Annotated in this window: 59 protein-coding genes, 2 tRNA genes and 2 pseudogenes (2 of these 63 running past the window's edge); 21 read left to right on the forward strand and 42 right to left on the reverse strand. The window is 63.0% G+C overall.

The features are described from left to right. On the reverse strand, nucleotides 1-215 hold the 5' portion of the coding sequence (gene hda / locus IAE40_RS08215) for a DnaA regulatory inactivator Hda (RefSeq protein ID WP_054890953.1). The gene continues 490 nt to the left of window position 1, outside the view; only the first 215 of its 705 coding nucleotides appear in the window; it begins with the start codon at nucleotides 213-215; its stop codon lies off the left edge, out of view. Nucleotides 216-537: 322 nt separating this feature from the next. Between hda and choX the strand changes: the two genes are divergently transcribed. The 3 genes from choX (at nucleotide 538) to IAE40_RS08230 (ending at nucleotide 3844) form a co-directional block, all read left to right on the forward strand. Next, nucleotides 538-1473 carry a choline ABC transporter substrate-binding protein gene (gene choX, locus IAE40_RS08220; RefSeq protein ID WP_151925058.1) on the forward strand — a complete coding sequence of 312 codons (936 nt, stop codon included), beginning with the start codon at nucleotides 538-540 and terminating at the stop codon, nucleotides 1471-1473. Then, on the forward strand, nucleotides 1473-2393 hold the full coding sequence (locus IAE40_RS08225) for an alpha/beta hydrolase (protein WP_234465095.1): 921 nt from the start codon (nucleotides 1473-1475) through the stop codon (nucleotides 2391-2393). The genes choX and IAE40_RS08225 overlap by 1 nt, the downstream gene beginning before the upstream one ends. A gap of 158 nt (nucleotides 2394-2551) precedes the next feature. Beyond that, nucleotides 2552-3844, forward strand: coding sequence for an MFS transporter (locus IAE40_RS08230; protein ID WP_153772794.1), 1293 nt, complete (start codon nucleotides 2552-2554; stop codon nucleotides 3842-3844). 97 nt (nucleotides 3845-3941) lie between these two features. Here the strand turns inward: IAE40_RS08230 and IAE40_RS08235 are convergent, their stop codons facing one another. The 6 genes from IAE40_RS08235 to dapA form a co-directional block, all read right to left on the reverse strand. Continuing rightward, entirely contained in the window at nucleotides 3942-4211 is a 270-nt protein-coding gene (locus IAE40_RS08235; protein WP_153772793.1) for a DUF3077 domain-containing protein, read from the reverse strand. Nucleotides 4212-4958: 747 nt separating this feature from the next. Next, nucleotides 4959-5048 (reverse strand) — tRNA-Ser (locus IAE40_RS08240). A gap of 91 nt (nucleotides 5049-5139) precedes the next feature. Then, nucleotides 5140-5850 (reverse strand): phosphoribosylaminoimidazolesuccinocarboxamide synthase, encoded by a 711-nt coding sequence (gene purC / locus IAE40_RS08245; RefSeq protein WP_063545856.1) that lies wholly within the window; start codon nucleotides 5848-5850, stop codon nucleotides 5140-5142. Nucleotides 5851-5879: 29 nt separating this feature from the next. Beyond that, on the reverse strand, nucleotides 5880-6638 hold the full coding sequence (locus IAE40_RS08250; protein WP_153773364.1) for an MBL fold metallo-hydrolase: 759 nt from the start codon (nucleotides 6636-6638) through the stop codon (nucleotides 5880-5882). Beyond that, nucleotides 6639-7754: an outer membrane protein assembly factor BamC gene (gene bamC, locus IAE40_RS08255; RefSeq protein WP_200602990.1), complete on the reverse strand. Its 1116-nt coding sequence runs from the start codon at nucleotides 7752-7754 to the stop codon at nucleotides 6639-6641. Nucleotides 7755-7771: 17 nt separating this feature from the next. Beyond that, on the reverse strand, nucleotides 7772-8659 hold the full coding sequence (gene dapA, locus IAE40_RS08260) for a 4-hydroxy-tetrahydrodipicolinate synthase (RefSeq protein ID WP_054890966.1): 888 nt from the start codon (nucleotides 8657-8659) through the stop codon (nucleotides 7772-7774). Between the two features lie 260 nt (nucleotides 8660-8919). Here dapA and IAE40_RS08265 point away from each other — a divergent pair, with 260 nt between their 5' ends. Both IAE40_RS08265 and IAE40_RS08270 read left to right on the forward strand, forming a co-directional pair. Further along, on the forward strand, nucleotides 8920-9477 hold the full coding sequence (locus IAE40_RS08265) for a glycine cleavage system protein R (RefSeq protein WP_054890967.1): 558 nt from the start codon (nucleotides 8920-8922) through the stop codon (nucleotides 9475-9477). Between the two features lie 9 nt (nucleotides 9478-9486). Beyond that, the gene (locus tag IAE40_RS08270) at nucleotides 9487-9960 is read left to right on the forward strand and encodes a peroxiredoxin (RefSeq protein WP_200602991.1); all 474 of its coding nucleotides are present in this window, start codon (nucleotides 9487-9489) and stop codon (nucleotides 9958-9960) included. Nucleotides 9961-10029: 69 nt separating this feature from the next. Here IAE40_RS08270 and IAE40_RS08275 read toward each other — a convergent pair whose 3' ends face one another. Then, a complete protein-coding gene (locus IAE40_RS08275) occupies nucleotides 10030-11100 on the reverse strand; it encodes an AI-2E family transporter (RefSeq protein ID WP_054890969.1) in 1071 nt (356 codons plus the stop codon). A gap of 23 nt (nucleotides 11101-11123) precedes the next feature. Beyond that, nucleotides 11124-11363 carry a sulfurtransferase TusA family protein gene (locus IAE40_RS08280; protein ID WP_054890970.1) on the reverse strand — a complete coding sequence of 80 codons (240 nt, stop codon included), beginning with the start codon at nucleotides 11361-11363 and terminating at the stop codon, nucleotides 11124-11126. Between the two features lie 120 nt (nucleotides 11364-11483). Here IAE40_RS08280 and IAE40_RS08285 point away from each other — a divergent pair, with 120 nt between their 5' ends. Beyond that, a complete protein-coding gene (locus IAE40_RS08285) occupies nucleotides 11484-12917 on the forward strand; it encodes a M48 family metalloprotease (protein ID WP_200602992.1) in 1434 nt (477 codons plus the stop codon). Nucleotides 12918-13011: 94 nt separating this feature from the next. Here the strand turns inward: IAE40_RS08285 and nadA are convergent, their stop codons facing one another. Both nadA and IAE40_RS08295 read right to left on the reverse strand, forming a co-directional pair. Beyond that, nucleotides 13012-14070 carry a quinolinate synthase NadA gene (nadA, locus tag IAE40_RS08290; RefSeq protein WP_200602993.1) on the reverse strand — a complete coding sequence of 353 codons (1059 nt, stop codon included), beginning with the start codon at nucleotides 14068-14070 and terminating at the stop codon, nucleotides 13012-13014. Between the two features lie 261 nt (nucleotides 14071-14331). Next, nucleotides 14332-15840: a YdgA family protein gene (locus IAE40_RS08295; protein ID WP_200602994.1), complete on the reverse strand. Its 1509-nt coding sequence runs from the start codon at nucleotides 15838-15840 to the stop codon at nucleotides 14332-14334. 595 nt (nucleotides 15841-16435) lie between these two features. Between IAE40_RS08295 and IAE40_RS08300 the strand changes: the two genes are divergently transcribed. From IAE40_RS08300 to IAE40_RS26050, 3 genes and pseudogenes are all read left to right on the forward strand, one after another. Continuing rightward, entirely contained in the window at nucleotides 16436-17788 is a 1353-nt protein-coding gene (locus tag IAE40_RS08300) for an APC family permease (RefSeq protein ID WP_200602995.1), read from the forward strand. A gap of 284 nt (nucleotides 17789-18072) precedes the next feature. After that, nucleotides 18073-19122 (forward strand): annotated as a pseudogene (locus IAE40_RS26045) (PDC sensor domain-containing protein); the annotation flags it as partial. Between the two features lie 345 nt (nucleotides 19123-19467). Further along, a pseudogene (locus tag IAE40_RS26050) lies at nucleotides 19468-19980 on the forward strand (methyl-accepting chemotaxis protein); the annotation flags it as partial. 18 nt (nucleotides 19981-19998) lie between these two features. Here the strand turns inward: IAE40_RS26050 and IAE40_RS08310 are convergent. Then, entirely contained in the window at nucleotides 19999-20823 is an 825-nt protein-coding gene (locus IAE40_RS08310) for an IclR family transcriptional regulator (RefSeq protein WP_063545865.1), read from the reverse strand. Between the two features lie 237 nt (nucleotides 20824-21060). Here IAE40_RS08310 and IAE40_RS08315 point away from each other — a divergent pair, with 237 nt between their 5' ends. The 10 genes from IAE40_RS08315 to IAE40_RS08360 all read left to right on the forward strand — a co-directional run bounded on the left by IAE40_RS08315 (nucleotide 21061) and on the right by IAE40_RS08360 (nucleotide 29698). Continuing rightward, on the forward strand, nucleotides 21061-22086 hold the full coding sequence (locus tag IAE40_RS08315; RefSeq protein ID WP_200602997.1) for an ABC transporter ATP-binding protein: 1026 nt from the start codon (nucleotides 21061-21063) through the stop codon (nucleotides 22084-22086). Then, nucleotides 22083-22973, forward strand: coding sequence for an ABC transporter permease (locus IAE40_RS08320; protein ID WP_200602998.1), 891 nt, complete (start codon nucleotides 22083-22085; stop codon nucleotides 22971-22973). The genes IAE40_RS08315 and IAE40_RS08320 overlap by 4 nt, the downstream gene beginning before the upstream one ends. Before the next feature lie 3 nt (nucleotides 22974-22976). Then, nucleotides 22977-23771, forward strand: coding sequence for an ABC transporter permease (locus IAE40_RS08325; RefSeq protein ID WP_054890980.1), 795 nt, complete (start codon nucleotides 22977-22979; stop codon nucleotides 23769-23771). A gap of 1 nt (nucleotide 23772) precedes the next feature. Beyond that, a complete protein-coding gene (locus tag IAE40_RS08330; protein ID WP_063545869.1) occupies nucleotides 23773-24063 on the forward strand; it encodes a (2Fe-2S)-binding protein in 291 nt (96 codons plus the stop codon). Further along, nucleotides 24060-25415, forward strand: coding sequence for an FAD/NAD(P)-dependent oxidoreductase (locus IAE40_RS08335; protein WP_200602999.1), 1356 nt, complete (start codon nucleotides 24060-24062; stop codon nucleotides 25413-25415). The genes IAE40_RS08330 and IAE40_RS08335 overlap by 4 nt, the downstream gene beginning before the upstream one ends. After that, the gene (locus tag IAE40_RS08340) at nucleotides 25412-26548 is read left to right on the forward strand and encodes an NAD(P)/FAD-dependent oxidoreductase (protein WP_200603000.1); all 1137 of its coding nucleotides are present in this window, start codon (nucleotides 25412-25414) and stop codon (nucleotides 26546-26548) included. Before IAE40_RS08335 ends, IAE40_RS08340 begins: the two co-directional genes overlap by 4 nt. A gap of 16 nt (nucleotides 26549-26564) precedes the next feature. Further along, the gene (locus IAE40_RS08345; protein WP_200603001.1) at nucleotides 26565-27620 is read left to right on the forward strand and encodes an ABC transporter substrate-binding protein; all 1056 of its coding nucleotides are present in this window, start codon (nucleotides 26565-26567) and stop codon (nucleotides 27618-27620) included. A 117-nt stretch (nucleotides 27621-27737) separates the two neighbouring features. After that, nucleotides 27738-28655 (forward strand): LysR family transcriptional regulator, encoded by a 918-nt coding sequence (locus tag IAE40_RS08350; protein WP_200603002.1) that lies wholly within the window; start codon nucleotides 27738-27740, stop codon nucleotides 28653-28655. Nucleotides 28656-28800: 145 nt separating this feature from the next. Beyond that, on the forward strand, nucleotides 28801-29454 hold the full coding sequence (locus tag IAE40_RS08355) for a hydrolase (RefSeq protein WP_153773374.1): 654 nt from the start codon (nucleotides 28801-28803) through the stop codon (nucleotides 29452-29454). 4 nt (nucleotides 29455-29458) lie between these two features. Beyond that, complete coding sequence (locus IAE40_RS08360; RefSeq protein WP_054890987.1) at nucleotides 29459-29698, forward strand: DUF1427 family protein; 240 nt, start codon at nucleotides 29459-29461, stop codon at nucleotides 29696-29698. A gap of 7 nt (nucleotides 29699-29705) precedes the next feature. Here the strand turns inward: IAE40_RS08360 and IAE40_RS08365 are convergent, their stop codons facing one another. The 6 genes from IAE40_RS08365 to queE form a co-directional block, all read right to left on the reverse strand. Continuing rightward, a complete protein-coding gene (locus IAE40_RS08365) occupies nucleotides 29706-30275 on the reverse strand; it encodes a CatB-related O-acetyltransferase (protein WP_197890745.1) in 570 nt (189 codons plus the stop codon). A 76-nt stretch (nucleotides 30276-30351) separates the two neighbouring features. Next, entirely contained in the window at nucleotides 30352-31236 is an 885-nt protein-coding gene (locus IAE40_RS08370; RefSeq protein WP_200603003.1) for a glycosyltransferase family 2 protein, read from the reverse strand. Nucleotides 31237-31346: 110 nt separating this feature from the next. Beyond that, nucleotides 31347-32558 carry an N-acetylmuramoyl-L-alanine amidase gene (locus tag IAE40_RS08375; RefSeq protein ID WP_200603004.1) on the reverse strand — a complete coding sequence of 404 codons (1212 nt, stop codon included), beginning with the start codon at nucleotides 32556-32558 and terminating at the stop codon, nucleotides 31347-31349. 214 nt (nucleotides 32559-32772) lie between these two features. Continuing rightward, a tRNA-Lys gene (locus IAE40_RS08380) sits at nucleotides 32773-32848 on the reverse strand. Nucleotides 32849-32908: 60 nt separating this feature from the next. Beyond that, the gene (gene queC, locus IAE40_RS08385; RefSeq protein ID WP_153773377.1) at nucleotides 32909-33583 is read right to left on the reverse strand and encodes a 7-cyano-7-deazaguanine synthase QueC; all 675 of its coding nucleotides are present in this window, start codon (nucleotides 33581-33583) and stop codon (nucleotides 32909-32911) included. Nucleotides 33584-33599: 16 nt separating this feature from the next. Then, on the reverse strand, nucleotides 33600-34247 hold the full coding sequence (gene queE / locus IAE40_RS08390) for a 7-carboxy-7-deazaguanine synthase QueE (RefSeq protein ID WP_200603005.1): 648 nt from the start codon (nucleotides 34245-34247) through the stop codon (nucleotides 33600-33602). A 316-nt stretch (nucleotides 34248-34563) separates the two neighbouring features. Between queE and IAE40_RS08395 the strand changes: the two genes are divergently transcribed. Continuing rightward, nucleotides 34564-34935: a hypothetical protein gene (locus IAE40_RS08395; protein WP_200603006.1), complete on the forward strand. Its 372-nt coding sequence runs from the start codon at nucleotides 34564-34566 to the stop codon at nucleotides 34933-34935. Between the two features lie 26 nt (nucleotides 34936-34961). On the opposite strand, the gene IAE40_RS08400 is transcribed toward IAE40_RS08395, so the two are convergent. The 22 genes from IAE40_RS08400 to IAE40_RS08505 all read right to left on the reverse strand — a co-directional run bounded on the left by IAE40_RS08400 (nucleotide 34962) and on the right by IAE40_RS08505 (nucleotide 53603). After that, the gene (locus tag IAE40_RS08400; protein ID WP_200603007.1) at nucleotides 34962-35960 is read right to left on the reverse strand and encodes a hypothetical protein; all 999 of its coding nucleotides are present in this window, start codon (nucleotides 35958-35960) and stop codon (nucleotides 34962-34964) included. Nucleotides 35961-36315: 355 nt separating this feature from the next. Continuing rightward, nucleotides 36316-36624: a hypothetical protein gene (locus IAE40_RS08405; RefSeq protein ID WP_200603008.1), complete on the reverse strand. Its 309-nt coding sequence runs from the start codon at nucleotides 36622-36624 to the stop codon at nucleotides 36316-36318. A 150-nt stretch (nucleotides 36625-36774) separates the two neighbouring features. Then, nucleotides 36775-37602: a hypothetical protein gene (locus IAE40_RS08410; RefSeq protein ID WP_200603009.1), complete on the reverse strand. Its 828-nt coding sequence runs from the start codon at nucleotides 37600-37602 to the stop codon at nucleotides 36775-36777. A 32-nt stretch (nucleotides 37603-37634) separates the two neighbouring features. Further along, nucleotides 37635-37967 carry a hypothetical protein gene (locus IAE40_RS08415; protein ID WP_200603010.1) on the reverse strand — a complete coding sequence of 111 codons (333 nt, stop codon included), beginning with the start codon at nucleotides 37965-37967 and terminating at the stop codon, nucleotides 37635-37637. Further along, the gene (locus tag IAE40_RS08420) at nucleotides 37967-38314 is read right to left on the reverse strand and encodes a hypothetical protein (protein ID WP_200603011.1); all 348 of its coding nucleotides are present in this window, start codon (nucleotides 38312-38314) and stop codon (nucleotides 37967-37969) included. Before IAE40_RS08420 ends, IAE40_RS08415 begins: the two co-directional genes overlap by 1 nt. A 732-nt stretch (nucleotides 38315-39046) precedes the next feature. Beyond that, entirely contained in the window at nucleotides 39047-39601 is a 555-nt protein-coding gene (locus IAE40_RS08425; RefSeq protein WP_200603012.1) for a recombinase family protein, read from the reverse strand. Nucleotides 39602-40073: 472 nt separating this feature from the next. Then, nucleotides 40074-41561, reverse strand: coding sequence for a DUF6538 domain-containing protein (locus IAE40_RS08430; RefSeq protein ID WP_200603013.1), 1488 nt, complete (start codon nucleotides 41559-41561; stop codon nucleotides 40074-40076). A 203-nt stretch (nucleotides 41562-41764) separates the two neighbouring features. Next, nucleotides 41765-42571, reverse strand: a complete 807-nt coding sequence (ybgF, locus tag IAE40_RS08435; RefSeq protein ID WP_063545875.1) for a tol-pal system protein YbgF — start codon at nucleotides 42569-42571, stop codon at nucleotides 41765-41767. Nucleotides 42572-42577: 6 nt separating this feature from the next. After that, nucleotides 42578-43075 (reverse strand): peptidoglycan-associated lipoprotein Pal, encoded by a 498-nt coding sequence (pal, locus tag IAE40_RS08440; RefSeq protein WP_023381906.1) that lies wholly within the window; start codon nucleotides 43073-43075, stop codon nucleotides 42578-42580. 53 nt (nucleotides 43076-43128) lie between these two features. Beyond that, nucleotides 43129-44400 (reverse strand): Tol-Pal system beta propeller repeat protein TolB, encoded by a 1272-nt coding sequence (gene tolB, locus IAE40_RS08445; RefSeq protein WP_054890993.1) that lies wholly within the window; start codon nucleotides 44398-44400, stop codon nucleotides 43129-43131. A gap of 26 nt (nucleotides 44401-44426) precedes the next feature. Continuing rightward, nucleotides 44427-45494 (reverse strand): cell envelope integrity protein TolA, encoded by a 1068-nt coding sequence (gene tolA, locus IAE40_RS08450; RefSeq protein ID WP_054890994.1) that lies wholly within the window; start codon nucleotides 45492-45494, stop codon nucleotides 44427-44429. Continuing rightward, nucleotides 45494-45946, reverse strand: coding sequence for a protein TolR (gene tolR / locus IAE40_RS08455; protein ID WP_054890995.1), 453 nt, complete (start codon nucleotides 45944-45946; stop codon nucleotides 45494-45496). Before tolR ends, tolA begins: the two co-directional genes overlap by 1 nt. 14 nt (nucleotides 45947-45960) lie before the next feature. After that, nucleotides 45961-46656, reverse strand: a complete 696-nt coding sequence (gene tolQ / locus IAE40_RS08460) for a protein TolQ (RefSeq protein WP_054890996.1) — start codon at nucleotides 46654-46656, stop codon at nucleotides 45961-45963. A gap of 2 nt (nucleotides 46657-46658) precedes the next feature. Next, the gene (gene ybgC, locus IAE40_RS08465; RefSeq protein ID WP_197890614.1) at nucleotides 46659-47111 is read right to left on the reverse strand and encodes a tol-pal system-associated acyl-CoA thioesterase; all 453 of its coding nucleotides are present in this window, start codon (nucleotides 47109-47111) and stop codon (nucleotides 46659-46661) included. 125 nt (nucleotides 47112-47236) lie between these two features. Continuing rightward, nucleotides 47237-48283, reverse strand: a complete 1047-nt coding sequence (gene ruvB / locus IAE40_RS08470; RefSeq protein WP_054890998.1) for a Holliday junction branch migration DNA helicase RuvB — start codon at nucleotides 48281-48283, stop codon at nucleotides 47237-47239. Then, nucleotides 48280-48897, reverse strand: coding sequence for a Holliday junction branch migration protein RuvA (ruvA, locus tag IAE40_RS08475; protein ID WP_063545876.1), 618 nt, complete (start codon nucleotides 48895-48897; stop codon nucleotides 48280-48282). The genes ruvB and ruvA overlap by 4 nt, the downstream gene beginning before the upstream one ends. 109 nt (nucleotides 48898-49006) lie before the next feature. Beyond that, complete coding sequence (gene ruvC / locus IAE40_RS08480) at nucleotides 49007-49531, reverse strand: crossover junction endodeoxyribonuclease RuvC (protein WP_054891000.1); 525 nt, start codon at nucleotides 49529-49531, stop codon at nucleotides 49007-49009. Nucleotides 49532-49595: 64 nt separating this feature from the next. Next, nucleotides 49596-50342: a YebC/PmpR family DNA-binding transcriptional regulator gene (locus IAE40_RS08485; protein ID WP_054891001.1), complete on the reverse strand. Its 747-nt coding sequence runs from the start codon at nucleotides 50340-50342 to the stop codon at nucleotides 49596-49598. Between the two features lie 109 nt (nucleotides 50343-50451). Further along, nucleotides 50452-52227, reverse strand: a complete 1776-nt coding sequence (aspS, locus tag IAE40_RS08490; protein WP_054891002.1) for an aspartate--tRNA ligase — start codon at nucleotides 52225-52227, stop codon at nucleotides 50452-50454. Between the two features lie 94 nt (nucleotides 52228-52321). After that, a complete protein-coding gene (locus tag IAE40_RS08495; RefSeq protein ID WP_197890612.1) occupies nucleotides 52322-52540 on the reverse strand; it encodes an FmdB family zinc ribbon protein in 219 nt (72 codons plus the stop codon). 92 nt (nucleotides 52541-52632) lie between these two features. After that, nucleotides 52633-52950 (reverse strand): ribbon-helix-helix domain-containing protein, encoded by a 318-nt coding sequence (locus IAE40_RS08500; RefSeq protein ID WP_054891004.1) that lies wholly within the window; start codon nucleotides 52948-52950, stop codon nucleotides 52633-52635. Between the two features lie 179 nt (nucleotides 52951-53129). Further along, nucleotides 53130-53603, reverse strand: coding sequence for a Dps family protein (locus tag IAE40_RS08505; protein ID WP_023381917.1), 474 nt, complete (start codon nucleotides 53601-53603; stop codon nucleotides 53130-53132). A gap of 281 nt (nucleotides 53604-53884) precedes the next feature. Between IAE40_RS08505 and IAE40_RS25880 the strand changes: the two genes are divergently transcribed. Then, nucleotides 53885-54478 carry a cold-shock protein gene (locus IAE40_RS25880; RefSeq protein ID WP_054891005.1) on the forward strand — a complete coding sequence of 198 codons (594 nt, stop codon included), beginning with the start codon at nucleotides 53885-53887 and terminating at the stop codon, nucleotides 54476-54478. Nucleotides 54479-54496: 18 nt separating this feature from the next. Here IAE40_RS25880 and IAE40_RS08515 read toward each other — a convergent pair whose 3' ends face one another. Together IAE40_RS08515 and IAE40_RS08520 are read right to left on the reverse strand one after the other, a co-directional pair. After that, nucleotides 54497-54703, reverse strand: a complete 207-nt coding sequence (locus IAE40_RS08515; RefSeq protein WP_054891006.1) for a SlyX family protein — start codon at nucleotides 54701-54703, stop codon at nucleotides 54497-54499. A 3-nt stretch (nucleotides 54704-54706) separates the two neighbouring features. Next, nucleotides 54707-54955: the 3' portion of an HIT family protein gene (locus tag IAE40_RS08520; RefSeq protein ID WP_063545879.1), read on the reverse strand. The gene runs 171 nt beyond the window's last position; only the last 249 of its 420 coding nucleotides appear in the window; the start codon falls outside the window, past its right edge — the gene reads right to left on this strand; its stop codon occupies nucleotides 54707-54709.

Consider the following 54955-nt stretch of genomic DNA (forward strand, 5'->3'; position numbering starts at 1 on the left):
AGTTGCTGGAAACGGTGGGTGGCAGCCTGCAGCAGGTGGGTGCGCCCTGCGCCCTGCTTGCCCCACAGATAGATGAGGCTCTCGGTCCAGCCCGCGTCGGCTTCGCACAGCCGCTCGACATAGCCCAGTGCCGCGGCATTGGCGCCCGGATAGTAGTTGATGAAGGTGGCGTCATCGCGCAGGCGCACACCCAGGGGCAACTGGATTGGTTTCATGCTGGCTGGCGGTCGCGAGGACCAAAGGGGGCCTTTGGTGAAGAGTGCGCAAAGTCTATACCCGCAGCGCGGGCGGCACAATCGGGGAAGGGAATAGCGCAAGTAAAATCAACAGGTTGCGTGATTTTTGAGCAATCAGAGCATCACCTCGGCCAAGCGCCCCGCCCATTAGCGTGCCAGACTCGAAGTCGCCTGGGTGCAAAAGCAGGTCGCCTGGGTGCGATTTTTCCACTCGCCCGGCTCATAACCTGAACGGCAGCCACCGCCGCGCGGGGCGTCATGACATAACAACGATAATCACCGTCTCGTGAGGGGAAAAGTCATGCAGCGATCGATCAAGGCGGCCACCTGCGCCGCACTCCTGGGCATCAGCGCAGCCAGCTGGGGCGCAGAACCCGCCGCTTGCCAGAACGTGCGCATGGGCTCGGTGAACTGGACCGACGTCGTCGCCAGCAGCGCCGTCGCCGAAGCCCTGCTCGACAGCCTGGGCTACAAGGTCAAGCAGACCAGCGCCTCGCAGCAGATCATCCTGGCCGGCATGGCGGAAAAACGCCTCGATGTGTTTCTCGGTTACTGGCAGCCAACCATGCAATCGGTGGCCAAGCCCTTCCTGGACAAACAGCAGATCGACGTGATCAGCCCCGCCACCCTCGCCGATGCACAGTCCACCTATGCCGTGCCCGCCTACGCCTACGACGCGGGCCTGAAGACCTTCGCCGACATCGCCAGGTTTCGCGACAAGCTCAAGAACCAGCTGTACCTGATCGAACCGGGCAGCGGCATGAACCGCATCACCGCACAGATGATCGCCGAAGACAAATTCGGCCTGAAGGGTTTCAAGGGCATCGAGTCCAGCGAGGCCGGCATGCTGACGGCGGTCAAGCGTGCCGTGCAGAAGAACGAGTGGGTGGTGTTCGCCGGCTGGAAGCCGCATCCGATGAACCTGCAGATCGACATGCGCTACCTCTCCGGCAGCGACGACGCCTTCGGCCCCAACGAAGGCTCGGCCACCGTCTCGATCATGACCTCAGCCGGTTACCAGCAACAATGCGGCAACGTCGCCAAGTTGCTGCACAACCTGCGTTTTACCAGCGAAGGGGTCAGCCAGGTCATGGAGCCGATCCTCGACCGCAAAGCGCCGCTCGATGCCGCTCGAGACTGGCTCAAGGCGCATCCCGAGCAGGTCTCGGCCTGGCTCGAGGGCGTGACCACGTTCGACGGCAAGCCCGCCAATGCGGCATTGGTCGCGCAACAGTAATGCAGCGCTACTCTCTCTCGGCCGGCATGCAGGCCTTCATCGAACGGACACGCGCCTTCGGCGTGGCCGATCCTGCACTGGCAGCCCAGCGCGCGGCCTATTCGCGCATGGCCGCAGCCTTCACCCCGCCATGCCCGGAAGGCGTGCAGGTGCGAGATCTGAATATGCCGGGACTGGTGCCGTTGCGCGTGTTCCAACTGGCACAAGCAGCACCGGAAGGAGGGTGGCCAGCGCTGCTATTTATGCATGGCGGTGGCTGGATGCTCGGTGGGCTCGACTCGCACGCGTTCTTCTGCGCCGCACTGACGGCGCGCTTGGGAGTGGCGGTGGTCGCGGTGGATTACCGACTCGCGCCGGAACACCCCTTCCCCGCCGCCCTGCACGACAGCCTCGCCGTCTGGCGCGCCCTGCGCGATGGCGCGCTGGATGTACCGGTTGACCCCACACGACTGGTAGCCATCGGCGACAGCGCCGGGGGCAATCTCGCCGCCGCCCTGTGCCTGGCACTGCGTGAAGCGGATGAGCCGCAGCCGCGCATGCAGGCGCTGATCTATCCCGCGCTGGGTGACGAGGACAGCGTGTCGCGACGCGAATGTGCCGATGCACCGCTGTTGTCTGTCGACGACATGCGCGCCTGCCTGAACGCCTACCTGCCCTCCACTACTCTCAGCCCGCTGGCGCTGCCATTGCTCGCCCGCGACCTCACGAGGCTGGCGCCCGCTTTCATTGCCGTGGCCGAGTTCGACCCACTGCGCGATGACGGCCTGCGCTATGCACAACGGTTGAGAGACGACGGAGTGGCGGTCGATTACTTCCCAGGCCATGGGTTGGTCCATGGCTGCCTGCGGGCCAGGGGGTTGCCGGAGGTGGAGGCACTGTACGAGGCGCTGTTTGCAGCGCTCAGGAACAGCCTCGATTGACGCCCCTTTTACCGGGACCGCCCGACCTGCAGGCGCAGGCTCGTCCCGTGAGGGAAGCGCCTACCTAATGAAAGTTTCATGTTTTGACCCATGCTCTTTCTGCAAGAATCTTTAGTTACAACCTCTTACAAAGATTCGCTGAATAGCTGGAGCACGTGATGAATCCCCCCCTCCCTGCCAAAGCACCGTCCAAAGCCGGAAGAGTCTTCCGGGTGACCTCCGGCAATTTTCTCGAACAGTTCGACTTCTTCCTGTTCGGTTTCTACGCCACCCAGATCGCTGCCGCGTTCTTCCCTGCAAGCAACGAATTCGCCTCATTGATGATGACCTTCGCCGTATTCGGCGCAGGCTTTCTGATGCGCCCGCTGGGGGCGATCATCCTCGGCGCCTACATCGATGACGTCGGCAGACGCAAAGGCCTGATCGTGACCTTGGCGATCATGGCCAGCGGTACCTTGCTGATCGTGTTCGTGCCCGGCTATGCCAGCATCGGCCTGTGGGCGCCGGCCCTGGTGTTGCTCGGCAGGCTGCTGCAAGGGTTCTCGGCCGGTGCCGAGCTCGGTGGCGTTTCTGTTTACCTGGCGGAGATGGCCACGCCCGGGCGCAAAGGCTTCTACGCCAGTTGGCAATCGGCCAGCCAGCAGGTCTCCATCATGGTTGCCGCAGCCCTGGGCTATGGCCTGAATCAGTGGTTGTCCGCCGAGGAGTTGTCCCAGTGGGGATGGCGGATTCCGTTTGCCGTGGGCTGCCTGATCGTCCCGTGCATCTTCCTGCTGCGCCGCAACTTGCAGGAGACCGAAGAGTTCGCCAAACGCGAGCATCGCCCGACCATGAGCCAGGTGTTCAAGACACTGTGCGCCAACGCATCGGTGGTGATCCTGGGCATGCTGATGGTGGCCATGACCACCACCGCCTTCTACATGATCACCGTGTACGCCCCGACCTTTGGCAAGACCGTACTGCAGCTCGATACCAGTGATGCATTGATGGTGACCTTGCTGGTCGCCGTGTCCAATTTCCTGTGGCTGCCGATCGGCGGCACATTGAGCGATCGCCTGGGACGCAAACCGCTGCTGGCGGCAATGTCCCTGCTGACCGTACTCACGGCATACCCTGCGCTGTCCTACCTGGCCCAGGCCCCCAGCTTCGCTCACATGCTGGAAGTGCTGCTGTGGTTCTCGTGCCTCTATGGCATGTACAACGGCGCACTGATCCCTGCCCTGACCGAAATCATGCCCACCGAAGTGCGCGTTGCCGGATTCTCCCTGGCTTATAGCCTCGCCACCGCGGTGTTCGGCGGCTTCACCCCGGCGGTGTCCACCTGGGCGATCCATGCCACGTCAGACAAGGCCGCCCCGGCTTACTGGCTGATGTTTGCAGCGCTGTGTGCGTTCACTGCAACGCTTGTGCTGTATCGCCGCCGGCCTGCCCGCAGCACGGCCGTTGCCTGAGGGTGTGACGGATCCTTACGAGTGCTGTGCAGAGCGCTGGAAAGTAACTCCGCATAACTGAAAAAGCGCGCCCGAGAATCTCGGGCGCGCTTTCGGCTTAGTCCTGGTTCATTCCTAACTCAGCATCATCCAGCAGTGCTTTGGCCATACCCGCCAGGTAATAACCTGCCCAGGCCAAGTCGGTGTCGCTCTCCATGACACCCAAAAATGTCAGTCGCCTGACACTACCGAGCAATTCCGACGCATGCTCGCGAGCATGCTTGCAGGGAATACCCTGCTCGACGCGAAAGAGTGGCCGCCCCGAACCATCCCCTGCACTGAATGCAGTGAGTCCCGGCGTCGCTGGTGCCTGCACAACATCGCTCATTGATGCTCTCCTCCATTGACACCCCGTTGCCATACCGCAACCTTGGGGAACACCGCCCAACCTGTAGGAGCGGGCTGGTCCCGCGATGGGGTCGCCGCTATCGGCAAAGACCCATAGCGATCTATTGGCATCCTGGTCAAAGCCATTCTGACCAGACCTCTGGCCGCGGCCAGCTCCTGACCCAAAACACAAGGCAATCGTCGGTCTGCAATGCTCAAGGCAACACCCAGATCCTGAGCAATCTGTTTTAAAAGGAATTCGAGCGAACGGGTGGGATATTCGAGCGGGGGTGGATCGGGGACAATCTTCAGCATACTCACCTCAGTGTCATTGAGGCTGCCATCACCCGCTGTCAAACAGGAAGGTGGCAGCTGTGCGCGGGTTGACAGACCGAGGACACTGAAACTCGGCGCACACGAAGGTGCCCCACGCACAGCCACCATAGCGCTTGCACGTGTTTCAGTGATCGAAGCGGCCTGTCAAAGCCGGTCGTTGAATTGGCAACGACCCGGCGAGACTAGAGGCCGTTTTGGAGCACTGCAATGGCGGAATGGCGGTGGGAGTATGTTTGGGAAATGGACTACAGGGAATAAGGAAAAGCTGATTGGTAGGATTCGATGGAAAGGCGGCGGAGTCATTTTAAGCACTGATATCTGCCTCGAACTCTCGCGAGCCTCAGCCTACTACCGTCGAAATTTTGCCCATAAAAAAGCCCCGCTGATTCTCATCAGCGGGGCTTTTCATGTATGGCGGAGAGATAGGGATTTGAACCCTAGGTACTGTTGCCAGTACAACGGATTTCGAATCCGTCCCGTTCGACCACTCCGGCATCTCTCCAGTGGCGCGCATCATACCAGCGTTTTCGTTTCTGGCAAACCTTTTTCGAAAAAAATTCGCGTGGTATCAGGCGCTTGCGTGAGCGTGCGGGTTACAGCGGCACGCCCAGGCGCTTGGCGACTTCTTCGTAGGCTTCGATGACATCGCCCAGACCCTGGCGGAAGCGGTCCTTGTCCATCTTCTTGCGGGTTTCCTTGTCCCACAGGCGGCAGCCGTCAGGGCTGAACTCGTCGCCCAGGACGATCTGGCCGTGGAATACGCCGAACTCCAGCTTGAAGTCGACCAGCAGCAGGCCAGCGTCATCGAACAGCTTGCTCAGCACTTCGTTGACCTTCAGCGACAGCTTCTTCATCTCGACCAGTTGCTCGGCGGTGCCCCAGCCGAACGCGACAACGTGGGATTCGTTGATGAAGGGGTCGCCCTTCTCGTCGTTCTTCAGGAACAGCTCGAAGGTCGAAGGGGTCAGCTGGATGCCTTCCTCGACGCCCAGGCGCTTGACCAGGCTACCGGCCGCGTAGTTACGCACGACGCACTCGACCGGGATCATGTCCAGCTTCTTGACCAGGCACTCGTTGTCGCCCAGCAGCTTGTCGAACTGGGTCGGCACGCCGGCCTCTTCGAGCTTCTGCATGATGAAGGCGTTGAACTTGTTGTTGACCATGCCCTTGCGGTCCAGCTGCTCGATGCGCTTGCCGTCGAACGCCGAGGTGTCGTTACGGAACAGCAGGATCAAGCGGTCGGCGTCGTCGGTCTTGTAAACCGATTTGGCCTTGCCGCGGTAGAGTTCGTCGCGTTTTTCCATGATGGGCTCCGCTTGCTTGAGTGGTTGGGCTAGGCGATTTCGCGCCAGTCGAGCCCATGTTCCTGATTCGCCACCTGGAGCCAGTCCGGATCGCACCCCAAGGTGTCGACGAAGCACTGACGGGCCAGTTGTGGCAGGTTGTTCTTGCTGCTGAGGTGGGCCAGCACCAGGTGTTGCAGGTGCTTCCAGCCCAGCTCGGCCACCAGGTTGGCAGCCTGGTGGTTGTTCAGATGTCCTTGGCTGCCGCCGACCCGCTGCTTGAGAAAGTACGGGTAGTGCCCGCGTGCGAGCAGGTCACGGCAGTGATTGGCCTCGATCAGCAACGCGTCGAGGCCCTGGTAACGCTCCAGCAGGTACGTATCGTAGCTGCCCAGGTCTGTGAGCATGCCGAAACGCCGGCGCCCGTCACTGATCACGTATTGCAGGGGTTCGAGCGCATCGTGCTCGACCCGCGCAGCACTGACCTGCAGGCTGCCGATGTCCAGTACGTCGCCACAACCGAGAAAACCGGCGACCTCCACCGGCTTGCGCATGCCGCGCAAGGTCCCTTGGCTGAGGTAGACCGGTACATTGTAGCGCCGCGACAGCAACCCGACGCCATGCACGTGGTCGGCATGTTCGTGGGTCACCAGCACGGCGCTCAGTTGTGCTGCCGATACCCCGAGCAGCGCCAGGCGCCGCTCGGTCTCGCGCAGGGAGAACCCGCAATCGACCAGGACGAAGGTATCGTCACTGGCGATCAGCGTGCCATTTCCCTGGCTACCGCTTCCCAGTACCGCGAAGCGCACTTAGCCCAGACGGTCCTGGATCGCGCTCAGCACGCGGCGGGCCACATCGGCCGGGGCCACGGTGTTGATGTTCTTCTCGACGGTAACCTGGACCGACTCGCCCACCTTGCTCAAGCGAACCTGGTAGCGCTCGGCACGTGCTTCACGCTCTTCCTTGCTCGGCGCGCTGCCGAACAGGCGGCTGAAGAAGCCCGGCTCGTTCTGCTTGTCCTCGGGTTTCTCGGACAGGTTGATGTAGTACAGGCCCAGGCTGCGGTTGATGTCCTCGACACGCCATTCGCCCTGCTCCAGGGCGCGGCCTACGCCAGACCAGGCGCGGTCCAGGTCCGAGCCCAGGAACAGCACCGGGTTGCCGCTGCCGTCCTCGCTCAGGCTGACCTGGCTCGGGGCATCGAAGTCACGCGCCGCCAGCAGCGACACCGAACCGCCCTTCTCGGCGCTGCGGTTCATGCTGGCCAGCAGCTCGTCGACCAGCAATGCGTCGACGCCGGTGTTGCTCGACGTGCTCGGGAAGCCAGGCTCGGCGGTGCTGCCGGCCGGACGCTCGACACTGACCACGTACACCTCGGAGGTGTTGCGCTGCACGCCGGGCTCCATGCGCACACGGACGCGCACTTCGCTGCTTGGGCTGCTGGAGGTGCTGGCCAGGCGCTGGCCGAGCGAGGCAGACAGCTCATCGAAGCGCTGCCAGGTGGTGTTGAACTCACCCGTCTGCGGACGCTCTTCGGCGATGCGGAAACCATTGTCTTCAAAGTACTGGCGCGCGACCGGCCAGACTTCGGCCGGCGAGCGCTGGGCCAGCACCCAACGGTTGGCACCGCTGCGCTGCAGGGTGAAATCGCTGACGTCGGCGCTGGCCGACAGCGGCTGCGGACGCGGCACTTCGAACTCGCCGGTGGCGTTGTCGTCGGCCACGTTGCGCGGGATCGGCAGCAGCGGATCCAGACGCTTGACGTTGGCGGCGTCCGGCGGCAGTTGCATCGGCGCAGTCGGGTGCGCCTGCAGGTAATCGCTGCCGCGGTCGCGGAAATAGCCATCCTCGCCCCACAGCCAGCCGCACCCGCTGGTGCTGGAGATGATCAGGGCGAGCGCGGAAAGACCAGCCAGTCGCTTCATGCGGTGTACTTCCTCGATTAAACCAGTACGCCGGACTGGCGCAAGGCAGTACGGACTTTTTCGTGACAGCCTTCGCTCAGCCAGGTCAGCGGCAGGCGAATGCCCTTGTGCATCAGGCCCATTTCCACCAGCGCCCACTTCACAGGGATCGGGTTGGCTTCGCAGAACAGGTCTTTGTGCAGCGGCATGAGTTTTTCGTTGATCGCGCGGGCCTTCTCGGCATTGCCCTCAAGGGCGGCCTCGCACAGATCGGCCATTTCGCGCGGGGCGACGTTGGCAGTGACGGAAATGTTGCCCTTGCCGCCCATCAGGATCAGCTCGACGGCCGTCGGGTCGTCGCCGGACATGACGATGAAGTCGCTGTCGACGCCCTCGATGATGGCCTTGGCACGGGCCAGGTCGCCGGTGGCTTCCTTGATGCCGATGATGTTCTTGACCTTCGACAGGCGGATCACGGTCTCGGCCTGCATGTCGCAGGAGGTGCGGCCGGGCACGTTATAGAGGATCTGCGGGATGTCGACGGCTTCGGCGATGTGCTTGAAATGCTGGTACAGGCCTTCTTGCGTCGGCTTGTTGTAGTACGGCACCACCAGCAGGCAGGCGTCGGCGCCGGCGTTCTTGGCGTTCTGCGTCAGGTGCACGGCTTCGGCGGTGGAGTTGGCGCCGGTGCCGGCGATCACGGGGATGCGGCGGGCGCTGCGCTTGACGCGCTCGACCACGTGCTTGATGACCAGGATGTGCTCTTCGACGTCAAGCGTGGCGGATTCGCCAGTGGTGCCGACCGCTACGATCGCGTGGGTGCCCTTTTCCAGGTGGAAGTCGACCAGTTTATCGAGGCTGTCCCAATCCAGACGCCCTTGTGCATCCATGGGTGTGACCAATGCCACCATACTGCCCGCGATCATGAAACTGCTCCTGCCGGAAAAAGAGAGCGGTAATGGTACTGGCGCCATCGACCTTGCACAAGCGAAGCTGGCGGGCGGAGCATTCCCCTCGGCCTCGCTTTTCGCTACCCTTGATTCTTTGATCGGCGCAGTGCGGCCCGCCGGGCCGTCGACAGTGCTCCACGCCAGTACTTCGTCACCCTCCAGAGGGCTGCGAATGCGGGTGACAGGGAGGCTAGCTCTCGTCCTTCGCCGACCGCTCATCGCTTTAGGAATGCTGCATGTCCACCGCCCCCCGCGAACAATTCCTCGTCATCAGTGCCTTGGGCCCCAATCCCATGGAGCTTGCCAACGTCCTCAGCCGCGCGGCCTTCGAAAACCGCTGCGCGGTCGTCACCTCGCGCCTGTCGCGCCACGGCGAAACCAGCGCCCTGGTACTGCAGGTCGGTGGCAGCTGGGATGCCCTGGCCCGTCTTGAGACCACCCTGCCCGGCCTTGGCAAGAAGCACGGCCTGACCCTCGATGTGGTGCGCAGCGCCGAGCAGGAGGTTCGCCCACAGGCCCTGCCCTATGTGGCCTACGTCAGCGCCGCCTATCGCCCGGACATCATCAACGAGCTGTGCCAGTTCTTCCTCGACCACCGCGTCGAGCTCGACGGGATGACCTGCGACACCTACCTCGCCCCGCAGACTGGCAGCAGCATGCTCAACGCCCAGTTCACCGTGATCCTGCCGGCCGGCACCCAGATCAGCTGGCTGCGCGACCAGTTCCTGGATTTCGCCGACGCCCTGAACCTGGACGCCCTGATCGAACCCTGGCGCCCACAGAACCCTGTCTAAGGAGCTCCCATGGCCGTTGCCATCGACCAACCCGTTGCCGACTTCCATGCCCAGGCCACCAGCGGCCAGACCATCAGCCTGTCCGCGCTCAAGGGTCAGCAGGTGGTGCTGTACTTCTACCCGAAGGACAGCACGCCGGGCTGCACCACCCAGGGCCAGGGTTTCCGTGACCAGCACGAAGCCTTCAAGGCTGCCAACACCGTGGTGCTGGGCGTCTCGCGTGACGGCATCAAGTCGCACGAAAACTTCAAGGCCAAGCAGGGCTTCACCTTCGAGCTGATCAGCGACAAGGACGAGGCGCTGTGCCAGCTGTTCGACGTGATCAAGCTGAAAAAGCTGTATGGCAAGGAATACCTGGGCGTGGACCGCAGCACCTTCCTGATCGACAAGGACGGTGTGCTGCGCCAGGAATGGCGCGGGGTGAAGGTGCCCGGGCATGTGGATGCGGTGCTGGCGGCAGCCCAGGCCCTGAACAAGGCCTGATATCACCTTGAATTGCTTCGCGGGCAAGTTCGGCGTTCCGACTTGCCCGCGAATAAGAACGCTATGCCCCTACAGTAGTGGCGCCACCGTAGGCTCCTGCCTCGGCCAGGCATCGAGCACCGCCTTGAACAGCGTCGCCAGGGGAATGGCGAAGAAGATCCCCCAGAACCCCCACAGCCCACCGAACAGCAGCACCGCGCAGATGATTGCCACCGGGTGCAGGCTTACCGCCTCCGAGAACAGCAGCGGCACCAACACGTTGCCATCCAGCGCCTGGATGATCGCGTACACCGCCATCAGATAGATGAACTGATCACCCCAGCCCCACTGGAACAGCGCGATCAGGGTCACAGGCACGGTCACCACCACCGCCCCCACGTAGGGCACCACCACCGACAACCCCACCAGCAGCGCCAGCAGGGCCGCGTAGTTGAGCCCCAGGCTGATGAAAGCGATATAGGTGGCGATCCCGCAAATCAGGATCTCGATGCCCTTGCCGCGGATGTAGTTGGCGATCTGCCGATTCATCTCGTCGCCCACGCGAGTCAGCAACCTGCGCTCACGCGGGAGGTAGCCGCTGACCCAACGGGCGATCATCTCGCGGTCCTTGAGGAAGAAGAACACCAGGATCGGCACCAGCACCAGGTAGATCATCGCGTTGACCAGCAGCGGCAGACTGGAGAGCGAGAACGTCAGCGCCCACTGGCCGAACTTGCCGATTTCACCGCGCACCGACTCGATAGCGCGCAGCACCTGCTCGTCCGAAACCAGGTGCGGATAGCGCTCGGGCAGCAGCAACAACAGCGATTGCCATTTACCAAGCATGCCCGGCAACTCGTTGAACAGTGTGATCAACTGGTGCCACAGCAGCGGCACCAGCACCACCAGGAACACTCCGAGCGCCCCCATGAAGAGGGCGAACACCAGCCACACCGCCATGCGCGTCGGCACCTTGAAGCGCTCCAGAGCGTTGACCAGCCCCTGCATGAGAAACGCCAGGACCATGCCCGCCAGCACCGGCGCGAGCATGCCACCGAGCGTGAGTACCACGGTGAAGCCCAGGAACAGCAGGACCGCCAGCACCACCGCTTCCTCATCGGAAAAGTAGCGCTGCATCCAATCGCGAAGCACTTTGAACATTGACGATCCTTGGGAAAGAAGACTCAGGCCTTGCGCAGCCAATAGGTGTAGATCCCTGACTCGGCCGTTTCGCGAAGCAGCGTATGACCGGCAAGCTGGGCAAAAGTGCGAAAGTCACGCTGCGAGCCGGCATCGGTGGCCACCACTTTGAGGACCGCGCCGCTGGCCAGGCGATTGAGCTCCATTTTCGCCTTGAGCAGCGGCAGTGGGCAGTTCAGCCCGCTGGCATCGAGCTCAGCATCGCAGGTCGGGGTGTCGATCATCAGGGGTCTCCATGGCGGGCGCAACAAGGTGTTGCAGACGATGTCGGTAGGATACCGCCACTGGTCGCCAAGGTGCGAGCGGGCTACAGTAAGGGTTTTTGATCGACGCGAGCTTCGTGCATGAATCTACTGCGCCCCACCCTGCTGACGCTGGCCTGCCTGATGGCCTTTCCTGGCCACGCCGACGACCTGCCGTCGCTGGGGGATGCCAGCTCTGCGATCGTCTCGCCGAAACAGGAGCACGATCTGGGCCGTGCCTGGCTGAGCCTGCTGCGCGGGCAGGTCAACCAGCTCAATGACCCGCAGCTCAAGGACTACGTCGAGACCAGCGTGTACAAACTGGCCGAGACCAGCCAGTTGCAGGACCGACGCCTGGAATTCATCCTGATCGACAGCCGCGAACTCAACGCCTTCGCCGCGCCCGGCGGCATCGTCGGGGTCAACGGCGGCCTGTTCCTCAACGCTCAGACCGAAGGCGAGTACGCCTCGGTGCTGGCCCACGAACTGGCGCACTTGTCGCAGCGCCACTTCGCTCGCGGTGTCGAGGCCCAGCAGCGTATGCAACTGCCGATGATGGCGGCGCTGCTGGCCGGTATCGTACTGGCCGCCGGCGGCGGTGGCGATGCCGGGATCGGCGTGATCGCCGGCACCCAGGCCGCGGCCCTGCAGGAGCAACGACGTTTCTCGCGGCAGAACGAGCAGGAGGCCGACCGCATCGGCATCCTCAACCTGGAAAAGGCCGGCTACGACCCGCGCAACATGCCGAGCATGTTCGAGCGCCTGGCCCGCCAGTATCGCTATGACGCCAAGCCACCGGAATTCCTGCTGACCCACCCGGTCACCGAATCGCGTATCGCCGACACCCGCAACCGCGCAGAACAGGCGCCCAAGGGCGGTGTCGAGGACAGCCTGCGCTACCAACTGATCCGTGCCCGTGTTGCCCTCACCTATGAAGGCACACCTGGCCTTGCCGCCAAGCGTTTCCGTGCCCAGCTCGACGAAAACCCCAACATTGACGCGGCCCGCTACGGCCTGGCCCTGGCGCAGATCAAGGGTGGCCAGTTGAACGAGGCACGGGAAAACCTCAAGCCGCTGTTGGCCAAGGCGCCCAACGACATCACCTACAACCTGGCGCAGATCGACCTGGACATCACCAACAATCGCCTGGCCGATGCCCAGCAGCGAGTCACCCGCATGCAGGGGCTGTATCCGGGCAACTACCCGCTCAAGCAGGTGAGCGCCGACCTGCTGGTCAAGCAGAGCAAGCCGGCCGAGGCGGAAAAGGTGCTGGATGACCTGGTGAAAAACCGGCCAGACGATCCGGATGTCTGGTATGAGGTGGCCGAGGTGCGCGGCCTGTCGGGCAACACGATTGGCCTGCACCGGGCACGAGCTGAGTACTTCACGCTGGTGGGTGATTTCGACCAGGCGATCCAGCAGTTGGACTACGCCAAGCGCCGGGCGGGAAGCAACTTCCCACTGGCGTCGCAGATCGACCAGCGCCAGCGGGAGATCATGGAACAGCAGCGGATGGTCAAGGACATGATGCGCTGATATGGACAGGGGCCGCTACGCGCCCCAATCGCGGGACGAGCCCGCTCCCACAGCGAGCGAGGGCATCACTCACTGAGGGAGCGGCGGTCTGGAGTCAGGCGTTGCCGGAGAGCTTGAGACGCGCCGCCTGGGTAAAGTCCAGCATCCGGTTCAGTGGCTTGATCGCCCGCGGAATCAGCGCCGGCTCGACGAAGATTTCATTGCTGCCCTTGCGCAGGCAATCCAGCGTGCGCTCCAGCGTGTTCATCGCCATCCACGGGCAGTGCGCGCAACTGCGGCAGGCGGCGCCATTGCCGGCGGTCGGCGCTTCGACGAACACCTTGTCCGGACACAGCTGCTGCATCTTGTAGAAGATGCCGCGGTCGGTGGCGACGATGAAGGTCTTGTTGGGCAGCGTCTGCGCAGCCTTGATCAGCTGGCTGGTCGAACCCACGGCATCGGCCAGTTCGATCACCGACTCCGGCGACTCCGGGTGCACCAGGATCGCGGCATCCGGATACAACGCCTTCATGTCGGCCAACTGGCGCGACTTGAACTCTTCGTGAACGATGCAGGCACCATCCCACAGCAACATGTCGGCGCCGGTTTTCTTCTGGATGTAACGGCCCAGGTGCTGGTCCGGGCCCCAGATGATGGTCTCGCCGTTATCCATCAGGGTCTCGACGATCTCCAGCGCGCAGCTGGAAGTCACCACCCAGTCGGCACGCGCCTTTACCGCCGCCGAGGTGTTGGCATAAACCACCACGGTACGCTCCGGGTGCTGGTCGCAGAACGCCGAGAACTCCTCTACCGGGCAGCCCAGGTCAAGGGAGCAGGTAGCTTCCAGGGTCGGCATCAGGATGCGCTTTTCCGGGGTAAGGATCTTCGCGGTCTCGCCCATGAAACGCACACCAGCGACCACCACGGTGTCAGCCGGATGGTTCTTGCCGAAGCGGGCCATTTCGAGGGAGTCGGAAACGCAACCACCGGTCTCCTCGGCCAGGGCCTGGATCACCGGATCGCAGTAGAAGTGGGCAACCAGAACCGCGTTCTGTGCCTTGAGCTCGGCAGCGATGGCCGCACGGTAATCGGCCTCCTGCGCGGGCGTCAGCGGATGGGGCTGCTTGGCGTCAAGGTGGGCTTGAACCAGGAGACGTTCGGAAATCTGGGTCATGATCGCTGGACCTGCGTGCGCGTCAGTCGAGTGTACCACCCGGCCCTGGCAGATCGGCTAATGGTGCCGGATGGCCGGCAGTGGCGGGCCATCGCGGCCCATCTGCGGGCGCGGATTATTATCGGACGGCGAAGGCTACAGGCAATCGGGGGAATGCAAAAGGGTTTTTGAAAGGGATGGGGCGTTCACGGAGGAACCCGTCCCCACAGGTGCATTGACACTGCAGGAACGGGCCTACCCGCGAAGCCCTCTCGGGAATCGTCAGCCCTGCGGCGACAAGGCTGCCAGGTGCATGCTCATCAGCATGGCAAACTCTTCGACAGTCATCTTCTTGCCGTTGAAGTCGACCATCCCATCGGCATAGTTCAGCTTCGACACGATATCGCTGCCCTCTTCCAGCGCCATCCCACTCTGCAGCGCCATCACGCCGAACATGTTGCCTGCCTGACCGGCTTGCTGGGCAATGGCCTGAGGATCATTCTGGCCATCGAGCAACGCTTGCAACGTCACCAGATCCACGACCATTGGCTTGGACACCGACAGCTTGCCCTGCAGGCGCGTGATCAGCTGCTTGGCGAACCGGTCCGGCGGCAGGTCGAAGGAGGTCGGATTGGCGAAGTCCAGCGACAGGTTGAAGTGGCTCTGGCCATTGGCCGTCTTGAACGACAGGTCTTCCACCGCCAGTTGCGGCTTGTCGGCCAGCAATTTCTGCAGGTCGCCCTGGACCTTGGCGGTCTCCTCGGGGCTCATGTTCAGCGACGGCACCGCCTCGCCGCGGGCAGCGGCCTCCTGCAGCTCGGGCGCCTTGGTCTGGTACCACTCCAGCAGTGCCTGAGTGGCCGGCATGTTCACCGACTTCATGCTCAGCACCATCTGCCCGCTGCCCACTGCGCGACCGGCGTAGGTGATGTCGGACACCTTGTACTCCAGGCGCCCACCCAGCTTGTCCTGGCCCTCGGCGCTGTACAGGCTGTTCTGCTCCAGCCCCTTGAGCACCAGCACGTCCTGCTTCGGTCCGAGCGTGGCTTGCAGATCGGCCAGCAGCAGGTTCAGGTGGCCGACATAGATCATGTCGTGGCCGGTACTGGTCAGCTCGCCACCGATCTTGAAGCCGTTGAACTGCAACTTGACCGGTGGATGATCATCACCGACCAGGGTCATGTCCAGGCGCTCGGCATTGCCGTGGATTTCCACCGCCTTGCCTTCACGATCCCCTTTGAGCACCAGTTGCATGCCCGCGAAGTCGAGGACATTGCCATCACCTTCGTCCAGCTTCACCGGCGCCAGCCGGATGTCGCTCTCGACGCCACCGCCATAGCCCAGGCTGACCTGACCAACCACCGGCGACGTGTCGCCTGCAGCGGCGAACCACGATGCGGTGCCGTCATCCTTCTGCAACTGGCTGTTGCTGACCGCCATCACCGGCAGCAGCTTGAGCGCCTTGACCCGCGACCAAGGGAAAGGGCCATGCTCGATATGGTCGATCACACCGACCTCGAAGCTCACCGGCTCACCCTCGCCGAGGCGCAGGTCGTTGGCCTTGAGCCGGTACTGCGCGTCGCTGGTGAACAGGTGCTGGTCAAGCGAGACCAACTCGATGGTCATGGTGCCACCCGTACCGACCAGCGCCTTCTGCAACTCCGCGTTGCCGCGGGCGATGGACTGCTCCAGTTCCGTCGGCAGCTGTTTGCCGGTGTACCAGGCACCGGCAGTGGTGACGACGGCGATGGCGACGGCCAGGCCGGAAAGGATGCCTACTGATTTCTTCATGAATAGAACCGATTGCTGTCCATAGGGCTGATGGTGGCGCGAAGCACGCGACCGGGGGTGCCAAGCGTAGCACTGTCGCTTGCCGGCCGCGGTGTTCGCCCGGGAGATTTTCCTGCACTTGCGACGCGTCCTACAACTGCCGACAGGTGACAGCTGCACAGAGCACATCTGTCCTCACTGATCAAACCGCTACAAGAGGCATGACCCACTACAAAGATCGTAAAATTTTACGAACACAAAAATCTGGTTTTTACTGTAAAAATCATATAACAGGGTTTAAGAGTGGATAAAAAGCCGATAAAAACCTGAAAATATATCAATCTGTCATGTTTAACTTGACACCCAACCGTCCAATCGTCTTTTATTTTCCCCACCTTGCTCCGCGCCCTACACACCAAAAAAAAGACCGCGCCGCCATCATGCCTGTCCGCCCCTGCCCCCAGGCGCCGCCGTTTCGCCGGCCTCGCCCGTACTGACTCCCGCGCCCACGCGCGAACCTTCGCTCCGCTATAAAAGGTGAACAACATGGAGCTCATCCGCCCGACCTTGCCGTGCCCGTCGCCCGCCTCGTCCCGTCATCGCCGGGAGTGCCAGCATGCAGCCTGAGCACCCTGCCAGCCGTCACGAGCAGTTTCGCAAGTCCCTGCGCCTCTGGCAGGTTGTGATCATCGGCCTGGCGTACATCGCGCCAATGACCGTCTTCGATACCTTCGGCATCGTCTCCGGCATCACCGCCGGTCACGTGCCCAGCGCCTACATCCTGGCCCTGCTGGGCATCCTGTTCACCGCCGTGAGCTACGGCACGCTGGTGCGGCGTTTCCCGGAGTCGGGATCGGCCTACACCTACACGCAACGTGCGATCAACCCGCACATAGGTTTCCTGGTCGGCTGGTCGTCGCTGCTCGACTACCTGTTGCTGCCGATGGTCAACGCCCTGTTGGCCAAGCTGTACCTGTCGGCGATGTTCCCCGAGGTGCCGGCATGGGTGTGGGTGGTGGCCTTCGTCACCCTGATCAGCCTGGTCAACATGCGCAGCATCAACCTGGTGGCCAACTTCAATACCCTGTTCGTGGCGGTGCAGATCGCGATCATGGCCGTGTTCGTCTACCTCTGCGTGCGCGGCCTGCACCAGGGCGAAGGGCTGGGCACGGCCTGGACGTTGATGCCGTTCGCCGATGAACAGACGCAGTTCAGTGCACTGGTCGCCGGCGCAACCATCCTGTGCTTCTCGTTCCTGGGCTTCGACGCCGTCACCTGCCTGTCAGAAGAAACCCGCGACCCGGCGCGCACCATCCCGCGCGCGATCTTCCTGATCGCCCTGATCGGCGGCGTGGTGTTCATAGTCATGTCGTTCTTCATCCAGGCGTACTTTCCGACCATGGACCGCTTCCAGGATCATGAAGCCGCCCTGCCGGAAATCGCCCTGTACGTCGGTGGCAAGCTGTTCCAGTCGGTATTCATCGCCTGCACGGTGATCAACACCATCGCCTCGGGCCTGGCGTCCCAGGCGAGCGTGTCCCGCCTGCTGTTCGTGATGGGCCGCGACAAAGTGATCCCGGCCCGCCTGTTCGCCCGTCTGCACCCGCGCTATCGCACACCGGTGCTGAACATCGTGGTGGTGGGTGTGGTCGCCCTGTCGGCGATCTTCTTCGACCTCGTGACCGCCACCTCGGTGATCAACTTCGGCGCACTGATGGCCTTCAGCTTCGTCAACCTGTCGGTCATCAACCATTGCTATGTTCGCGAGCGGCGCAACAAGGGCCTGACCAACAACCTCAAGTATCTGGTGCTGCCGACGATAGGCTTTTGCATCATCGCCGTACTGTGGATCGACCTGGACGAGCACTCGCTGGCGTTCGGCGGCGCCTGGGCCTTGTGCGGCGTGCTGTACCTGGCCTGGCTGACCAAGGCGTTCCGCGTCGCCCCGCCAAGCTACGTGGCCGAATGACCCATCCTGCCGACAACGCCCGCGCCTGAACGCGGGCGTTGTCTTGATCGAGAAGGAAAAGCTCCATGTCGCTGCGCCGTCTCTCCATCCAGTGGAAAATCACCCTGCTTGCCGGCCTGTGTCTGCTGGCGGTGGTCGCCTTGCTGGTAGCCACTTCGCTGATCCAGTCCCGGCGCAGCGCCGAACAGGTGTTCACTGCCAACACCGAGTTGCTCGACCAGAGCGCACGGCTACGCCTGCAGGCCCACGCCGAGACCCAGTCGCTGCGCATCCAGCGCTATTTCATGGACGCCTATCAGTACGGCAACGGTTTCGCCCGCCTGGTGCAGGTGCTCAGGGCACGCGGCGGTGACCAATTGCGCAGCGACCTGGTCAAGGAAGCCGGTGCCGCGCTGGCAGGCAACCCCGACCTGATCGGCCTCTACCTGGTATTTCAACCGGACGCTCTGGAGCATCAGGACGCGCGTTTCAGGGGGCAGGCCGAGTTGGGCAGCAACGAGCAAGGGCGCTTCTCGCTGTACTGGTCACGCGAAGACTCCGGCGAGGTCGCCTCCGAAGCGATGCCCGAATCGATGCTGGCCGACACCAGCATCGGCGCCAACGGCTCAGCCTACAACCGCTGGCTGACCTGCCCGCTGGAAACGGCCAAGGCCTGTGTGCTCGACCCGTACTTCGACGAAGTCAACGGCCGTCAGGTACTGATGACCAGCATCGCGCTGCCATTGCTGGAAAACGGCAAGGTGATCGGCGTGCTCGGCCTGGACATTGGCCTGGACAACCTGCAGCAACTGAGCCTGGCCGGGCGACAGGAGCTGTTCGAAGGCCAGGGCCAGGTCAGCATCGTCAGCCCTGTCGGCCTGCTGGCCGGACACAGCCAGGACGCCAGCCAGTTGAGCAAGCCCCTGGAGCAGGCGCTGGGTGAGGCGGTACGCGAACTGCTGGCACCGATGCGTGCCGGCCAGCCGGTCGAGCGCCAGGAAGGCGGGATGCTGCGCGTTGCCCACCCGTTCGCACCGATCCCCGACGCCGCGCCATGGCAGGTGCTGCTGGAAGTGCCGGAAGCGGTGCTGCGCGCCCCTGCCGTGGCGGTCAACCAGCGCCTGGACGCACACAACCAGCAGGCAAACCTCAGCAGCCTGCTGATCGGCCTGGTCGCCGCCGTGTTTGGCCTGCTGCTGGTGTGGCTGACCGCGCGCGGCGTAACACGGCCGATCCTTGCCGTGGCCGAACGCTTGCGCGATATCGCCAGCGGCGAGGGCGATCTGACCCGTCGCCTGGACTACGCCCGCGACGACGAACTGGGCCAACTGACAGGCTGGTTCAACCGCTTCCTCGACAAGCTCCAGCCGGTGATCGCCCAGGTCAAGGCGTCGCTGCACGAAGCACGCGGCACGGCTGACCAGTCGGCCGCCATCGCCAGCCAGACCAGTGCCGGCATGCAGTTGCAACATCGCGAGATCGAGCAGGTGGCCACCGCCGCCAACGAGATGAGCGCCACGGCGCAGGATGTCGCCCACAACGCTTCGCAGGCTGCCGAGGCGGCGCGGGGTGCCGACCAGGCCAGCCAGGAGGGCCTGCAACTGATCGCCAGCACCCGCCAGACCATCGCCAACCTGGCCGCGGGCATGGATGCGGCCGTGGACGAAGCCCGTTCGCTGGCCGGGCGCAGCGAGCAGATCGGCTCTGTACTGGAGGTGATCCGCGCCATCGCCGAGCAGACCAACCTGCTGGCGCTCAACGCCGCCATCGAGGCCGCCCGTGCAGGCGAAGCCGGGCGCGGTTTTGCCGTGGTCGCCGACGAGGTGCGCAACCTGGCCCAGCGCACCCAGGTGTCGGTGGAGGAGATCCGCGTGGTGATCGAAGGCTTGCAGCAAGGCACGCGGGATGTGGTCGATGCCATGCAGGCCGGCCAACGCCAGGCCCAGGACAATGCCCAGCGCATGGACCAGGCGCTGCCAGCGCTGCAACGGATCGGCGAGGCGGTGGCGGTGATCAGCGACATGAACCTGCAGATCGCCTCGGCGGCCGAGGAACAGAGCGCGGTGGCCGAAGAGGTGAACCGCAACGTGGCGGGTATTCGCGATGTGACCGAGTCGTTGTCAGGGCAGGCCGAAGAGTCGGCGCGGATCAGCCAGGCGCTCAACCGGCTGGCCAATCAACAGCAGGCGCTGATGGAACAGTTCAGGACCTGATCGGCGCTACTGCGGTGTTCACTCCCCAAACACTCGCGAAGGATGCCGCAGGGTCGGGTCGAACGGATTGATCCTCGGCCCGATCGCCGCCGTTTCGCGCTTGAGCAACTCGACCACCATCGGCAGGCGCTCCGGCCCCAGCCGGTCGCTGATGGTCGCCACGCTCAACGCCGCCACGGCATGGCCATTGCCATCGAGGATCGGCACCGCCAGCCCGGCCATGCCTGGCAACACGCCGGTGTTGCGCGCGGCATACCCCTGGCGCCGCACGTTCTCCACCTCCGCGCGCAGGAACACCTCGTCGTACAGATGGAAATCCCGTAGCCGCGGCAGGTTGTTGCGAATCACCGCCTCGCGCTCCTCCTCCGGCAGGAACGCCAGGATCGCCAGGCTCCCCTGCCCCACGCCCAGCGCCACACGCCCACCGATATCGCCGGTGAAGGTACGGATCGGATACGGCCCTTCGCTGCGATCCAGACACACTGCATCGAAGCCGCTGCGCGCCAGCAGAAACAGCGAGTCACCCAGCGAAGCCGACAGGCGCAGCAAGCTGGGTCGCACCAGATCGCGCAGGTTACCGCTGTTGCCTGCCCGCGCCGCCAGGGCAAAGAACGCCAGGCTCAGGCGATAACGCTTGCTGCGCGCCTCCTGCTCGACCATGCCTTCATCCACCAGGCTGCGCACCAGCCGGTGCACGGTTGGCTGGGACAGGCCCACCTGCTCGGCCAGCTCGATCACCCGCATGCCCTCCACCGGCGCCTCGCCCAACACCCTCAATACCGCGAACAAACGCGAGACCACACTGACGCCTGGCTCTTCCTGATTTCGTTTATCGGAATTCAATTTGTGATTTTCCTTATCTGAATTTCACTGAACGAATAAAACTGAAAATAGTACTCGACTCAGTGAAATTCGCCATTGAGGCCATCCTAGGCTTGCGCCTACTCTGCGTCCACCGGGACAAATCGAACAACACACCGGTGGCCTTGTGAGTATTCATCGGTCCTCGATTTGCCTCCTTGCATCTGCCCCAACAACAAGCGTGCCCGACACGCGACAAAAGACAGGTGGAACGCAGTCATGGCCTTTCTGCAGCTGGACAATCTTTGCAAACGCTACGGCGCGATCGACGCCGTGGTCGCCACCAACCTCGCCATCGAACAAGGCGAGTTCGTTTCCTTGCTCGGGCCTTCAGGCTGCGGCAAGACCACCACCCTGCAGATGATCGCCGGCTTCGTCGACGTCAGCAGCGGCCGCATCCTGCTCGACGGACGCGACATCACCCACACCAAGCCCAGCAGTCGTGGCCTGGGCGTGGTGTTCCAGAGTTACGCCCTGTTCCCGCACATGACCGTGGCCGACAACGTCGCCTTCGGCCTGCGCATGCGCAAGCAGCCTGAAGCCGAGATTCGCCGCAAGGTGACCGAGGTACTGACACTGGTGCGCCTGGACCGGTACGCCGAACGCTACCCACGCGAACTGTCCGGTGGCCAGCGCCAGCGCGTGGCCCTGGCCCGGGCGCTGGTGATCGAGCCACCGGTGCTGCTGCTCGACGAGCCACTGTCGAACCTCGACGCCAACCTGCGCGAGGAGATGCAGTTCGAGATCCGCAGGATCCAGAGCGAAGTCGGCATCACCACGCTGATGGTCACCCACGACCAGGCCGAAGCCCTGTCGATCAGCGACCGCGTGGTGGTGATGCAGGCCGGACGCGTCACCCAGGTCGACGAGCCATATCGCCTCTACGAACACCCGCGCACCCGCTTCATCTCCGACTTCGTCGGCAAGGCCAACCTGTTGCCCGGCGAGCTGGACGGCGCAGGCCTGCCGCAGGTGCACCACTGCCGCGACGCCAGCCTGACCCTGAGCCTGCGCCCGGAAAAGATCGACCTGCTCGACAACGGTGTTGGTCGCCTGCAAGGCCGCATCCTGACCCGCTACTTCCTTGGCAGCCAATGGCTGTACCGCATCGGTACGCCGCTGGGCGAGCTGACCGTGGTGCGTCGCAACGATGGCAGCGCCCCGCTGGGCGAAGGTGTCGATGTTGGCCTGGACTGGCAGCCCGAGCTGCTGCGGGTGCTCGCTGCCGAAGAGGTGAGCGCATGACCAGCGCCGTGCCTGCCCCCGCCACCTGCGCCAGGCAACACCGTGACCTGCGCGGCTACCTGCTGTCGGCACCAGCGCTGGCACTGTTCGCCGCACTGCTGATCGTGCCGCTGCTGCTGACCCTGGTGCTGTCGTTCAATGTGTTCGACTACGAAGTCGGCATCCGTGCCGACCACTGGACCTTCGAGCACTACCTGGCCCTGCTCGGCGACAGCTACTTCCTCGAAATCTTCTGGCGCACCTTCTGGATCAGCGCCCTGGTCACCCTGCTGTGCGTGGTGATCGGTGTACCCGAGGCCTACATCCTCAGCCGCATGGGCAGCCCGTGGCGCTCGATCTTCCTGGTGGTGATCCTCACCCCGCTGCTGATCTCGGTGGTGGTGCGTGCCTTCGGCTGGAGCCTGTTGCTGGGCGCCGATGGGCTGGTCAACCACGCCATCCAGGCCCTGGGTGGCGCGCCGATGAAGCTGTTGTACACCCCGTTCGCGGTGATCATCGCGCTGGTCCACGTAATGCTGCCGTTCATGATCATCCCGGTCTGGACCAGCCTGCAGAAGCTCGACCCGGCCGCCGAACAGGCCGCGCTGTCACTGGGGGCCAGCCAAGCCAAGGTCATGCGCCTGGTGGTGCTGCCGCAGGTGATGCCAGGGGTGCTGTCCGGCACGCTGATCGTCTTCGGCCTGGCCGCCAGCTCCTTCGCCATCCCCGGCCTGCTCGGTGGCCGTCGACTGAAGATGGTCGCCACGCTGGTCTACGACCAGTACCTGGCCGACCTGAACTGGCCCATGGGCGCGGCCATCGCCATCGCCCTGCTGCTGGTCAACCTGCTGATCATGCTGTCGTGGAACCGCATGATCGAACGCCGCTACAAGAAATCGCTGGGGTAACTCATGTCCAAGAACGGTCCTCTGGCCCTGACCTTCCACAGCCTGGTGGTGGTCTTCATGCTCGCACCGCTGGTGGTGGTGTGCCTGGTGGCATTCACCCCGGAAAACACCTTGAGCCTGCCCACGGCGGGGTTCTCGCTGCGCTGGTTCGAAGCGGTGTTCGAGCGCGCCGACTTCCTCGAAGCCTTCAACAACAGCCTGCAACTGGCGTTCCTTGCCGCCAGCCTGGCGACGCTGATCGCGGTGCCGGCAGGGCTTGCGATCACGCGCCTGCAGTTCCCGGGGCGCGACTTTCTCAATGTGCTGTTCCTGTCGCCGATCATCATTCCGCACCTGGTGCTGGGGGTGGCGCTGCTGCGCCTGTTCGCCCTGCTCGGGGTCAACGGCAGCTTCACCTGGCTGGTGCTGGCGCACACAGTGGTGATCACGCCGTACGTGCTGCGCCTGGTGATCGCCGCCGCCATCGGCGTCGACCGCAGCGCCGAGCAGGCCGCCGAATCGCTGGGTGCAAGCCGCTTCACGCTGTTTCGCAAGATCACCCTGCCGATGATCCTGCCCGGTATCGCCGGCGGCTGGCTGCTGGCGTTCATCAACAGCTTCGATGAGGTGACCCTGTCGATCTTCGTCACCTCGCCGGCCACTCAGACCCTGCCGGTGAAGATGTACGTCTACGCCACCGAATCCATCGATCCGATGATGGCTGCGGTGTCGGCCCTGGTGATCGCCCTGACGGCGGTGACCATGATTCTGCTCGACCGGGTCTATGGCCTGGATCGGGTCCTGGTAGGGAAACACTGACATGGCCTTGTTCAAACGCCTCGCCGAGCGCCAGCGCCCGGTGCTGGAATTCACCCTCGACGGCGAGCCGGCCAGTGGCTTGCTCGGCGACACCCTGCTGACCGCCGTGTTGACCAGCGGTGCACACCTGCGCGGCAGCGACTTCAGCGCCGAGCCGCGCGCCGGGTTCTGCCTGATGGGTGCCTGCCAGGACTGCTGGGTGCGGTTGGGTGATGGCCGCCGCGTCCGCGCCTGCGCCACCGCGCTGGAAGCCGGCCAGCAGGTGCTGCGCGAACCGGGGCGCCGGCCATGAGCGCCGTAGTGATCGTCGGAGCCGGCCCCGCCGGGATCCGTGCCGCGCAGACGCTGGTGGAGCACGGTGTGCGTCCGGTTCTGATCGACGAAGCCAGCCAGGGCGGCGGGCAGATCTATCGTCGCCAACCGGCCAACTTCACGCGACCGGCGCGCCAGCTCTACGGCTTCGAGGCTCGCAAGGCCAGCGCGCTGCACCAGACCCTCGAACAACTCGCCGGGCACATCGACTATCGCCCCGGCACCCTGGTGTGGAACGCCGAACACGGCGCCCTGGACACCCTGCGCGACGGCCATGCCGCGCACCTGCCCTACCAGCGCCTGATCATCGCCACTGGCGCCACCGATCGGGTGCTGCCGGTGCCGGGCTGGACGCTGCCTGGGGTCTACACCCTGGGGGCTGCGCAGATCGCGCTCAAGCATCAGGGCTGCGCCATTGGCGAGCGCGTGCTGTTTTGCGGCAGCGGGCCATTGCTTTACCTGGTGGCCTACCAGTACGCCAAGGCCGGTGCCAAGGTCCTCGGCGTGCTCGACAGCGCGCCCTTCAGCGCCCAGTGCCGCGCCCTGCCTGAACTGCTGGAGCAACCGGCAACCCTGGGCAAGGGCCTGTACTACCGCGCCTGGCTCAGCGCCCATGGCGTGCCGGTGCACCAAGGCGCGACGCTGGAACGCATCGAAGGCGGGCAACAGGTGCAACGAGCAATATGGCGCAAGGGCGACCAGCTTCATGACACCGAATGCGATGCGCTGGCCTTCGCCCATGCGCTGCGCAGCGAAACGCAACTGGCCGACCTGCTCGGCTGTGCATTCGACTGGAATTCGCTCAACCGCGCCTGGTTGCCGCGCCGCGACGAGGCCGGGCGCAGCAGCCAGCATGATGTCTACCTGGCCGGCGACGGCGCCGGGATCATGGGCGCCGACGCCGCCGAGATGGCAGGCGAACGCGCCGCCCTGGCGCTGCTGCAGGACCTCGGCCAAAGCGTCGATCTCCAGCGCTGCCGCACCCTGGAAAAACGCCTGACACGCATTGGCCGTTTCCGTGAAGGGCTGGAAGCCGCCTTTCCCTTCCCCGAGCGTTGGGCCGAACAGGCAGCGGACGATCTGGTGGTGTGCCGCTGCGAAGAGATCAGCGTCGGTGAGTTGCGCGCCGTGGTCGGCGAAGGCCACTGGGAGATCAACCGGGTCAAGGCTCACTGCCGGGTCGGCATGGGCCGCTGCCAGGGCCGCATGTGCGGCGCGGCAGCTGCGGAAATCATCGCCAGTTGCAGTGGCAAGGCCCTGCACGAGGTCGGCCGCCTGCGCGCCCAGGCACCGATCAAACCCCTGCCCTTCGGCGTGGAGCATGACGCATGAGCCCGTGGATCGACTCGGAGGTGATCGTCATGGGGGCCGGTATCGTTGGCGCCTCGGCAGCGCTTGCCCTGGCCCGACGTGGCCGTTCGCTGACCTTGCTGGAACGCGGCTTCTGCGGCGCCCAGTCCAGCGGCGTCAACTACGGCGGTGTGCGCCGCCAGGGGCGCAGCCTGGCACAATTGCCATTGTCGCAGCGGGCACACCAGATCTGGGGCGAACTGCCTGCGCTGATCGGCATCGATGGCGAATACTTGCGCTCCGGGCACCTGAAACTGGCGCGCAGCGAGGCCGACTTCGTCGCGCTGCAACGCTATGAAGCGGCCAGCCGCGACCACGGCCTGGACCTGCAACTACTCGACCGCACCACCTTGCGCGCCCGCTACCCCTGGGTCGGCGAGATCGCCGTCGGCGCTTCGTACTGCGCCGACGATGGCCACGCCAACCCGCGCCTGGTCTCCCCCGCATTCGCCCGCGCCGCCCGCCAGAAAGGCGCACGGGTCATCGAGCAGGCCGGCGACAGCCGTGTCGAGCACGATGGCCAGCGCTTCATCCTGCACACCCAGAGCGGTCTGCGCCTGCGCGCGCCGTGGCTACTCAATTGTGCCGGTGCCTGGGCCGCCGACCTGGCGGCGCAGTTCGGCGAGCCGGTACCGATGGAGTCTGGCCACCCGGCGATGCTGGTCACCGAACCCTTGCCCTGGGTGATGAATGCCAGCACCGGTGTCGAGGGCGGCGGCATCTATGCCCGCCAGGTCGCCCGCGGCAATTGCGTGCTCGGTGGTGGGCGTGGCTTCGCCCTGGACGCCTACCGCGCCCGCCCAGGGCAATCGGCGGTGCTGGCGATCCTGCGCAACGCCGTCGACCTCTACCCGTTTCTGGCCGGTGCCCAGGCGATCCGCACCTGGAGCGGCACCGAGGGCTACCTGCCCGACCACGAGCCGGTGATCGGCGCCAGCACCACCCAACCCGGTCTGCTGCATGGCTTCGGCTTTGCCGGTGCAGGCTTCCAGATCGGCCCGGCAGTCGGCGAGGCGCTGGCCGAGCTGGTCTGCGACGGCGCCAGCCGCCAGCCGATCGAGGCATTTTCCATCCGTCGTTTCCAGGTCCGTCACGACCTGGCCTGTAACCACTAAGAGGAAGGTCGCTTTCATGAAGCACGTCAAACGTATTCTCGGCACCGGCTTGTCCTGCCTGTCACTGGCTATGCTCGCCGCCAGCCCCACGCTGCAGGCCGCCACCCCGACCCTGTACCTGGGCATGAACGGCGGCACCATGGAGCGTACCTACGCCGACAAGGTGCTGCCGGCCTTCGAGCAGGCGAACAACGTCAAGGTGGTGATCGTGCCCGGTACTTCGGCCGACCATTTGGCCAAGGTCCAGGCCAACAGCAAGAAGCCGCAGATGCATGTGGTGATGCTCGACGACGGCATCATGTACCGGGCCATCTCGATGGGGCTGTGCAGCAAGCTGCAGCCCAGCGAGGCCTTGTCGCAGATTCCGCAGAAGGCACGTATCAAGGAAGAAGCCGTAGCTGTCAGCCTCGGGGTCACGGGGCTGGCCTACAACACTCGGCTGTTCGAGAAGAACAGCTGGGCAGCACCTACCTCGTGGGGCGACCTGCAAGACCCGCGCTTCAAGGACAAACTGGTGTTCCAGTCGCTGGCCTCCTCGACCTTCGGCCTGCATGGCTTCCTGATGTACAACCGTTTGCAGGGCGGAGACGAAAGCAACGTCGAACCGGGCTTCAAGGCCTGGCCCAAGCAGGTCGGGCCAAACGTGCTGGAGTACATCGCCAGTTCGGCGAAGATCTCCGAGATGGTGCAGACCGACGAAGCCGCGCTGTTCCCGCTGACGCCCACCCAGGTCACCACCCTGCAGGCCAAGGGCATCCCGGTGGCCTACGCCCAGCCCAAGGAAGGAGCGGTGGTGCTGAATTTCGCCGAATGCGTGGTAGCCAACAACGACCAGCCGGAGCTGGCGCAGAAGCTCGCCGCCTACCTGCTGACGCCTGCGGCCCAGGCCCCGGCGCTGGAGGAAGGCGACCAGATTCCGTCCAACCCCACGACCCCGACCACCGAGCGCACGCGCGGCCAGGTCGAGGCGATGCAGCAGTACCAGCAGAGCGCCGTGGTGGTGAACTGGGACGAGGTCAACCAGCAGCGGCCACAGTGGAACGCGCGCTGGAGTCGCTCGATCGAACGCTGACCAGGGCGCGGATACAGGCGGAGCGGAGCCGAGCTGACCTAACGCCGGTAGGCTTGCCCGGTAGCGGGCCTGGGCCTACTCTGCGGGCAAAGCCGCCTCAGCCGAGCCAAAGAGCCCATGAACGACCCGTTGCAAACGCTTTGCTGGGATGACCTGCGCATCGTCAAGGCCATTGCCGATCACGGTAACCTGGTGGCCGCCGCCACTGCCCTGCAGGTCAACCACTCCACTGTCTCCAGACGCCTGACAGCGCTGGAAACCTGTCTGGGCGTATGCCTGTTCGACCGCCGTCGCAGCGGCTATGTCGCAACGGATGCCGGCAGCGAACTGGTGGCCCTGGCTGGCCGTCTTGAGCTGGAGATTCTCAGCGTCGCCCGCCGCGTCTCTGGTCACGCCCGAGGACTTAAAGGCGAGCTGCGCATGACCACCAGCGATGCGCTGCTGCTGGACTTCCTCACCCCCATCGTCGCCCGCTTCCAGACCGCCAACCCACAGATCCGCATCGAGGTGAGCGTCGGCAACTCTGCGCTGAACCTGGCCAGGGGCGAGTCCGATATCGCCTTTCCCGCCACTCTCGCACCACCGGAAAACCTGTTCGGGCGCAAGGTCGCAACCATTGCCTGGGCGGTCTATGGCCGCAAACCTGTACAGCCACTGCCGATGCCGCAGCCTCGTGAACTGGCGGGGATGCCCTGGGTCTCCTACGGCAAGGGATTGTCGGGCCTGCGGGCGTTCGATTTCGTCGAGCAGACCGTGGCCGCCGAACAGGTGATCTACCGCAGCGACTCGGTCGCAGGCGTCGCCGCGGCCATCGCGGCAGGAATCGGTGTGGGCCTTCTTCCCTGCATGCATGGCGACCTGCAGCCAGGTCTGGTGCGCCTGAGCCCGGTGCAGCCGGAGGTCTACGATGAGCTGTGGATCCTCACCCATCCCGATATCCGCAAGTCCGGCAGGGTGCACGCGTTCATGCAGCATTGCGCCGAGGCCATCATCGCCCGGCGCGATTTCATCGAAGGCTGCGGGCGATTCGACTGAAGCCCCGTGCACCCTTGCGCGAGCGTCCGTGCATGCATGCACACTGCTCGCGCAGATGGCGCTCTAGACTCGCTGGCGTCGAGGGGGCCCTGCCCTCCCGATCTTTCGACGTACTCATGCAGCCTGCTGCCAGAAGGATCCCGCCATGACTATCAACGCTACCGCCAAGCCCGCCCGCTCACTGCTCAGCCCCGATGACCACGCCCTGGTGCTGATCGATCACCAGTCACAGATGGCCTTCAACACCAAGTCGATCGACATCACCAACCTGCGCGCCAATACCGGCATCCTCGCCGAAACGGCCAAGGGCTTTGGCGTACCGACGATCATCTCGACGATTTCCCGCGAGTCGTTCGCCGGCCCGCTGTTCGAGGAGGTCAGCAGGGCCTTTCCGGAGGCTGCAATCATCGACCGCACCACGTCCAACGCCTGGGAAGACGAGCAGTTCGTCGCCCGGATCAACGCCGTGGGCAAGCCACGCCTGGTGATCTGCGGGCTATGGACGTCGGTATGCTGCAACGGTCCGGTACTGTCGGCGCTCGAACAGGGCTTCGAGGTCTACGTGGTCACCGACGCCTGCGGCGACTGCACCGCCGAAGCCCACGAGCGCGCCGTGCAGCGCATGATCCAGGCCGGCGCCCGGCCGATCACCGCCCTGACCTACCTGCTGGAGCTGCAGCGTGACTGGGCGCGTACTGAAACCTACGACCTCACCACGGGCGTTGCACGCCAATACGGCGGCGCCTTCGGGGTCGGCATCCAGTATGTGAAGAGCATGTTCGCCGCCCACCAGGGGTGAGCTGATGAAGCCCTATCTGCTATCGCTTGGCATCGGCGTGGTGGTGGGCCTGATCTATTCGCTGACCGGCGTGCGCTCCCCTGCACCGCCGGTCATCGCGTTGGTCGGGCTTTTGGGAATGTTGGTCGGCGAGCAGGCGCTGCCGCTGGGCAAGCGCTTGCTGCGCATTGATCACACGGCCGAGCAGACCACAACGACCGAGCAACGGCGCCCCGCAGAACTGCGCGACCTGCCGCCCGACTGACGAGGCCTCAGCGGCCCTGACGGGCTCTGGCGTAGCCAAGGAAGGCGTCCAGGTCAGCGCTGCTGAGCATGCGCGCCACCTGCTTGACCTCTTCCATCGGCCAGTCCCACCAGGCCGCCTCCAGCAAGGCTTCGCGCACCGGCTCGTCGAAGCGCCAGCGGATGAACTTGCACGGGTTGCCGCCGACCACGGCAAACGGCGGTACATCGCGGGTGACCATCGCCCCGGCGGCAACGATGGCGCCATGACCAATGGTGACTCCGGAAAGGATCACCGCGTTGGTGCAAATCCAGCAGTCGCTGCCGATCACCACGTCGCCCTTGCTGCGATCGTAGTCGGTGATGTCTTCCAGCCCTTCAACCATGGCAGGAAAGGGATAGCTGCTGACCCAATCGGTGCGATGCTCGCCCCCCAGCAGAATCTGCACGCCAGCGGCAATGGAGCTGTAGCTGCCAATACGCAACACAGATTCCTCACCGAACTCTGTGACCTCTGGCACGCCATAACTGCCCACGCCAACACTGTATCGTGGATAACGCATGCGGATTTTTTCAGATACGCGCTCAAGCTTGTCCATCGCCCGCAGACGCTTGCGTTCACGGCGCTCGGCCAGGTTCCTGAAGAATTTCACGGCAGGCGCTCCTCGATCGGCATCAACGGTGGAACATCAGGCGCTTGATGCGCTTGAGGGTGGTCTTGTTGTAGTGGCGCAGGGGAATGCTGCGCAGCAGATCCCAGGCATAGGCCTTGTCGGCAACCACGGCGTACTTGAGCGCCTTGTGCAACAGCACCGAGCGCCCACGGGCATAACCCGGATACTGCTGGTAGGGCGCGATGGCCTTGAGATCAGCCTCCAGCAGCACCTTGAACTTGCGCGACAGGTTGTTGGGGTGGCGGCGGTAGCGGGTGACGCACACCGGCAGTTCGTGGATCTCGTAACCCTGGGCGGCAATGCGCAAGGTCATCTGGAAATCCTGGACCTTGATGGCCGGATCGTAGAAATCAGCCGCGCGCATCGCCTCCATCCGGTACAGCGAGCCAGGCGCGCCAACCACCACTGCGTCCCGCAGGATCTCGGCGAAATCGAAGACCTTGACCTCGGTGCGTTGCTGCGTCTTGATGTCACAGCCTTCGGTGTCCATGTAGACGATCAACGCACCGACACAACCGACCTTCGGGTGGGCATCCAGGTAGGCGGCGCGAACACTCAGGGAGTTCGGCAGCATGATGTCGTCGAGATCGGGGGTCGAGACATAGACCCCGCGGGCATGCTGCAGACCGGTATTGAGCGCGCCGCTGACCCCTTGGTTGGTCTGGGTCAGCAGGGTGAAATCGTAGGTCGATTGCAATGCGCGCAGCATCTCGACGCTTCGGTCGCTGGAGCCGTCGTCGACGATGATGACTTCGAAGTTCGGGTAGTCCTGGGCAAAGATGCTCGCCAGGGCCGCCTCCAGGTACTTCTCGGCGTTGTAGCAGGGGGCGACGACCGAGATCAGCGGTGCCGAAGCCTCGGTGGTGGAAGTACATCCTTGCGTCATCGTACTGGCAAGCCTCTGTGCGCGATGCGTGAGCGGGTCGCAAGGCTCAGCCCTGGACCGTGAAGCGGCACAGTATACGCAAGCCCGCTGCGTTCTCGAAGCGGCCAGCTTCAGCCTTGGACGCCAGCCTCGGCTAGGCGATGCGCGGCAAGCGCGGCCAGGTAGCTGCCATCGGGTGCACGCCTGCGAAAGTGCTTGTCGAGCCCGGCGAAAATCGCCTCGGCGACCTTGCGCTGATGCCGTGGATCCTGCAGCCGCTGGCAATCCCGGGCATTGGACATGAAGCCAGTCTCCACCAGGATCGAAGGCACGCTGGGCGACTTGAGCACCGCGAAACCGGCCTGCTCCACCCGGGCCTGGTGCAGACCGGCCACGCCTTCGAGCTGGCCCAGCACCGAATGCCCCAGGTCCAGGCTGGTGGAGATGGTCGCGTTCATCGACATGTCCAGCAGCACGCCTGCCACCACCGGGTCCTTGGGCGGCTTTTTCAACACGCTGGACACCCCGACGAAATCGGCGTCGTTCTCGCGTTGTGCCATCCAGCGCGCCACTGTCGAGGTGGCACCATGCTCGGACAGGGCGAACACCGAGGCACCGGATGCGGTGCGCCTCGGCGCGGCGTCGGCATGCACGGAAATGAACAGGTCGGCGTTCAGCCGCTGGGCCATTTCGGCACGTTTGCGCAGCGGGATGAACACGTCCTGATTGCGCACCAGGCGCGCCTTGAAGCCCTTCTGCGCATCGATGCGTCGCGCCAGCAGGCGGGCGATGGCCAGTGCGACGAGCTTTTCCTGCTCGCCGCCACTGCCGACAGCACCTGGATCCTTGCCGCCGTGACCGGCGTCGATGACGATCAGCAGGTCACGCCCCTGCGGCGGCGCCATATTCCCGACAGCCTTGCCCGTCGGCACTGCGGCCGCAACTGGCAATCCGCCAAGACGCAGGGCCAACTGCCGACCGCGGGCGAGCGTCTGCAGCTCACCGGAAATCCCCGGTGAGCGCAGGTCCAGCACAATGCGCAAGCCGCCGTCTGCAGTCGCTGCACTGCGAATTGCCTTGATTGGCGTGCCCTTGAGGGCCAGCCCATCAAGCGAAGTCGCCAGCCCCGCGCCTTGCAGGTCAAGAACCAGCCGCGGTGGCGCTTCGAGGGTGAAAGTGCGGGCGGGTATCGGGCCACTGAGGTCCAGCAGCAGGGTCGTACCCTCTGCTGCCTGGCGCAATACTGCACCGCGAACCTGCTCGGCGGTATTGGCCAGCACCAGGCGGCTGACAGGCAAGGTGCAGCCGGCAAACAGCAGCTGCAGGAAGGTGCGTCTGTCCATGGCGGAGGGGCACTCGTGTCGACAAAAAGCTGATTACAATAAAAGTTATAACATAACATTTTAAAGTCATTTGCAAGGCTTGCTTGTTGTCACGCTCCCACGATCTGCACACGCTGGTTGAACCCGGCATGAACCACGGAGACGTAAACGAAAAAGCCCGCCATAAGGCGGGCTTTTCGTACAGTGGTTCAATACATGCGAACCGCTGTGAATATGGTGGGTCGTGTAGGATTCGAACCTACGACCAATTGGTTAAAAGCCAACTGCTCTACCAACTGAGCTAACGACCCGTTGGATGGCGCGTATATTACTGATTTCTCAGAGGAAATCAACACTCCATCGAAAATTTCTCAAAAATAGCGTGTCGGATCGGCCACACCTGCGGCCTTGAAGCCTTCTGCCCGCAGGCGGCAACTGTCGCATTTGCCACAGGCGCGGCCATCATCATCTGCCTGATAGCAGGAAACCGTCAGACTGTAGTCCACCCCACGGGCGATACCGGCCTCGACGATTTGCGCCTTGCTCAGGTTCTGCAGTGGCGCCTGGATGCGGAACCCCTGCCCTTCCACCCCCGCCTTGGTAGCCAGGTTGGCCATGCGCTCGAAGGCCTCGACGAACTCCGGGCGACAATCGGGGTAACCCGAATAATCAACAGCGTTGACGCCAATGAAGATGTCACGAGCGTGCAGCACTTCCGCCCAGCCCAGCGCCAACGACAGGAATACGGTGTTGCGCGCCGGTACATAAGTGACCGGAATACCCTCGGTAGGTGCTTCAGGCACATCGATGCTGCTGTCGGTGAGGGCCGAACCGCCAATACCATCGAGATTCAAGCCAATGACCTTGTGCTCGACCACCCCCAGATCGCGAGCCACCCGCGCAGCGGCGTTGAGCTCGGCGCGGTGGCGCTGGCCGTAATCGAAGCTCATGGTGTAGCAACTGTAGCCCTCGGCCTTGGCCATGGCGACCACAGTGGCCGAGTCCAGGCCGCCAGACAGCAGGATTACCGCACGTTTTTCAGTCATGTCATCACTCTCTTGATCAGCGGCCCGGTTCGTCGTTCCACAGCAACTTGTGCAGTTGCAGCTGGAAACGCACGGGCAGGTTGTCGGCGACGATCCAGTCGGCCAGGTCGCTGGCGCTCACCTGATGGTGGCTGGGCGAGAACAGGACTTCACCTGCCCGTCTTTCGAGGTTGTACTGGATCAGCTTGGACACTGCCCAGTCGTAGTCCTCGCGGGAGCATATGACGAACTTGACCTGATCATTGCTCGTCAGGTGGTCGATGTTCTCGTAGCGGTTACGGTGAACCTCTTCCGAACCTGGGGTCTTGAGGTCGACCACGCGACTGACCCGCGTGTCCACCCGCAAGATGTCGAGCGCGCCGCTGGTCTCCAGCGAAACCTCGTAGCCCGCATCGCACAGGCGCTCAAGCAAAGGCAATGCGTTGGGCTGAGCCAACGGTTCGCCCCCAGTGACGCAGACATAGCGCGGACGAAAACCCGCGACCTGCTCGAGAATGTCGTCGAGGGTACGCAGTGTGCCGCCACTGAATGCATAGGCACTGTCGCAGTACTGGCAGCGCAGCGGGCAGCCGGTCAAACGCACGAACACGGTGGGCAAGCCAGCCGTTCGCGTTTCACCCTGCAACGAGTAAAAGACTTCGGTGATACGTAATGTGTCTTGCATGGTCGCCACGGGCGTGACAGCTATACAGGCTGACCGCCTCCGTCAGGCACTGCTGCAGACTCGACATAGCGTTATCCGCAACAGCGTGTTTACGAAAAAAGGGCAGAGATTCTAACGAAGAACCGGGCAATTAGTCCAGAAGCCTTGATTTTATTGGGCTGGAGCCGTTTGCCAGTTCATCGCGGCACGTCCGGTGCACAGGGCTTGTGCCCCGCTCTGGCACCGCAACCTTATCGAGCATGCCACTATTTTGATATGGCGGTTTCTAAGCGCCTCGACTAGCGTTGCGCAGACCATTCCTTATGAGCGGCTTGCCATGGACGAACCTTTGTTCTTTGAAGATTTGCGCAAGGCCACCGGCCTGGAGTTTGATCCCCAGTATGTTGCAGCGACGCTCCGCCTCCAAAGCCCAGACCAGCAGGAACAATATCTGAATGACCTGCGCTTGGTGGTCGGCATCTACAACGACGCCCTCAACCATGGCGGAGCAACTACACCCCAAGCGCAGCAGGTGTGGGAGCATGCAAACAAACGGATTGCGTTCTGGGCACTGATGAAGGATTACGCAACCCCTAAGCGTGCGGGGTTGTTTGGCAGGAAGGCTATCGGCCCTGCGGCCCGTATGGCTCTGATGGGCGCCTTATCACCGGAGTCGGAGTTTATGCGTGATATCGAGCATGGCCTTTAGCCCGCACTAGGCGGGCCATCCATTATTTAGCCAATAGTTGCCGCGAAGCCGCCGAGGCCACCACCGTGCACGACACGACGGCTACGGTCCAGCGAACTGTTGCCTACTGCCGCCTCCTGGAAACGGTGAGGAGTACGGGCCAGACGCTCGCCCACCTCCGTCTGCAACTGCTCCAGGGTCGTTTGGCTCACAGCCACCAGCACGCTGTGGGGCAGGACGACACGGCCACCTTGGGTTTCAGCTTCGCGGTAGAGGACCGCCCCACGGGTACTCACCTTCACCAGCGACGTGCCAGCCCGGAACGAAAGGTCAGCAGCGGACAGACCAGCACCGGGCAAGGTAGCCGGGATGATCTCGATCCCCGCCAGCGCCACCAGCACTTCCAGGTCGGTCAGCACCAGTTCAGCGGGATCAACGCCAGCGGCAAGAAGTACCATCAGGCCACGACCGGCAGCCATGACAGGCAGGTCGGAAGCACCAGCGGTGTTCAGTTTCTCGCGGGCTACAAGGTCCAGGGCGGTCGCGGCCATGGTCTTGTTACCAGCGGCAGCGGCATCCTGCACCACGTCAGCGCCAAGCACACCACGGACGCTCAGCACCGCCAGCAGATCAGCTAGCCAGGTCTGGACAGACTCAGCCAGGAGGGCGGCGTGGGCATCACTGGATTTAAGGTAATGGGCCTGCTGACCACGGTACTGCACCATGGCGGCATCATAGTCCAGGGCGGCGGGCAGATCAGCGAGTGGCATGCCGGAACGGGCAGCCTGGGCGAGCACAGCGCCGAGTTCACGGGCTACGTCATCAGCGCCAGTACGCTTGCCTTCGGCTCGGGCCGGATCGATGAAGCGCTCAGCCATACGGCTCAGCCCGGCCTTCACGTCGGCATAGTTGTCGGGGATGACGGGCGCGGTCAGTTCCGGTAGGTCGAGGCGGTCCATGGTAATGGCGGTGCGGAGCGCGCCAAGCAGGGCCTGGGTGCGCGGGGATACGGTTGCGTTGATTACTGGCTTGTTGGTCTTGGTCATTTGTGGTCTCTCCGGTACGGATTCGTCTACGTGGTTTGAATCGAGGTCGCTAATGCAGCAGGTCAGGCGTTTATGCCGAGTGAGGAGCCTGGACGCTGGCGGCGAGTAGCAGCGGCATTGCTGCCGGCAACAACTTCCAATGTGAATTGCTCGACGCTTCCAGTGCTGGGCGCTGGCTGGACAGGCTGGCTAGCCAGCACGCCGACACGGGATTGGTAGGACTGAGCAGACAAGGCGGCTAGGTCGGCTAGGTCAGCATCTGTGAGGCCACGCTGGCGCCTGGCTTGAGCATCTGCCCTGGCGGCCTCGGCTTCGGGCGTTTCTTGCAACTGCGGAATACCGAGCAACTGGTGGATCATGCGGCCACCCCTGGCGAGCGCTTCCACCTGCCGCGCTGGTTGATGTCGTTGCCCTCAAGCTGAAGCTGGGCGCGCGTGCAAATCAGCCAGGCGATTGCCTGGGCCTTCTCCCCGAACAGGAACTCCTTTTGATGCAGCACGCCGTTACGTTGGACGTGGGCCACCCAGCTCAAGCGTTTAGTTAGGGAAAGGCCGCGCACCTTGTCGCGGGTCATCATGCTCAGGACGACGGCCAATGCCTTGTGGTCGAGGGTCATACTGGCGGTGGGGTCGTCCTTGACGATACGGTCATACTTGGTGGCCATAGTGGTCTCCTTGAATAGCGCCCACGGCTTCGCCTGAGCTGCCTTGGCTCATCCGCTGGGCGGTGGGTGTGGGGAAAGTAGGGACAGGATGGGGACATGTCCCCACCCAAAACAGGTTCGATTTCTATAGGTACTTTGTACCTAACAGCATCACTTGCTACGCGAGATAACCTTCTTCACAGTGTCCAGCTTTTGGCCCGTTGCCTTGGCGATGGAGCCATAGGTGGCGCCCTCAGAGCGCATACGCTTGGCCACGTCATGCCAGTGCTCCCCAGACTCTGCAACATCCTGGCGGGTCTCCAAGGCGACTAGACGGGCCTTCAATGCGGCAATCTCTCGGGCTTGTTCTGCCTGGGTATCGTTGAGTCCGGCAAGGCGCTTGGCAACGTCGGCACGCTGATAAAGCGCAGCCACCCCACCGGCCAGGGAGGACTTGCAGATTTCACTTACGTCGCGTGCAGTGCGCATTCCTTCGGCCTCCATAAGGCGAGCAGTGGGGTGGTCTGCCAGCTTCTGCATGGCGCTTTTGAGGTGGCGGCTTTTGGTTGTGGCTAGCCTTGAGGCGTCATCCTCCCCGACCTGCTGGCGCAGGATGGCGCGGGCAGATGGTCGTGTATCTTCTAGCGCTCGGTCATGGGCTTCGGTCATCAGGTCCAGCACCTCGCCCGCCGAGGCATAGCGCCCACGGTAGCCGATAGCACGCAGTTCCTTGGCCATCTCTCGACGCTGGGCCTGGGCCTTCCCCATGTGGCGCCGGACAATGCTTTGGGCGGTAGCCTGCGGCTCAGCATAGGTGCCGGTGGCCAGATACATTGCCTTGATACGGTCTACAGCAGATTGCAGAGCCTGGCCATCTAAGCCGGGGTTTGCCTGGCGCACGAGGCGCACAGCGTATAGGTAGTCGAAAGGCTGCACGTCTGCCTGCACCTCAGCGCCAGCTTGAGCCTGCTGTTGCAACCGTTCTAAGTTCGTGGTCATGGTTCCTCCAGTCGAAGGCCCCAGGCCATCGGTCAAGTGGTGGGATCGGCCAAGCCGTATTCCGCTAGAAGTGCTTCGCGGTTGGCAGGTTCGATTTGTGTTGGGAGTGCAGGAGTTGCAGGCGGCGTGCGCTTATCCTTGAACTGCTGGCGCAGCTTCTCCAGCTCCGCAGCGCTGTCGCCTTCGCGTGCTGCCTTCGCCGCTTCTATGAGCTTGAGCAGGGACACGGACGCACTGATGGTCGCCGCGTCTACGGGGTAGCCCCCTTCCTTCGCATCCTTGTAGCGTTGCTGGGTGCCGTCGATAGTGGACGCCAGTAACTCCAGCCCCAGGCGGTCGAGGTTGATCTTGCGTGGTCGAGCCATCAGCAGCCCCCGCGTTCGTTCAGCGCATCCAGCAACCGTGCTTCGGTCCAGGCATGCCGCCCTTGCTGCTCGCGGTCCAGCATCCGCCAAGCATTGAAGGCTTGAGAGCCGGGGCAGTATTCGCGGATATGTGTTCCCGGCAGATAGCGGGCCTGCAACCCGGCACGTCGGATGAGCGCTGCAATGGCACTCATCAGACTGCTACGTGGCACCTCGGGGAACGCCTCGCGGAGCACTGTGGTGGTGATTGGTTTCGGTGCAGGAAGGGCATAGTTAAGCCGCATAAAGCGGATGATTCGGGCAGCCGTGAGCGCTGGCCTGCCCTGCAACTGGGAGTTGTGGGTCATGGTCCCTCCGATGGGATCAGGTAACAGTGTGCGTGAAGTCGAAAGCGTTCCCGCCTAGAGATTTAAGATCTCCAGACAGGTAGTGTTTCGATGTGTACGGTAAGTATTCGGGCAGCGCTGGGTGTACCAGATGCCAAGGAAACTGGACTGGATAGTCCGCGCCCTTGCAGGTCTGAGCAGACAGCGACGGTGTTCGATGCTTAGTAAAAAGCACGGCGCCCACTTGGGGTGGCAGGCGCCGCAAACACGTAGGTCCCGGACAGAACCAGCAGAGCAAGCCAGGTGGTTACCTACTCTACTGGGGTATGTGACAGTTACCGAACAGAGGTGCCATATCCCTGGCCAGGCATTACGGCACAAGGGCTGGCGACAGTTAGGCCAGCAGGGCCGGAGAGGCCGCCAGGCGCGTATCCTGCGCAGATTAGGCCGGGAGTGCAGGCGAGCAGAACTCTATCTCATCGGCATGGTGATACGCCTGCATCGCCTGACGCTGCTCAGGCACGGGAGGCTACCGCTCGGCCATTGCTTTGCGGGCTTGGCCTTGACGCCCTGGCAGTCCTTCGGCGCTGCCCTTTCCTACGGTTCGCCTTCACGTGCGCTATGCAACCCGAAGGCCTTCAAGCGTCTTACCGATCCAACCCAGCCCGTTTGCTGGAGCTTCGCCAACCGTACAATCCGTGGTGAAGCAACAGTACGCCGCCAGGATCAGGCCGTCCAGCATTGCCGGTAGGGTCAGGCAGCGCAGGCCCGCTTCACACTGGCGATACTTATGCCGAAGTGCTCAGCAGTGGCCTTGATGCTTGCGCACTGCTCAGCGCGCCACGCGGCCACACCCTTGTCGTCGATTGTCTTCACCCGCCCGAGAGCCTTGCCCTCAGACTTGGCCCGCTCAATACCCGCCATTTGCCGGGCCTTGATGTTCGAGCGCTCCAACTCAGCAACAGCGGCAAGCATGGTGAGCATCGCCTTACCCATCGCGGTCGAGAGGTCGAAGCCCTCCCGCTTGCTCACAATTGCCACACCTTTAGCCGTCAGGTACTCAACCGTTACGAGCACGTCTATCGTATCCCGCCCAAGGCGGTCCACAGCAGCCACAACCAGTGTATCGCCATCGCGGAGGTACTCGGCCATAGCCTTGAACTGTGGTCGCTCAAGGGCCTTTACAGCACCGCTCACACCCTCATCAGCGTAGAAGCGGTCGATGCGGTGGGTCTGGCTCAGGCTGTGCTGCTGCGCCTCGACACTTTGATCCGTGGTACTGACGCGGACATATCCGATGGTGGCCATGCTATTTGCTCCAGGTGGCTCGCAATCTATGGCTCATAAATTAGATCTAGCTCAATTGAAAGTCAACACCTTTGAGCCATGCCCCAGCAAACTCTCTCAGCATGGCTCGGATGGTTCACCTTTTGAGCCCTGCCACGAGCCCGACAGCACCAATAACGGAGGCCCTTGCGAACCTCCGTGACACGCTTACTTCTTCTTGCCCTTATCGCCCTTGCCAGGTGCGGGGATAGTCTCCACCGTAGTTGTCTTCGGGCGGCGCTTTGCTTCCTCTACGGGAATAAACTGCCCGGTTCCAGAATCCCTACCGCGTTTGTTGGCCATAACCAATGCTCCCTAATGGCTCATCGCCACATGGCGACACCTTTCAAGGTAGCGCAGGAAGCGGGGAGCGCAACCGGCAGCGCATCAGGCCCCTATGGGGGATTCTGTACGTGATCGGGTCAGACCCTCCCCTCGCACGACTTCAACAAATTTAGGCCGCAGGGCTTTCGAGCAACTGGCGCACCTTGTCCAATAGCTCCCGCTGCGCCTTCAATGCCGACTTCCCACCGTAGATGCTGGTCATGCTCTGCTTACCGACGTGCCCAAGGATCGCCCCGGCCTCATGCTCAGTAGCACCGGCATGTCGCATCAGGTCAGCCACCGTATGCCGAACGCCATACAGGGTGTAACCAGCGGGCAGACGCCGCCCCAGCAGATCATGCAATCGACGTACACGCTGCTCTGTCCTACGGCTCAGGTCGGCGGGCTCTCCCCTTTCGGCCAGCACCAACCGGAATAGCCGGGCGTCATCGTCATGCACAGGAAGGTCGCGGCGGCTGGCATCCGTCTTCCTGCCGGATAGCCCAGCCTGGAACACCAGTTCCTTACCGCCCATGATGTCCTCTCGCACCGTCAATGCCTCCGGCCCCTCCCGCAATAGCTCAGACGGGCGCAACCCATAACGAGCCAGAATCAGCAGCGCGGCACAATCCACATCAGGAGCCGTCTCCTGCATGTTCTGGATACAGGCCTTGAGCATCGCAACTGGAATCGGCTGGCGGGCCTCCTTTCTGGCGCCAGCACCAGAACGAATCATCTTGGCAGTGGCGTCGAGCTTCGGCAGCTTGATCCCCTCCCAACCTGGCATGCAGCGAAGTACCGCCAGAACGGCGTTGGTGCTGGTATTGAGGGACGACGCCTTCATGCCTTGCTCAAGGCGCCGCTGGCCATAGTCGAGGATGCTTTGCACCTGCTCCGCTGGGGTGGCTGGCCAGCGAAGTGCATCCCGGCACAGCGCCTGCACCTGCTGGCCACGTCGGGGCGTGGCCTGGGCCAGGTACTTGTCCAAGGTTCGCTGAAACTCGGCGGCTGTGGTCTGCCCATGCCGCGCACGCTGGGCAGGGTTTGCAGGTGCGGAGTGCTCGGGACCAGGCGCAATAGAGGGCACCGCATTAGCTGGCTCAGGCGTTGAGGGGTGCCCCAGCGTGGGCACCTCGCCCCGCTCCAGGGCCTCCACGGCGCGCAAGGCGGCCAATGCCTCCGCTGGGTTGTAGTCAGCAGCGCCGGGATGTTTCCCGTCTGCAATCGCCTGGAGCGCGGCCTTTCGCCATTCAAGCTCCGCCGCCCAGGTCGGGGCCTGCCGCTGGCTAGGTTCCAAGGCTTCGACAGCCGAGCGGGTAGCACCGTCTACAACGGCCCGCAGACGCTCTAAGATGCGCTCTGCCGTCACCACTGGGGCATCCCCGCCAAGGGCCTGCATCGCCCCTGTACCGCCTCCGTTGGCGCTCTGGGCCAGGGCTTCGGCACAGGTACGGTCGAAGTCAACCGACACCACACGGGCAAGCTGTAGCGCCTCCTTGCGGTCGCTGGTGCCGAGGGCCTTTCGGAACTCGGTGCGGCCCACAATGCTGGCAACTTCAACAGGGAAACGGCGGCGGTAGATGAATCGCCCGTCCCGCTTCATCAAATGATCCGACATGGCGCAACTCCTGGCGGCGGGTCACGTGCACCGGGCATGCGCCACGGTGGAAGGGCCCTCTAAACGGCTGTTGTGCCCCGGTCAACCCAGGGCTGCAAGGCCCGCAGAATGCGGCCTGCGCCGTTATCCGGCAAGGAGTTTGTGCACCATCCCTCTAACGAAAAAACCCGCGCCAGGCGCGGGTTTCTTTCAAGCGGTGCAGTTCAGAGCTTCTGCAGGTCACGCTGAGCCAGCTGTGCGGCGGAGGTGCCGGGGTACTGGGTGATGACTTGCTGCAGGATGCCCTTGACCTTGTCGGTGTGGCCCATGCGACGTTCGACATCGGCCAACTTGTACAGCGAGTCAGGCACCTTGCTGTGCTTGGGGTACAACTGGCTGACCTTGGCGAAGGCCTGGCCGGCGCCTTGCAGGTCGCCTTTGGCGAGGTTGACCTCACCCAGCCAGTACTGCGCGTTGCCGGCGTACTGGCTGTTGGGATACTTGCGCAGGAAGGCGCTGAAGGCCTGACTGGCCTTGTCGAAGTCCTTCTGCTTGATCAGATCGAAAGCAGCATCGTAGAACAGCTTTTCTTTCGCCGGATCGGCCGGCTCGCCATTGGCAGCCGGTTGCTGCGCAGCGCTTGCGCCTGCAGCGGCACCTGCGGCGTCGGATGCGCCACCGGTGGAGGAATTATCGGGTGTAGCGGCTGGTGCGGCACCACTGTTGATGCGGCGGTCCAGATCCTGGTATCGCTCCAGGTTTTCCTGCTTCATGCGCGACACATCGTTCTGCAGCTCTTCGATGATGCCTTGCTGACGGGAAATCTGGTCCTGCATCTGTTGCAGCTGCAGGAACAGCTGACCCTGTGCAGAAGCAGGGGCCGAAGCCCCTGCCCCGGCATAGGCGCCGCTCGTGCCATAACCCGAAGGCGGATAACTGCCTCCGTTGTCATCAACTACAGGAACCGCAGCCCACGCAGAAAGCGGCAGGCTGAGGGCGAGGACGGTTACAACACGACGGCACATACGCATAAGAACTTACTTACGCAGTTCTACGCGACGGTTCTGAGCCCAGGACTGCTCGTCGTTGCCGGTAGCAACTGGACGCTCTTCGCCGTAGGAAACCAGTTCCAGCTGAGCAGGGGAAACGCCCTGCAGAACCAGGTAGCGCTGAACGGCCTTGGCACGACGCTCGCCCAGAGCCATGTTGTACTCGCGGGTACCGCGCTCGTCGGTGTTACCTTCCAGAACAACGCGGTTGCCGTTGGCTTTCAGGTCCTTGGCGTGAACGTCCAGGGCGCGCATGGCTTCTGGCTTCAGATCCGAGCTGTCGTATTCGAAGTAGAAGGTGGTGATTGCGCGCAGGGCGGCTTCTTCGCTCAGGGAACCGTCGACAGCGCCGGTGTTTGCACCGTAGCCAGCGTTCGGATCAACAGCGCCTTCGCCAGCGTTGTCACCGCCCTTGGAGGAGCAACCTACAGCTACGGCCATGGCCAGAGCCAGCGCAGCGAATTTACCAAACTTCAGCATTTCCATCGTGAAACTCCTAATGAAACCCCAGTGTGTTAAGCAAAATTGTTACGCCGCAATCAGTTCAGGTAGGGGGACCAGGACGGTTCTCTGACTTCGCCTTGAGCGGTAGGAAGTGGGAGCCTCACACGGCCGTTAAGCGACACGAGCATCAAGACTCCCCGGCCCTGCTGGCGGGTGGCGTAGATTAGCATGGTGCCGTTAGGCGCAACAGTGGGAGACTCATCAAGACTCGTTTCAGAAAGAATCTTTACACTTCCCCGTTGCAAGTCCTGGGCAGCCACCTTGAAGTTGGTGAAACCTTCCTGGCGATGAATCATTACCAGGGTCTTTTCATCCGCCGACAGTTTCGGGTTGGCGTTGTAGTTGCCAACGAAGGTGACACGCTCGGCGCCACCGCCACCCACCGACGTCTTGTAGATCTGTGGCTTGCCACCACGGTCGGAGGTGAAGTACAGGGTGTTGCCATCCTTGCCCCAGAACGGCTCGGTATTGATACCAGGGCCTGCAGTGACACGGCTGATCTGACGCGACCCCATGTTCATCACATAGATGTCCGGGTTGCCGTCCTTGGACAGCACGAACGCCAGGCGATTGCCATCGGGCGACCAGGCCGGTGCACCATTGAGGCCTTCGAAGTTGGTGATCTGCTCGCGGCGACCGGTGTCGATGTGCTGGACGAAGATACGTGGACGCTTCTGCTCGAACGAAACATAGGCGATACGCTTGCCATCAGGCGCAAAACGCGGCGACAGGATGGGCTCGCGCGACTGCAGCAGCGTCACTGCACGGGCACCGTCGTAGTCGGAACGCTGCAGGGTGTAGCGGGTGTTGTTGGTCGAGAAACGCTCGGCGGTCACGTACAGCATGCGGGTGGAGAACGCACCCTTGATACCGGTGAGCTTCTCGAACGATTGGTCAGCGATGTAGTGCGCCATGTCGCGCAGTTGATCGACGCCACCACCGACACTGCCGGTCAGCACCTGTTGCTCGGTGGCAACGTTGAACAGCGCGTAGCTGATCTGCAGGCGACCACCGGACGGCACGATGCTACCGACCATCACGTACTGGGCACCCAGCGCTTTCCAGTCGCGGAATATGACTTCGCTGGCCTGGGTAGGCTGGCTGATCATGTTCTGCCGCGGGATGGGCGCGTAGTAGCCGGAGTTGCGCAGATCGTTGCCGATGATGTCGGCCATGTCTTCCGGCAGCACGCTGCCACCCTGCAGACCGAACGGCACTACCGCGATGGGCGTGGCCCGGTCGCTGCCGCTGGTGACCAGGATGTTCTTTTCCTCTGCCACGGCCATGCCTGCCACGCAGCAGAGCATGACCAGCAGTCCTCTCAGACGTTTAATCACAACGCTAGATCCTCAGGTGTAAATGTCATCTTGAACGAACGATACGGATTGAACTCGTTCGGCTTCAAGCCCTGCATTTCAGTCAACCGGCCAATGTTCTTCACCGCGGCCACGGCCGAGCTGTCGAACGGACCGTCGCCACTGGACTTGGCCACGCTCACATTGGTGATCGTGCCATCCGGCAGCATGTTGATCTGCAGGACTACCGTCATGCCTTTGCGCGCGGATGGCGGACGCGCCCAACCTTCGGCCGCACGCATGCGGATGAGGTCGTCGAAATCACCCGCCACCTGGTCGCCTTGCTCGTCGGCCAGTGCCTGCTGACGCTCGGTGGTGTCGGACAGCAACTCGGCCAGAGCCTGAGCCTTCTTGTCTTCAGCCGCCTTGCGGGCTGCATCCTGTGCCTTTTTCTTCTGTGCATCCGCAGCGGCCTTCTTCTTGGCCTCTTCGGCTGCCTTCTTCTTCGCTTCCTCGGCCGCCGCTGCTTTCTTCTTGGCGTCCTCGGCTGCTTTTTTCTTGGCGTCTTCGGCGGCTTTCTTCTTCGCCTCTTCGGCCGCAGCTTTCTTGGCTTCTTCCTCGGCCTGTTTCTTGGCCTCGTCTTCTGCCTTCTTCTTGGCGATGTCAGCCTGCTGCTTCTTCGCTTCCTCGGCCTTCTTTTGCTCGGCGGCCTTTTTCGCCTCGGCAGCCTTGGCAGCGTCCTCGGCTTTCTTGGCTTCGGCGGCCTCGCGAGCTTCCTCGGCCTTTTGAGCGGCGTCGGCTTTCTTTTGTTCCGCGGCCTTCACAGCTTCCTGCTCGACCTTCTTCTGCTCCATCTGCTCGACTTCAGTCTGGCGTGAAGCCGTTTTCTTGGCTTCCCCGGCAATCTTCTGATTGGTCTGGGTGGTCGCCTGGCTCTTTGACTTGAGCTGATAGAGCGTAGCCTGGACGATCGGCTTGGACGGCGGCAGTTCAGGCGTCATGGCGAAGCTGACGAACAGCAGGCCGAACACCAGCACATGCAGGCCAATGGCCCAGACGCTGGGCCAGAAGTAGCTTTCCGAGGCGGATGGCTCTCGCTGTTGCATCAGGGCGCCTCGGTAATCAGGCCAACGTTACCGACACCGGCTTTCTGCAACCCGCCCATGGCGCCCATGACCGCGCCATAGTCGACGGCCTTGTCACCCCGGATGAACACCTGGGTCTGTTTGCCCTGGTCGCGGCCGGCAGCGATGATCTTGGTCACCGCGTTGGTCATTTCCGGCAGGGTCATCGCCTTGTCCATCTGTTTGTCGGTATCGACTTCGCTACCGAGGTTCCAGTAGTAGGTTTTGTCGGCCTTGATCGAGATGGTGAGGATCTGGACGTTGTTGTCCTGCGGCAAGGCTTCGCTGGAAACCTTGGGCAGGTCGACCTTCACGCCCTGGTTGAGCATAGGTGCGGTCACCATGAAGATGACCAGCAGCACCAGCATCACGTCGATGTAGGGCACCACGTTCATCTCGGCGACCGGCTTGCGTTTGTGGCGAACTCGGGCCATGGATGTCTACCTGATCACTCTTCGCTGGTGTGTACTTTGCGGTGCAGGATCGCCTGGAACTCATCGGCGAACGTGTAGTAGCGACCGATCAGTGTTTCGCTGCGTGCAGCGAAGCGGTTGTAGGCGATGACTGCCGGGATCGCGGCGAACAGCCCGATCGCGGTGGCGATCAGTGCCTCGGCAATGCCGGGTGCCACGGTGGCAAGGGTGGCCTGCTGGGCGCTGGCCAGGCCGCGGAAGGAGTTCATGATGCCCCATACGGTACCGAACAGGCCGATGTAAGGGCTGGTGGAACCGACGGTGGCCAGGAACGGCAGGCTCTGCTCGAGCTTCTCTTCCTCGCGGGAGATGGCTACACGCATGGCGCGCCCCACCCCTTCCATGACCGCATCCGGGTCGACGCCCGGCTGCTGGCGCAGGCGCGAAAACTCCTTGAAGCCGGCGCGGAAGACCTGCTCGACACCCGAATCCGGATCAGGGTTGCTGCCGGCCTGGCGATACAGTTTGGACAGGTCGATGCCCGACCAGAAACGCTCTTCGAAAGCGTCCAGCGCACGACGACCGGCGCGCAGCATGGTGCTGCGCTGGAAGATCATGATCCAAGAGGTCACCGAGGCTGCCACGAGAGTCAGCATCACCAGCTGAACCACCACACTGGCATTGGCGACCAGGCTCCACATGGAGGTATGGTCGACGACGTTTGCTTCCACGCTTATTCTCCTGCGTTCGATTGAGTACCCGTGCCGTCCGCCATGAAAGCGTCGCGCAGTTCAGGGGGAATGGCCCGGGGTTTGAAAGTGTCGGCGCGCACGGCGGCCACCAGGAACTGCCCTTCGCAAAGCAGTGTTTCATCCGTTTCTCGCCAGACCTGCTGCACGAAGCGCAGGCTGGCGCGATTCAATTCAAGTACTTGTGCGGTTACCCGCAACGCATCGTCCAACCGTGCCGGCGCGTGGTAGCGCGCCTCGCTGGAGTGGACGACGAACAATAGATTCTGTTCCGCCAGCTCGGACTGGGAGAACCCCAGGTGCCGCAACCTCTCGGTGCGTGCACGCTCCATGAATTTCAGGTAGTTGACGTAGTACACCACCCCGCCTGCGTCAGTATCCTCGTAATAGACGCGACAACGGTGAGCGAACGGGTCCTGCCGATTTTGCGCGCGCATACTCTAGTGCTTACTCCTCAGCTTGCCAATCCGCCCCGGCAACTGTTTTTTCAGGGGAAATGTCGTATTGCCAGCGCTGTCGCAAAGTGCCAGCGCTAGGACCACGAAAACCCCGATTCGATCTGTCACTCATCGTCAGGATCAGAAAATTCTCCGCCCTCGGCAAAGCGCCCCGGAATGTTCAGGCCGAAATGCAGGTAGGCGTGCCGGGTGACCACACGGCCACGCGGCGTACGCATGATGTAGCCCTGCTGGATCAGGTACGGTTCGAGGACATCCTCGATGGTGTGCCGCTCTTCGCTGATCGCAGCCGCCAGGTTGTCCACGCCTACCGGTCCGCCATCGAACTTCTCGATCATGGTCAACAGCAGGCGCCGGTCGGAATGGTCGAAACCGCGCTCGTCGACGTCCAGAAGGTTCAATGCCTTGTCGGCGATTTCCTTGGTGATCTGGCCCTTCGCACGTACCTCGGCGTAGTCACGCACGCGGCGGAGCAGGCGGTTGGCGATCCGTGGCGTACCGCGGGCGCGACGGGCGATCTCGAAAGCGCCCTTGTCTTCGATGGCAAGCCCCAGAATGTTCGCCGACCGGCTGACGATGGTCGCCAGGTCCTGGTTGCTGTAGAACTCCAGGCGCTGGACGATCCCGAAACGATCACGCAGTGGGTTGGTGAGCATGCCGGCCCGGGTGGTCGCACCGACCAGGGTGAACGGCGGCAGGTCGAGCTTGATCGAGCGTGCGGCAGGCCCCTCACCGATCATGATGTCGAGCTGGAAGTCCTCCATTGCCGGGTAGAGTACTTCCTCGACCACAGGCGACAGGCGGTGGATTTCATCGATGAACAGCACGTCGTGCGGCTCGAGGTTGGTCAGCATTGCCGCCAGATCACCCGGGCGTTCGAGGATCGGGCCGGACGTGCTCTTGACCGAAACCCCCATCTCGTGGGCGATGATATTGGCAAGGGTGGTCTTGCCCAGACCGGGCGGACCGAAGATCAAGGTGTGATCGAGGGACTCGTTGCGGCCGCGGGCGGCCTGGATGAACAGGCCCATCTGCTCGCGCACCACCGGCTGGCCGATGTACTCGTCCAGGCTCAACGGACGAATGGCACGGTCCTGAACCTCTTCACGGTCGCGCCCGCTGGCGGCGATCAGGCGGTCGGCTTCGATCACTTGACGATCATCCCTTTGAGGCTATGGCGAATCAGTTCCTCGCTGGTCATGTTTGCCTTGTCCTTGATCGCCGACACCGCCTTGCTGGCTTCCTGAGGTTTGTAGCCCAACGAGATCAGGGCGCTGACTGCATCGGCTTCGGCGCTGGAGGTGCTGGCCACCGGCAGTGGCCCATCGGACACCAGGGTGAACATCGCAGGCGAGGTTTCCCAGGCCTTGAAACGGTCCTTGAGCTCGACCAGCAGGCGCTCGGCGGTCTTCTTGCCGACGCCGGGTACGCGCACAAGAGCCGACGCATCCTGGGCCTGCACGCAGCGCACCAGCTCATCGACCTCGAGGCCCGACATCAACGCAAGAGCCAACTTCGGGCCGACGCCATTGAGACGGATCAGCTCGCGGAACAGCTCGCGCTCGCGCTTCTCGAAGAAGCCATAGAGCAGGTGGGCGTCTTCGCGCACAACCAGATGAGTGTGCAGCGTCACCGCTTCGCCGACCTTGGGCAGGCGGTACAGCGTCGTCATCGGCACCTCCAGCTCATAGCCCAGGCCATTGACATCGATAATCAGGTGCGGCGGTTGTTTTTCCGCCAGAGTGCCACGCAAACGTCCAATCACGTTCCGATCCTTTCTCTCGGGCGTCTGGTCGGAGACCGGACAACCCTATCAGCAAATGCGGCGGGTGAGCGTGTCACCCGGACAAAATGTGTATCAGGGCATGAAGCTGTTACAGACGCAAGCGCCCACCGCGCCGGCGTGCGGTGGCCAGGCCGTGGGGCACCAGGCTGGAGCGTGTATGGGCGTGGCACAGGGCGATGGCCAAGGCGTCGGAGGCGTCGATCTGCGGCTTCTGCGTCAGCTTGAGCAGGTGCATGACCATCAGCATGACCTGATCCTTGTTCGCCCCGCCCGTACCAGCCACCGACTGCTTGACCTGGCTGGCGGTGTATTCGGCGATCTCCAGGCCCGCCTCGGCGGCAGCGACGATGGCTGCACCGCGGGCCTGGCCAAGCTTGAGCGCCGAGTCGGCATTTCGCGCCATGAACACCCGCTCGATGCCCATGGTGACGGGGCCATGCAGGCGAATCACCTCGCTGACGCCGCGAAACACGATCTGCAGTCGCTCATGCAACTCGCCACCACCGGTGCGGATGCAACCGGAGGCCACGTACTCGCACCCCCGCGGCGTGTGGCGTACCACACCATAACCGGTGATTCGCGAACCGGGGTCGATACCAAGAATCAGCGTCATAAAGCCTGCGGTTCTTTACACATTTCACTGACCCGCGAAGAGGCCCCGAAGACCAAGGAAAACCTTAGCCGAGTTTTTCCATGATCTCGTCGGAGATCTGCGCATTGGAGTAGACGTTCTGCACGTCGTCCAGGTCCTCGAGCATATCGATCAGCTTGAGCACCTTCTCCGCGCCGTCCTGATCCAGCTCGGCGCTGGTGGTCGGCTGCATGACGATTTCCGCGTCGGCAGCCTTGAAGCCCGCCTCTTCCAGCGCATTGCGCACAGCGTAGAAGCTGTTGAAGGAGGTGAAGACGTCGAAGGAGCCATCGTCATTGCCGACCACATCATCGGCATCGGCTTCCATGGCCGCCTCGATCAGCGCATCTTCCTCGACGCCCGGTGCAAAGCTGATCTGCCCCTTGCGCTCGAACAGATAAGCCACCGAGCCATCGGTACCGAGGTTGCCGCCACACTTGGTGAAGGCATGACGCACGGCTGCTGCAGTGCGGTTGCGGTTGTCGGTCATGGCCTCGACCATGATCGCCACGCCACCGGGGCCGTAACCCTCGTAGCTGAGCTCTTCGACGTTGTCGCTTTCGTTGGTGCCAGCCCCACGCGCCACCGCACGATCGATGATGTCGCGGCTCATGTTGGCACCCAGCGCCTTGTCCAGCGCCAACCGCAGCCGGGGATTGGAGGCCGGATCACCACCACCCTGCTTGGCAGCGACGGTCAGTTCGCGGATCCACTTGGTGAAGATCTTGCCTCTCTTGGCATCCTGGCGTTCTTTGCGGTGCTTGATATTCGCCCACTTGGAATGACCGGCCATAACGACTCCAAATCCTTGAAACAGAAACAGGTTCCGCCCCGAAGGGCGGAACGCGGAAAATCCTGCGCGCAAGCGCGAAGCGCCCCGACTTCGGGGCGCCTGCGGTCGGTTACTCGACCTTGGTCTGCTCACGCAGACGGATGTGCAGCTCGCGCAGAGCCTTGGCATCGACCAGGCCCGGAGCCTGAGTCATGACGCACGCAGCGCTCTGGGTTTTCGGGAACGCGATCACTTCGCGGATCGACTGGGCGCCGGTCATCAGCATGACCAGACGATCCAGGCCGAAGGCCAGACCACCGTGTGGCGGGGCGCCGAACTTCAGGGCGTCGAGCAGGAAGCCGAACTTCTCTTCCTGTTCCGCCGCCTCGATACCCAGCAGACGGAAGACTGCCTGCTGCATCTCTTTACGGTGGATACGGATAGAACCGCCACCCAGCTCGGTGCCGTTGAGCACCATGTCGTAGGCACGCGACAAGGCGGTGGCCGGGTTGGCCTCCAGCTCTTCAGGGGTGCACTTCGGTGCGGTGAACGGGTGGTGCAGCGCGGTGAAGCTGCCGTCCTCGTTCTCTTCAAACATCGGGAAGTCGACGACCCACATCGGTGCCCACTCGCAGGTGAGCAGGTTGAAGTCGTGACCCAGCTTGATACGCAGCGCGCCCAGGGCCTCGCTGACGACCTTGAACTTGTCGGCCCCGAAGAACACGATGTCGCCATCGACCGCGCCGACGCGATCGAGGATCACGTTGAGGTTGGCCTCAGGGATGTTCTTGACGATCGGCGACTGCAGGCCCTCGACGCCCTTGGCGCGCTCGTTGACCTTGATGTACGCCAGGCCCTTGGCACCGTAGATGCCGACGAACTTGGTGTACTCGTCGATCTTGCTGCGCGGCATGGCAGCGCCGCCCGGCAGGCGCAGGGCAGTGACACGGCACTTCGGATCGTTGGCAGGGCCTGCAAAGACCTTGAAGTCGACGTCCTTGAGCTGATCGGCAACATCGACCAGTTCCAGCGGGATGCGCAGGTCCGGCTTGTCGGAGCCATAACGACGCATGGCTTCTTCGAAGGTCATGTGCGGGAAGTCGCCGAACTCGAGGTCGAGCACTTCCTTGAACAGCTTGCGGATCATGCTCTCGGTGAGGCCCATGATCTCGGACTCGTCGAGGAAGCTGGTCTCGATGTCGATCTGGGTGAATTCCGGCTGGCGGTCGGCACGCAGGTCTTCATCGCGGAAGCACTTGGCAATCTGGTAGTAGCGGTCGAAGCCGGCCACCATCAGCAGTTGCTTGAACAGTTGGGGCGACTGCGGCAGGGCGAAGAAGCTGCCAGCGTGGGTGCGGCTGGGCACCAGGTAGTCGCGCGCGCCTTCCGGAGTGGCACGGGTCAGGATCGGCGTTTCGACGTCGAGGAAGCCGTTCTCGTCGAGGAAGCGGCGAATGCTGCTGGTGATGCGCGAACGCAGGCGCAGCTTGTCGGCCATTTCCGGGCGACGCAGGTCGATGAAACGATAGCGCAGGCGGGTTTCTTCGCCGACGTCGGAGTATTCGTTCAACGGGAATGGCGGGGTCTCAGCTTCGTTGAGCACGTTCAGCTGGTAACCGAGGATCTCGATGGCGCCGGAGGCCATGTTCGCGTTCACCGCGCCGTCAGGGCGCTTGCGCACCTTGCCGGTGATCTGCACCACGTATTCGCTGCGCACGCGGTCGGCGGCGGCGAAGGTTTCGGCGCGATCCGGATCGAACACGACCTGGGCCATGCCTTCGCGGTCACGGATGTCGAGGAAGATCACCCCGCCGTGGTCGCGACGCCGATGGACCCAGCCGCAAAGGGTGACTTCCTGGCCGTCCAGGCTCTCGTTCAGTTGGCCGCAATAATGGCTGCGCATCATGATCGTGGTTTCGCTTCTCGTGATTCGTGTATTCGGTGGAGGTCTTGTCCGCCCTGAGGGCTAATAGTGCAAGACCCTGTCGCTGCAATTCAACTCAGTCGGCCTTTTCGCCGGCCAGGTTCTTCTTCGCCCCGGTCTTGAAGTCGGTCTCGTACCAGCCATTGCCACTCAGGCGAAAGCCGGGTACCGACAGCAATTTCTTCAGGGCCGACGCCTGGCATGCCGGACAATCGGTCAATGGCGCGGCGCTGATTTTCTGCAACACCTCCATGCGGTGGTCGCAGGAAGCACATTGATAGTCATAAAGGGGCATGGAAGTCTCTCGTCAACCACAACGCTGGCTGCCGGGGCAGCAAAAAGCGGGATTATATATGGTTAAGGAGTGCTGTGCAGCCCGCCCGGCGATCAGTGTGTACTCGGCGGATCAAGTAACCAGGCCACACAGATGACGCGAATCAGCCCACTGAAATTACGCACACCGCCCTGCCGCAGGTGCACCTCTCGATCGACGTAGGACAGCACAGCGCTCACCGAACAGCGATTGGCCTCGGCGATACGCTCCAGAATACGCCAGTAGACCGCCTCGAGCCGAAGGCACGTGGCAAAACCATTGAGCCTTACAGACCGCGAGACCGGTACGACCTGCAACATGTCGAAATCACCCCTGAACGGATCCTGACAATCCCTGCCTGGCCAACCGCCGTGCCTGCTTGCTTGCGCCATGGTTCTGCTCCTTGATTGCGATCACTTCATACCCCGCACAACAAGGTCGAGGGTGCTTCAATGAAGCGCCGTTCCGGCATCACAGAGCAGCAGCAAGGGTTTCCCCATAATAAAAAAGCCCGGGATCGCAAGGCGACACCGGGCTTGATGGACCAGCCTGGCCATAGGCCGGCGCATCGTTATTTGCCGTCGAGCAGCACTCGCAGCATCCAGGCGGTTTTTTCGTGCACCTGCATGCGCTGGGTGAGCAGGTCGGCCGTCGGCTCGTCACTGACCTTGTCCACCACCGGGAAGATGCTGCGCGCCGTGCGCACCACCGCCTCTTGCCCCTGGACCAGCTGGCGGATCATTTCATCGGCAGCGGGCACTCCCTCTTCCTCCTTGATCGAGGAATGGCGCGCATAGAATGCATAGGAACCCGGCGCCGGGAATCCCAGCGCGCGAATGCGTTCGGCGATCGAGTCGACTGCCAGGGCCAGTTCGTTGTACTGCTCTTCGAACATCAGGTGCAGGGTTCGGAACGACGGACCGGTAACGTTCCAGTGGAAGTTGTGGGTTTTCAGATACAGCACATAGGTGTCCGACAGCAGGCGGGACAACCCTTCGACGATGGACTTGCGATCTTCTTCGCTGATACCGATATCGATTGCCATGAATCTCCCCTTTCCATAAGGCTTGACGATCAAGCGGGCGAAAACACTGTACCAAGAGTTGCAGACGGCTGCATGTGACACAAGGCAACACATCGCCTGACCACCCCTGCGGTTTGAGAACCCCCTGGCTTTGCTGTTAAATAGGCAGGGTGCCACCCGTGCGGACTGTTATTGCCGGGTGCATAGGCTGAACAGTCACGTGATCGCGCTCCATACCTCATGCGCACCGTGCTGCCAGCTCTTCCTGTGATCGGCCTTATCCAAATATGTGAGCCAACCCAATGTTCAAGATCGTCCATCTGGTGACGGGCGTTGCGGCTTTGCTGCTGTCGTTCATACCCAGCCTCAAAACCGACGCCACACCCTTCCTGCAACAACCCGAAGCGGTTTACCTGGTACTCCTGGGCCTGCTCAACCTGGTCCTGGCACCGGTTGTACCGCTTTACTACCGCGGCGCCCGCCAGCAACTGCAACACCTGGCCAGCGCACTCCTGGTGCTGGCGGTGATCCTGCAAACCATCACCGTTCTTGCCCGCCCCGAGCTCGGCAGCTTGTCGGCGCTGCTCTGCGCGGCACTGGCAGCCGCCCTGCACCTGGCCGCAGGCTTCGCCCGCAGCAGCCGCAAGTCACGCGCCAGCCAGGCAGGCCCGCAAGATGCCAGCAAGCGCGATACCGGCACCGTGAAGTGGTTCAATACCTCGAAAGGCTTCGGATTCATCTCCCGCGACTCCGGCGATGACATCTTCGTGCACTTTCGCGCCATCCGCGGCGAAGGCCATCGCGTCCTGGTCGAAGGCCAGCGCGTGGAGTTCTCGGTAATGCATCGCGACAAAGGCCTGCAGGCCGAAGACGTGGTCGCGGTTTCACGCCGCTGACCACCCGCCTCCATCACCTCAATAATGAGGTGGTGGAGGCTCCTCCCCTCCGGCCTCGTACTGGCCGACCATCTCTTCATGACGCTTGATCAGTTCGGCGATCTGCAACTGCAGACGCTCGATCAGCCGGTTCTGCCCGGCCACTTCGTCGCTGAGCGCCTGAAGGGTGTCATCCTGAAACGCCTGGCGCATCTCCAGCTCGACGATTCTCGCTTCCAGTGACATGGCTCAGGCCTCCTCGAAACCTTCAAGCGCCAACCCGCGCAGGCGCTGGCGGATTGCATCGACCTGCGCGGGCGCGTAATCGAGCGCGGGCACCTTGCCCCACACCGGCGCTGGCCACGCCGCATCGCCGCGATGACGCACCACCACGTGCATGTGCAACTGACTGACGACATTGCCCAGCGTGGCGACATTCATCTTGTCAGCCAGGAATTCGCCCTTGAGCGCCTCGGCGAGCAAAGTGGTTTCCTTCCA

Source organism: Pseudomonas sp. S44, assembly GCF_016624805.1.
Classification (GTDB): Bacteria; Pseudomonadota; Gammaproteobacteria; order Pseudomonadales; family Pseudomonadaceae; genus Aquipseudomonas; species Aquipseudomonas machongensis.

Bases quoted from the DNA above. Each gene is read 5' to 3' on its own strand.
- choX (WP_151925058.1), top strand. From the start codon at position 538: ATGCAGCGATCGATCAAGGCGGCCACCTGCGCCGCACTCCTGGGCATC.
- IAE40_RS08225 (WP_234465095.1), top strand. From the start codon at position 1,473: ATGCAGCGCTACTCTCTCTCGGCCGGCATGCAGGCCTTCATCGAACGG.
- IAE40_RS08230 (WP_153772794.1), top strand. From the start codon at position 2,552: ATGAATCCCCCCCTCCCTGCCAAAGCACCGTCCAAAGCCGGAAGAGTC.
- IAE40_RS08235 (WP_153772793.1), bottom strand. From the start codon at position 4,211: ATGAGCGATGTTGTGCAGGCACCAGCGACGCCGGGACTCACTGCATTC.
- purC (WP_063545856.1), bottom strand. From the start codon at position 5,850: ATGGAAAAACGCGACGAACTCTACCGCGGCAAGGCCAAATCGGTTTAC.
- bamC (WP_200602990.1), bottom strand. From the start codon at position 7,754: ATGAAGCGACTGGCTGGTCTTTCCGCGCTCGCCCTGATCATCTCCAGC.
- dapA (WP_054890966.1), bottom strand. From the start codon at position 8,659: ATGATCGCGGGCAGTATGGTGGCATTGGTCACACCCATGGATGCACAA.
- IAE40_RS08265 (WP_054890967.1), top strand. From the start codon at position 8,920: ATGTCCACCGCCCCCCGCGAACAATTCCTCGTCATCAGTGCCTTGGGC.
- IAE40_RS08270 (WP_200602991.1), top strand. From the start codon at position 9,487: ATGGCCGTTGCCATCGACCAACCCGTTGCCGACTTCCATGCCCAGGCC.
- IAE40_RS08275 (WP_054890969.1), bottom strand. From the start codon at position 11,100: ATGTTCAAAGTGCTTCGCGATTGGATGCAGCGCTACTTTTCCGATGAG.
- IAE40_RS08280 (WP_054890970.1), bottom strand. From the start codon at position 11,363: ATGATCGACACCCCGACCTGCGATGCTGAGCTCGATGCCAGCGGGCTG.
- IAE40_RS08285 (WP_200602992.1), top strand. From the start codon at position 11,484: ATGAATCTACTGCGCCCCACCCTGCTGACGCTGGCCTGCCTGATGGCC.
- nadA (WP_200602993.1), bottom strand. From the start codon at position 14,070: ATGACCCAGATTTCCGAACGTCTCCTGGTTCAAGCCCACCTTGACGCC.
- IAE40_RS08295 (WP_200602994.1), bottom strand. From the start codon at position 15,840: ATGAAGAAATCAGTAGGCATCCTTTCCGGCCTGGCCGTCGCCATCGCC.
- IAE40_RS08300 (WP_200602995.1), top strand. From the start codon at position 16,436: ATGCAGCCTGAGCACCCTGCCAGCCGTCACGAGCAGTTTCGCAAGTCC.
- IAE40_RS08315 (WP_200602997.1), top strand. From the start codon at position 21,061: ATGGCCTTTCTGCAGCTGGACAATCTTTGCAAACGCTACGGCGCGATC.
- IAE40_RS08320 (WP_200602998.1), top strand. From the start codon at position 22,083: ATGACCAGCGCCGTGCCTGCCCCCGCCACCTGCGCCAGGCAACACCGT.
- IAE40_RS08325 (WP_054890980.1), top strand. From the start codon at position 22,977: ATGTCCAAGAACGGTCCTCTGGCCCTGACCTTCCACAGCCTGGTGGTG.
- IAE40_RS08330 (WP_063545869.1), top strand. From the start codon at position 23,773: ATGGCCTTGTTCAAACGCCTCGCCGAGCGCCAGCGCCCGGTGCTGGAA.
- IAE40_RS08335 (WP_200602999.1), top strand. From the start codon at position 24,060: ATGAGCGCCGTAGTGATCGTCGGAGCCGGCCCCGCCGGGATCCGTGCC.
- IAE40_RS08340 (WP_200603000.1), top strand. From the start codon at position 25,412: ATGAGCCCGTGGATCGACTCGGAGGTGATCGTCATGGGGGCCGGTATC.
- IAE40_RS08345 (WP_200603001.1), top strand. From the start codon at position 26,565: ATGAAGCACGTCAAACGTATTCTCGGCACCGGCTTGTCCTGCCTGTCA.
- IAE40_RS08350 (WP_200603002.1), top strand. From the start codon at position 27,738: ATGAACGACCCGTTGCAAACGCTTTGCTGGGATGACCTGCGCATCGTC.
- IAE40_RS08355 (WP_153773374.1), top strand. From the start codon at position 28,801: ATGACTATCAACGCTACCGCCAAGCCCGCCCGCTCACTGCTCAGCCCC.
- IAE40_RS08360 (WP_054890987.1), top strand. From the start codon at position 29,459: ATGAAGCCCTATCTGCTATCGCTTGGCATCGGCGTGGTGGTGGGCCTG.
- IAE40_RS08365 (WP_197890745.1), bottom strand. From the start codon at position 30,275: ATGGACAAGCTTGAGCGCGTATCTGAAAAAATCCGCATGCGTTATCCA.
- IAE40_RS08370 (WP_200603003.1), bottom strand. From the start codon at position 31,236: ATGACGCAAGGATGTACTTCCACCACCGAGGCTTCGGCACCGCTGATC.
- IAE40_RS08375 (WP_200603004.1), bottom strand. From the start codon at position 32,558: ATGGACAGACGCACCTTCCTGCAGCTGCTGTTTGCCGGCTGCACCTTG.
- queC (WP_153773377.1), bottom strand. From the start codon at position 33,583: ATGACTGAAAAACGTGCGGTAATCCTGCTGTCTGGCGGCCTGGACTCG.
- queE (WP_200603005.1), bottom strand. From the start codon at position 34,247: ATGCAAGACACATTACGTATCACCGAAGTCTTTTACTCGTTGCAGGGT.
- IAE40_RS08395 (WP_200603006.1), top strand. From the start codon at position 34,564: ATGGACGAACCTTTGTTCTTTGAAGATTTGCGCAAGGCCACCGGCCTG.
- IAE40_RS08400 (WP_200603007.1), bottom strand. From the start codon at position 35,960: ATGACCAAGACCAACAAGCCAGTAATCAACGCAACCGTATCCCCGCGC.
- IAE40_RS08405 (WP_200603008.1), bottom strand. From the start codon at position 36,624: ATGGCCACCAAGTATGACCGTATCGTCAAGGACGACCCCACCGCCAGT.
- IAE40_RS08410 (WP_200603009.1), bottom strand. From the start codon at position 37,602: ATGACCACGAACTTAGAACGGTTGCAACAGCAGGCTCAAGCTGGCGCT.
- IAE40_RS08415 (WP_200603010.1), bottom strand. From the start codon at position 37,967: ATGGCTCGACCACGCAAGATCAACCTCGACCGCCTGGGGCTGGAGTTA.
- IAE40_RS08420 (WP_200603011.1), bottom strand. From the start codon at position 38,314: ATGACCCACAACTCCCAGTTGCAGGGCAGGCCAGCGCTCACGGCTGCC.
- IAE40_RS08425 (WP_200603012.1), bottom strand. From the start codon at position 39,601: ATGGCCACCATCGGATATGTCCGCGTCAGTACCACGGATCAAAGTGTC.
- IAE40_RS08430 (WP_200603013.1), bottom strand. From the start codon at position 41,561: ATGTCGGATCATTTGATGAAGCGGGACGGGCGATTCATCTACCGCCGC.
- ybgF (WP_063545875.1), bottom strand. From the start codon at position 42,571: ATGCGTATGTGCCGTCGTGTTGTAACCGTCCTCGCCCTCAGCCTGCCG.
- pal (WP_023381906.1), bottom strand. From the start codon at position 43,075: ATGGAAATGCTGAAGTTTGGTAAATTCGCTGCGCTGGCTCTGGCCATG.
- tolB (WP_054890993.1), bottom strand. From the start codon at position 44,400: ATGCTCTGCTGCGTGGCAGGCATGGCCGTGGCAGAGGAAAAGAACATC.
- tolA (WP_054890994.1), bottom strand. From the start codon at position 45,494: ATGCAACAGCGAGAGCCATCCGCCTCGGAAAGCTACTTCTGGCCCAGC.
- tolR (WP_054890995.1), bottom strand. From the start codon at position 45,946: ATGGCCCGAGTTCGCCACAAACGCAAGCCGGTCGCCGAGATGAACGTG.
- ybgC (WP_197890614.1), bottom strand. From the start codon at position 47,111: ATGCGCGCGCAAAATCGGCAGGACCCGTTCGCTCACCGTTGTCGCGTC.
- ruvC (WP_054891000.1), bottom strand. From the start codon at position 49,531: ATGACGCTGATTCTTGGTATCGACCCCGGTTCGCGAATCACCGGTTAT.
- IAE40_RS08485 (WP_054891001.1), bottom strand. From the start codon at position 50,342: ATGGCCGGTCATTCCAAGTGGGCGAATATCAAGCACCGCAAAGAACGC.
- aspS (WP_054891002.1), bottom strand. From the start codon at position 52,227: ATGATGCGCAGCCATTATTGCGGCCAACTGAACGAGAGCCTGGACGGC.
- IAE40_RS08495 (WP_197890612.1), bottom strand. From the start codon at position 52,540: ATGCCCCTTTATGACTATCAATGTGCTTCCTGCGACCACCGCATGGAG.
- IAE40_RS08500 (WP_054891004.1), bottom strand. From the start codon at position 52,950: ATGGCGCAAGCAAGCAGGCACGGCGGTTGGCCAGGCAGGGATTGTCAG.
- IAE40_RS08505 (WP_023381917.1), bottom strand. From the start codon at position 53,603: ATGGCAATCGATATCGGTATCAGCGAAGAAGATCGCAAGTCCATCGTC.
- IAE40_RS25880 (WP_054891005.1), top strand. From the start codon at position 53,885: ATGTTCAAGATCGTCCATCTGGTGACGGGCGTTGCGGCTTTGCTGCTG.
- IAE40_RS08515 (WP_054891006.1), bottom strand. From the start codon at position 54,703: ATGTCACTGGAAGCGAGAATCGTCGAGCTGGAGATGCGCCAGGCGTTT.